The sequence below is a fragment of the Sphingomonas sp. Leaf198 genome (assembly GCF_001424005.1).
Taxonomy (GTDB): Bacteria; Pseudomonadota; Alphaproteobacteria; order Sphingomonadales; family Sphingomonadaceae; genus Sphingomonas.
On record NZ_LMPX01000006.1, the window covers coordinates 1 to 53,999 of the forward strand.

The 53,999-nt window shown below is 62.7% G+C and carries 67 protein-coding genes, 1 pseudogene and 1 riboswitch (1 of these 69 running past the window's edge); of the genes and pseudogenes, 40 read left to right on the forward strand and 28 right to left on the reverse strand.

The features are described 5' to 3' along the window. Positions 1-91 precede the first annotated feature (91 nt). The gene (locus ASG20_RS20175; protein ID WP_443025963.1) at positions 92-241 is read left to right on the forward strand and encodes a hypothetical protein; all 150 of its coding nucleotides are present in this window, start codon (positions 92-94) and stop codon (positions 239-241) included. Between the two features lie 172 nt (positions 242-413). On the opposite strand, the gene ASG20_RS19580 is transcribed toward ASG20_RS20175, so the two are convergent. After that, positions 414-590: a hypothetical protein gene (locus tag ASG20_RS19580; RefSeq protein ID WP_156364439.1), complete on the reverse strand. Its 177-nt coding sequence runs from the start codon at positions 588-590 to the stop codon at positions 414-416. A gap of 509 nt (positions 591-1,099) precedes the next feature. Between ASG20_RS19580 and ASG20_RS18410 the strand changes: the two genes are divergently transcribed. The 5 genes from ASG20_RS18410 to ASG20_RS19180 all read left to right on the forward strand — a co-directional run bounded on the left by ASG20_RS18410 (position 1,100) and on the right by ASG20_RS19180 (position 5,242). Continuing rightward, the gene (locus ASG20_RS18410) at positions 1,100-1,504 is read left to right on the forward strand and encodes a DUF305 domain-containing protein (RefSeq protein ID WP_056056293.1); all 405 of its coding nucleotides are present in this window, start codon (positions 1,100-1,102) and stop codon (positions 1,502-1,504) included. A 1-nt stretch (position 1,505) separates the two neighbouring features. Continuing rightward, positions 1,506-3,020, forward strand: coding sequence for a YncE family protein (locus tag ASG20_RS18415; protein WP_082471093.1), 1,515 nt, complete (start codon positions 1,506-1,508; stop codon positions 3,018-3,020). Then, a complete protein-coding gene (locus tag ASG20_RS18420) occupies positions 3,020-3,529 on the forward strand; it encodes an RNA polymerase sigma factor (protein WP_056056295.1) in 510 nt (169 codons plus the stop codon). The genes ASG20_RS18415 and ASG20_RS18420 overlap by 1 nt, the downstream gene beginning before the upstream one ends. Continuing rightward, on the forward strand, positions 3,526-4,290 hold the full coding sequence (locus ASG20_RS18425; protein ID WP_056056297.1) for an anti-sigma factor family protein: 765 nt from the start codon (positions 3,526-3,528) through the stop codon (positions 4,288-4,290). Before ASG20_RS18420 ends, ASG20_RS18425 begins: the two co-directional genes overlap by 4 nt. A 194-nt stretch (positions 4,291-4,484) precedes the next feature. Next, a protein-coding gene (locus ASG20_RS19180) for an IS5 family transposase (protein ID WP_156364441.1) occupies positions 4,485-5,242 on the forward strand; the annotation gives its coding sequence in 2 pieces (ribosomal slippage) (positions 4,485-4,809 and positions 4,809-5,242; 759 coding nt in all). Positions 5,243-5,521: 279 nt separating this feature from the next. Here the strand turns inward: ASG20_RS19180 and ASG20_RS18440 are convergent. The 3 genes from ASG20_RS18440 to ASG20_RS19745 all read right to left on the reverse strand — a co-directional run bounded on the left by ASG20_RS18440 (position 5,522) and on the right by ASG20_RS19745 (position 6,406). Beyond that, entirely contained in the window at positions 5,522-5,752 is a 231-nt protein-coding gene (locus ASG20_RS18440) for a hypothetical protein (RefSeq protein ID WP_056056301.1), read from the reverse strand. Beyond that, positions 5,749-5,946 carry a hypothetical protein gene (locus tag ASG20_RS18445; RefSeq protein WP_056056303.1) on the reverse strand — a complete coding sequence of 66 codons (198 nt, stop codon included), beginning with the start codon at positions 5,944-5,946 and terminating at the stop codon, positions 5,749-5,751. The genes ASG20_RS18440 and ASG20_RS18445 overlap by 4 nt, the downstream gene beginning before the upstream one ends. A gap of 94 nt (positions 5,947-6,040) precedes the next feature. Continuing rightward, positions 6,041-6,406, reverse strand: a complete 366-nt coding sequence (locus ASG20_RS19745; RefSeq protein ID WP_056056305.1) for an FKBP-type peptidyl-prolyl cis-trans isomerase — start codon at positions 6,404-6,406, stop codon at positions 6,041-6,043. Between the two features lie 391 nt (positions 6,407-6,797). Here ASG20_RS19745 and ASG20_RS19585 point away from each other — a divergent pair, with 391 nt between their 5' ends. Continuing rightward, complete coding sequence (locus ASG20_RS19585; protein WP_147454240.1) at positions 6,798-6,983, forward strand: hypothetical protein; 186 nt, start codon at positions 6,798-6,800, stop codon at positions 6,981-6,983. A gap of 106 nt (positions 6,984-7,089) precedes the next feature. Here ASG20_RS19585 and ASG20_RS18455 read toward each other — a convergent pair whose 3' ends face one another. Beyond that, complete coding sequence (locus tag ASG20_RS18455; RefSeq protein ID WP_056056307.1) at positions 7,090-7,863, reverse strand: hypothetical protein; 774 nt, start codon at positions 7,861-7,863, stop codon at positions 7,090-7,092. Between the two features lie 1,085 nt (positions 7,864-8,948). Between ASG20_RS18455 and ASG20_RS18465 the strand changes: the two genes are divergently transcribed. The 5 genes from ASG20_RS18465 to ASG20_RS18485 all read left to right on the forward strand — a co-directional run bounded on the left by ASG20_RS18465 (position 8,949) and on the right by ASG20_RS18485 (position 15,405). Further along, on the forward strand, positions 8,949-9,710 hold the full coding sequence (locus ASG20_RS18465) for an ImuA family protein (protein ID WP_236698801.1): 762 nt from the start codon (positions 8,949-8,951) through the stop codon (positions 9,708-9,710). Between the two features lie 163 nt (positions 9,711-9,873). After that, a complete protein-coding gene (locus tag ASG20_RS18470; protein ID WP_056056308.1) occupies positions 9,874-11,415 on the forward strand; it encodes a Y-family DNA polymerase in 1,542 nt (513 codons plus the stop codon). Continuing rightward, the gene (locus tag ASG20_RS18475) at positions 11,412-14,675 is read left to right on the forward strand and encodes an error-prone DNA polymerase (protein WP_056056310.1); all 3,264 of its coding nucleotides are present in this window, start codon (positions 11,412-11,414) and stop codon (positions 14,673-14,675) included. Before ASG20_RS18470 ends, ASG20_RS18475 begins: the two co-directional genes overlap by 4 nt. Beyond that, positions 14,675-14,962, forward strand: coding sequence for a hypothetical protein (locus ASG20_RS18480; protein WP_056056312.1), 288 nt, complete (start codon positions 14,675-14,677; stop codon positions 14,960-14,962). The genes ASG20_RS18475 and ASG20_RS18480 overlap by 1 nt, the downstream gene beginning before the upstream one ends. A 68-nt stretch (positions 14,963-15,030) precedes the next feature. Beyond that, positions 15,031-15,405 (forward strand): hypothetical protein, encoded by a 375-nt coding sequence (locus tag ASG20_RS18485; protein ID WP_056056315.1) that lies wholly within the window; start codon positions 15,031-15,033, stop codon positions 15,403-15,405. A 33-nt stretch (positions 15,406-15,438) separates the two neighbouring features. Here the strand turns inward: ASG20_RS18485 and ASG20_RS18490 are convergent, their stop codons facing one another. Beyond that, positions 15,439-16,248, reverse strand: a complete 810-nt coding sequence (locus ASG20_RS18490; protein WP_056056316.1) for a SirB1 family protein — start codon at positions 16,246-16,248, stop codon at positions 15,439-15,441. A gap of 355 nt (positions 16,249-16,603) precedes the next feature. On the opposite strand from ASG20_RS18490, the gene ASG20_RS18500 reads away from it, so the two are divergent. From ASG20_RS18500 to ASG20_RS19195, 9 genes are all read left to right on the forward strand, one after another. Then, the gene (locus ASG20_RS18500; RefSeq protein WP_404969230.1) at positions 16,604-17,095 is read left to right on the forward strand and encodes a nucleoside deaminase; all 492 of its coding nucleotides are present in this window, start codon (positions 16,604-16,606) and stop codon (positions 17,093-17,095) included. A gap of 107 nt (positions 17,096-17,202) precedes the next feature. Continuing rightward, positions 17,203-17,718, forward strand: a complete 516-nt coding sequence (locus ASG20_RS18505; RefSeq protein ID WP_056056322.1) for a YciE/YciF ferroxidase family protein — start codon at positions 17,203-17,205, stop codon at positions 17,716-17,718. A 65-nt stretch (positions 17,719-17,783) separates the two neighbouring features. Then, on the forward strand, positions 17,784-18,050 hold the full coding sequence (locus tag ASG20_RS18510) for a hypothetical protein (RefSeq protein WP_056056324.1): 267 nt from the start codon (positions 17,784-17,786) through the stop codon (positions 18,048-18,050). Between the two features lie 299 nt (positions 18,051-18,349). Then, positions 18,350-18,523 carry a hypothetical protein gene (locus ASG20_RS19590; RefSeq protein ID WP_156364443.1) on the forward strand — a complete coding sequence of 58 codons (174 nt, stop codon included), beginning with the start codon at positions 18,350-18,352 and terminating at the stop codon, positions 18,521-18,523. A gap of 291 nt (positions 18,524-18,814) precedes the next feature. Next, complete coding sequence (locus ASG20_RS18520; protein ID WP_056056328.1) at positions 18,815-19,297, forward strand: helix-turn-helix domain-containing protein; 483 nt, start codon at positions 18,815-18,817, stop codon at positions 19,295-19,297. Further along, the gene (locus ASG20_RS18525) at positions 19,297-19,869 is read left to right on the forward strand and encodes a PIN domain-containing protein (protein WP_056056331.1); all 573 of its coding nucleotides are present in this window, start codon (positions 19,297-19,299) and stop codon (positions 19,867-19,869) included. Before ASG20_RS18520 ends, ASG20_RS18525 begins: the two co-directional genes overlap by 1 nt. A gap of 203 nt (positions 19,870-20,072) precedes the next feature. Continuing rightward, complete coding sequence (locus ASG20_RS18530; RefSeq protein ID WP_056056333.1) at positions 20,073-20,882, forward strand: hypothetical protein; 810 nt, start codon at positions 20,073-20,075, stop codon at positions 20,880-20,882. 147 nt (positions 20,883-21,029) lie between these two features. Next, entirely contained in the window at positions 21,030-21,320 is a 291-nt protein-coding gene (locus tag ASG20_RS18535) for an I78 family peptidase inhibitor (RefSeq protein ID WP_056056335.1), read from the forward strand. 94 nt (positions 21,321-21,414) lie between these two features. Then, on the forward strand, positions 21,415-21,696 hold the full coding sequence (locus ASG20_RS19195) for a hypothetical protein (protein ID WP_201780754.1): 282 nt from the start codon (positions 21,415-21,417) through the stop codon (positions 21,694-21,696). A gap of 12 nt (positions 21,697-21,708) precedes the next feature. Here the strand turns inward: ASG20_RS19195 and ASG20_RS18545 are convergent, their stop codons facing one another. After that, positions 21,709-21,894: a hypothetical protein gene (locus ASG20_RS18545; RefSeq protein WP_056056337.1), complete on the reverse strand. Its 186-nt coding sequence runs from the start codon at positions 21,892-21,894 to the stop codon at positions 21,709-21,711. Continuing rightward, the gene (locus tag ASG20_RS18550; protein ID WP_056056339.1) at positions 21,891-22,208 is read right to left on the reverse strand and encodes a DUF6118 family protein; all 318 of its coding nucleotides are present in this window, start codon (positions 22,206-22,208) and stop codon (positions 21,891-21,893) included. The genes ASG20_RS18545 and ASG20_RS18550 overlap by 4 nt, the downstream gene beginning before the upstream one ends. A 130-nt stretch (positions 22,209-22,338) precedes the next feature. On the opposite strand from ASG20_RS18550, the gene ASG20_RS18555 reads away from it, so the two are divergent. Further along, positions 22,339-22,722 carry a hypothetical protein gene (locus ASG20_RS18555; protein ID WP_156364445.1) on the forward strand — a complete coding sequence of 128 codons (384 nt, stop codon included), beginning with the start codon at positions 22,339-22,341 and terminating at the stop codon, positions 22,720-22,722. Between the two features lie 69 nt (positions 22,723-22,791). Here ASG20_RS18555 and ASG20_RS18560 read toward each other — a convergent pair whose 3' ends face one another. After that, positions 22,792-23,187: a hypothetical protein gene (locus ASG20_RS18560; RefSeq protein WP_147454241.1), complete on the reverse strand. Its 396-nt coding sequence runs from the start codon at positions 23,185-23,187 to the stop codon at positions 22,792-22,794. Positions 23,188-23,671: 484 nt separating this feature from the next. Here ASG20_RS18560 and ASG20_RS18565 point away from each other — a divergent pair, with 484 nt between their 5' ends. Then, positions 23,672-24,142 carry a hypothetical protein gene (locus tag ASG20_RS18565; protein ID WP_056056345.1) on the forward strand — a complete coding sequence of 157 codons (471 nt, stop codon included), beginning with the start codon at positions 23,672-23,674 and terminating at the stop codon, positions 24,140-24,142. 7 nt (positions 24,143-24,149) lie between these two features. Here the strand turns inward: ASG20_RS18565 and ASG20_RS18570 are convergent, their stop codons facing one another. Continuing rightward, a complete protein-coding gene (locus ASG20_RS18570) occupies positions 24,150-24,548 on the reverse strand; it encodes a hypothetical protein (RefSeq protein WP_056056348.1) in 399 nt (132 codons plus the stop codon). Positions 24,549-24,842: 294 nt separating this feature from the next. On the opposite strand from ASG20_RS18570, the gene ASG20_RS18575 reads away from it, so the two are divergent. Next, on the forward strand, positions 24,843-25,265 hold the full coding sequence (locus ASG20_RS18575; protein WP_056056349.1) for a hypothetical protein: 423 nt from the start codon (positions 24,843-24,845) through the stop codon (positions 25,263-25,265). A 1,301-nt stretch (positions 25,266-26,566) separates the two neighbouring features. Here ASG20_RS18575 and ASG20_RS18580 read toward each other — a convergent pair. The 4 genes from ASG20_RS18580 to ASG20_RS18595 all read right to left on the reverse strand — a co-directional run bounded on the left by ASG20_RS18580 (position 26,567) and on the right by ASG20_RS18595 (position 31,696). Beyond that, positions 26,567-27,766 carry a replication initiator protein A gene (locus tag ASG20_RS18580; RefSeq protein WP_056056352.1) on the reverse strand — a complete coding sequence of 400 codons (1,200 nt, stop codon included), beginning with the start codon at positions 27,764-27,766 and terminating at the stop codon, positions 26,567-26,569. 103 nt (positions 27,767-27,869) lie between these two features. Beyond that, positions 27,870-28,910 (reverse strand): ParB/RepB/Spo0J family partition protein, encoded by a 1,041-nt coding sequence (locus ASG20_RS18585; RefSeq protein WP_056056354.1) that lies wholly within the window; start codon positions 28,908-28,910, stop codon positions 27,870-27,872. A gap of 62 nt (positions 28,911-28,972) precedes the next feature. Further along, a complete protein-coding gene (locus ASG20_RS18590; RefSeq protein WP_056056356.1) occupies positions 28,973-30,169 on the reverse strand; it encodes an AAA family ATPase in 1,197 nt (398 codons plus the stop codon). 543 nt (positions 30,170-30,712) lie between these two features. After that, the gene (locus ASG20_RS18595; protein WP_443025964.1) at positions 30,713-31,696 is read right to left on the reverse strand and encodes a LysR substrate-binding domain-containing protein; all 984 of its coding nucleotides are present in this window, start codon (positions 31,694-31,696) and stop codon (positions 30,713-30,715) included. A 4-nt stretch (positions 31,697-31,700) separates the two neighbouring features. On the opposite strand from ASG20_RS18595, the gene ASG20_RS18600 reads away from it, so the two are divergent. Genes ASG20_RS18600 through ASG20_RS20065 form a run of 4 tightly spaced genes read left to right on the forward strand, consistent with a single transcriptional unit; the run spans position 31,701 to position 34,609 of the window. Beyond that, a complete protein-coding gene (locus ASG20_RS18600; protein WP_181321202.1) occupies positions 31,701-32,792 on the forward strand; it encodes a YeiH family protein in 1,092 nt (363 codons plus the stop codon). A gap of 59 nt (positions 32,793-32,851) precedes the next feature. After that, a complete protein-coding gene (locus ASG20_RS18605; RefSeq protein WP_031440360.1) occupies positions 32,852-33,922 on the forward strand; it encodes a sulfite oxidase in 1,071 nt (356 codons plus the stop codon). Next, positions 33,919-34,431, forward strand: coding sequence for an MgtC/SapB family protein (locus ASG20_RS18610; protein ID WP_107963382.1), 513 nt, complete (start codon positions 33,919-33,921; stop codon positions 34,429-34,431). The genes ASG20_RS18605 and ASG20_RS18610 overlap by 4 nt, the downstream gene beginning before the upstream one ends. Positions 34,432-34,483: 52 nt before the next feature. Then, positions 34,484-34,609 (forward strand): hypothetical protein, encoded by a 126-nt coding sequence (locus ASG20_RS20065; RefSeq protein ID WP_258191424.1) that lies wholly within the window; start codon positions 34,484-34,486, stop codon positions 34,607-34,609. A gap of 125 nt (positions 34,610-34,734) precedes the next feature. On the opposite strand, the gene ASG20_RS18615 is transcribed toward ASG20_RS20065, so the two are convergent. From ASG20_RS18615 to ASG20_RS19200, 3 genes and pseudogenes are all read right to left on the reverse strand, one after another. After that, positions 34,735-35,007, reverse strand: a complete 273-nt coding sequence (locus ASG20_RS18615) for a CrcB family protein (protein ID WP_201780755.1) — start codon at positions 35,005-35,007, stop codon at positions 34,735-34,737. A gap of 3 nt (positions 35,008-35,010) precedes the next feature. Further along, positions 35,011-35,373 (reverse strand): DUF190 domain-containing protein, encoded by a 363-nt coding sequence (locus tag ASG20_RS18620; protein ID WP_082471096.1) that lies wholly within the window; start codon positions 35,371-35,373, stop codon positions 35,011-35,013. Positions 35,374-35,477: 104 nt separating this feature from the next. Beyond that, positions 35,478-35,810 (reverse strand): annotated as a pseudogene (locus tag ASG20_RS19200) (chloride channel protein); the annotation flags it as partial. Between the two features lie 161 nt (positions 35,811-35,971). Then, positions 35,972-36,049: riboswitch (Fluoride riboswitch) on the forward strand. 23 nt (positions 36,050-36,072) lie between these two features. On the opposite strand from ASG20_RS19200, the gene ASG20_RS18625 reads away from it, so the two are divergent. The 12 genes from ASG20_RS18625 to ASG20_RS19595 all read left to right on the forward strand — a co-directional run bounded on the left by ASG20_RS18625 (position 36,073) and on the right by ASG20_RS19595 (position 45,069). Then, on the forward strand, positions 36,073-37,473 hold the full coding sequence (locus tag ASG20_RS18625; protein WP_056056360.1) for a voltage-gated chloride channel family protein: 1,401 nt from the start codon (positions 36,073-36,075) through the stop codon (positions 37,471-37,473). A 38-nt stretch (positions 37,474-37,511) separates the two neighbouring features. After that, positions 37,512-37,895 (forward strand): DUF190 domain-containing protein, encoded by a 384-nt coding sequence (locus ASG20_RS18630; protein WP_236698802.1) that lies wholly within the window; start codon positions 37,512-37,514, stop codon positions 37,893-37,895. After that, on the forward strand, positions 37,892-38,341 hold the full coding sequence (locus ASG20_RS18635) for an EamA family transporter (protein WP_330218696.1): 450 nt from the start codon (positions 37,892-37,894) through the stop codon (positions 38,339-38,341). Before ASG20_RS18630 ends, ASG20_RS18635 begins: the two co-directional genes overlap by 4 nt. After that, positions 38,310-40,220 carry an alkaline phosphatase family protein gene (locus tag ASG20_RS18640; RefSeq protein ID WP_201780756.1) on the forward strand — a complete coding sequence of 637 codons (1,911 nt, stop codon included), beginning with the start codon at positions 38,310-38,312 and terminating at the stop codon, positions 40,218-40,220. Before ASG20_RS18635 ends, ASG20_RS18640 begins: the two co-directional genes overlap by 32 nt. After that, positions 40,217-40,795, forward strand: a complete 579-nt coding sequence (locus ASG20_RS18645; protein WP_056056368.1) for a histidine phosphatase family protein — start codon at positions 40,217-40,219, stop codon at positions 40,793-40,795. The genes ASG20_RS18640 and ASG20_RS18645 overlap by 4 nt, the downstream gene beginning before the upstream one ends. A gap of 160 nt (positions 40,796-40,955) precedes the next feature. Continuing rightward, positions 40,956-41,771, forward strand: a complete 816-nt coding sequence (locus ASG20_RS18650; protein ID WP_107963384.1) for a universal stress protein — start codon at positions 40,956-40,958, stop codon at positions 41,769-41,771. 9 nt (positions 41,772-41,780) lie between these two features. Further along, positions 41,781-42,404: a 2,3-bisphosphoglycerate-dependent phosphoglycerate mutase gene (locus ASG20_RS18655; protein ID WP_056056401.1), complete on the forward strand. Its 624-nt coding sequence runs from the start codon at positions 41,781-41,783 to the stop codon at positions 42,402-42,404. Between the two features lie 14 nt (positions 42,405-42,418). After that, on the forward strand, positions 42,419-43,720 hold the full coding sequence (gene eno / locus ASG20_RS18660) for a phosphopyruvate hydratase (RefSeq protein ID WP_056056370.1): 1,302 nt from the start codon (positions 42,419-42,421) through the stop codon (positions 43,718-43,720). Further along, a complete protein-coding gene (locus ASG20_RS18665) occupies positions 43,717-44,118 on the forward strand; it encodes an undecaprenyl-diphosphate phosphatase (RefSeq protein ID WP_056056372.1) in 402 nt (133 codons plus the stop codon). The genes eno and ASG20_RS18665 overlap by 4 nt, the downstream gene beginning before the upstream one ends. A gap of 3 nt (positions 44,119-44,121) precedes the next feature. Next, a complete protein-coding gene (crcB, locus tag ASG20_RS18670) occupies positions 44,122-44,508 on the forward strand; it encodes a fluoride efflux transporter CrcB (RefSeq protein ID WP_056056373.1) in 387 nt (128 codons plus the stop codon). Positions 44,509-44,580: 72 nt separating this feature from the next. Then, positions 44,581-44,847: a PepSY domain-containing protein gene (locus ASG20_RS18675; RefSeq protein WP_056056375.1), complete on the forward strand. Its 267-nt coding sequence runs from the start codon at positions 44,581-44,583 to the stop codon at positions 44,845-44,847. 69 nt (positions 44,848-44,916) lie between these two features. Then, a complete protein-coding gene (locus tag ASG20_RS19595) occupies positions 44,917-45,069 on the forward strand; it encodes a hypothetical protein (protein WP_156364448.1) in 153 nt (50 codons plus the stop codon). A 100-nt stretch (positions 45,070-45,169) separates the two neighbouring features. Here ASG20_RS19595 and arsH read toward each other — a convergent pair whose 3' ends face one another. The 11 genes from arsH to ASG20_RS18730 form a co-directional block, all read right to left on the reverse strand. Beyond that, positions 45,170-45,925: an arsenical resistance protein ArsH gene (gene arsH / locus ASG20_RS18680; RefSeq protein WP_056056376.1), complete on the reverse strand. Its 756-nt coding sequence runs from the start codon at positions 45,923-45,925 to the stop codon at positions 45,170-45,172. Beyond that, positions 45,925-46,248, reverse strand: a complete 324-nt coding sequence (locus tag ASG20_RS18685; protein WP_056056378.1) for a YnfA family protein — start codon at positions 46,246-46,248, stop codon at positions 45,925-45,927. The genes arsH and ASG20_RS18685 overlap by 1 nt, the downstream gene beginning before the upstream one ends. Then, entirely contained in the window at positions 46,245-47,531 is a 1,287-nt protein-coding gene (locus ASG20_RS18690) for an arsenic transporter (protein WP_056056380.1), read from the reverse strand. Before ASG20_RS18690 ends, ASG20_RS18685 begins: the two co-directional genes overlap by 4 nt. Beyond that, a complete protein-coding gene (gene arsC / locus ASG20_RS18695) occupies positions 47,531-47,959 on the reverse strand; it encodes an arsenate reductase (glutaredoxin) (RefSeq protein ID WP_056056381.1) in 429 nt (142 codons plus the stop codon). Before arsC ends, ASG20_RS18690 begins: the two co-directional genes overlap by 1 nt. Before the next feature lie 10 nt (positions 47,960-47,969). Then, complete coding sequence (locus ASG20_RS18700) at positions 47,970-48,302, reverse strand: ArsR/SmtB family transcription factor (protein ID WP_056056382.1); 333 nt, start codon at positions 48,300-48,302, stop codon at positions 47,970-47,972. A gap of 331 nt (positions 48,303-48,633) precedes the next feature. Next, entirely contained in the window at positions 48,634-49,110 is a 477-nt protein-coding gene (locus ASG20_RS18705) for a hypothetical protein (RefSeq protein ID WP_031439129.1), read from the reverse strand. A 13-nt stretch (positions 49,111-49,123) separates the two neighbouring features. Continuing rightward, complete coding sequence (locus ASG20_RS18710; protein ID WP_197983136.1) at positions 49,124-50,368, reverse strand: molybdopterin-dependent oxidoreductase; 1,245 nt, start codon at positions 50,366-50,368, stop codon at positions 49,124-49,126. Positions 50,369-50,474: 106 nt separating this feature from the next. Beyond that, positions 50,475-51,626: a TDT family transporter gene (locus tag ASG20_RS18715; protein WP_056056383.1), complete on the reverse strand. Its 1,152-nt coding sequence runs from the start codon at positions 51,624-51,626 to the stop codon at positions 50,475-50,477. Continuing rightward, positions 51,623-52,495 carry a LysR family transcriptional regulator gene (locus tag ASG20_RS18720; protein ID WP_056056384.1) on the reverse strand — a complete coding sequence of 291 codons (873 nt, stop codon included), beginning with the start codon at positions 52,493-52,495 and terminating at the stop codon, positions 51,623-51,625. Before ASG20_RS18720 ends, ASG20_RS18715 begins: the two co-directional genes overlap by 4 nt. 88 nt (positions 52,496-52,583) lie before the next feature. Then, positions 52,584-53,567 (reverse strand): malate dehydrogenase, encoded by a 984-nt coding sequence (locus ASG20_RS18725; RefSeq protein WP_056056386.1) that lies wholly within the window; start codon positions 53,565-53,567, stop codon positions 52,584-52,586. Positions 53,568-53,613: 46 nt separating this feature from the next. After that, positions 53,614-53,999: the 3' end of a YncE family protein gene (locus ASG20_RS18730; RefSeq protein WP_056056388.1), read on the reverse strand. Its footprint extends 784 nt past the window's final position; 386 of the gene's 1,170 nt are visible here — the last part of the coding sequence; its start codon lies off the right edge, out of view — the gene reads right to left on this strand; it ends in the stop codon at positions 53,614-53,616.

The following is a 53,999-nucleotide window of genomic DNA, read 5'->3' on the forward strand; positions in this document are numbered from 1 at the left end:
GCGGAACGACCAGACGCCTTTACCGCGGTCGACCCAGCCATCGGGACTAGCCGCTGCCAAACGTCGAGGACGCCAAGGGGGGCGGCCACCTATGATCGACGCCGAAACTCTTGAACGGATCACTGCTGCGCTGGATGGCGGAGCCAGTAAGGCGTCTGTCTGCCGGACCTTCAAGGTGCCGCGCTCTACCCTGCTTGGCACCCTAGCGCGGATCGGTTGGGCCGGTTCGGCGAAGGCCTGATTTTCGCGCCCCTGTTATTATGACCGGTAAGCCGAGGAGGAAGCTGTCGCCAATATCGTTCGCAAAGCGTGTCAGATTGCAGGCTCTTTGACGGCGCAGGGATCGCATGTGGGCAGTTGAGGCTATTATTCTGCCTCAATGCTAAGCATTTAACGGACGTTACCGGACAACATCAGGTGATGATCACCGTGGCGACACCAATGATGGACAGAACAACGCTGATTGCAACTAGCCACCGGACATGGGATCGATTCACTGGCAAGCTGGCGCGATGCACCGCTACCAGCAACAGAGCCGTACTGAGGAGTACGATCGCACTGCCTAATAAATCGCCCTGCGTCTCGGTCATGGCTGTTCCAGTCGGTTCGCTTCTTAATGAATGTACCAACCTGCGATTGTCGTCGTCATGACAGCGGGATGAAGAACGAGCGTAAGCTTCGCACTATGTGCAAATTACGAACCGCCTCGGCTCTAAATGCGCATCTCCGGCAGCCTTCAACGACTTTCTGTTAGGTCGCTCGTTACACCAAGCTCAGGCAGTAGCCAGATCTGAAAAACTATAACGCCGCCCTCACCGGGTCTCAGCGCTGCGCACCGATTATTTCCAACAAAGCGTCCGCAGCTATCGAACCGTATTTTTTCATCGTAGCATCTGGTGCCAATGCTTGGCGTTCGCATATGGCCATTCCCCTCGAAGGGGCGCATGACTGAAGTCGGCAAGCGTAGACAAAGATACACTGGCAAACGTCACTTTATCAGAACGCTGGCACCCGATCCGCGAAAATATCAAGTGACCGGGAATAAACTGCCGAGTGGCGACGTCTAAGCTGACATACCGACTCTGCGTAGGAGACCATCTTGCCTGCCATCCGATCATTGGCCCGATTTTCCATAGCCATTACTCTTGCTTTCGGGGGCGGTGCCGCCTTCGCGACAGTTGCGAATGACGAGAAGCCTTATCTGACCGAGGTCAACGCCGCGATGGAGCGGATGATGGCCGGCATGATGGTCGCCCCGTCGGGCAATGTGGATGCGGACTTCGTGACGATGATGCTGCCGCATCATCAGGGTGCCATCGACATGGCTGTGGCAGAGCTTCGATACGGCAAGAACGAGCAACTCAAACGCATCGCGCAAGAGATTATCGTCGACCAGCAGCAGGAGATCGCCGCCATGCGCCTTGCGCTTGGCCAGCCGCTCCCGCCCTCTGCTCCAGTTCCTACGCAGCAGTCTGCTCTCCCCCATCCGCACATGGAGCCTTGAAATGAAGCGACTTTTTCTATTGGCAGCGAGTTTTGCCAGCGTTGCTTCTGCGCAACCGGGCGTTTGGGCATCGCCAGCCGCACTCGACATCCCAATCGTCTTTGACGACTCTGCAGCCGATCAGACAGATGGGAAGCACGGGCAGGCGCCTTGGGATCGCGAAAATCAAAAGGTCAGCAGCGGCGACCGGGTCTATGCAGCGGAGCAATTCTCCAACACGGTGTCGGTGACCGACCCGTCGACGAACACCTTGCTCGGCGTCATCAAGTTGGGTGATCCGCAACCTGGTAATTTTAGCCCGCTCTACAAAGGGCAGGTGCTCGTTCATGGTCTCGGCTTCTCGCCGGACGGCAAGACCCTTGCGGTCGTCTCGATCGGTTCCAACTCTGTCACTTGGATCGATACCGCAACGAACACGGTCAAGCATACGACCTACATCGGCCGCAGCCCGCATGAAGCGTTCTTCACGCCCAACGGCAAGGAAGTGTGGGCGACGGTCCGAGGCGAGGACTACATTTCGGTGCTTGATCCGAAGACGTACGAAGAGACGAGCCGGATCAAGACGCCTGGCGGTCCCGGCATGACCATATTCTCTCCCAACGGAAAATACGGCTATGTATGCTCGTCGTTCAACCCGGAGTTGGTGGTGTTCGACGTCGCGACCCACAAGGAAGTGGGGAGGGTGCAGCAACCTAGTCCATTTTGCCCGAACATTTCGGCTAGCCCTGATGGCAAGCAGGTATGGTTCACGCTCAAGGATGTCGGCAAGACGGTCGCCTTCGACGCCAAGCCCCCCTTTGCGATCCAGAAGGTGCTCGACACCGGTCCGATTACAAATCACGTCAATTTTGCGGTCACATCTAAGGGGCAATTCGCCTATGTGACCGTCGGCGGTCTAAACCTTGTCAAAGTATTCCGGACCAAGGATTTCAGTCAGGTCGCGACCATCCCCGTCGGGAAGCTTCCGCACGGTATCTGGCCGTCCGGAGACGGCAAGCGCATCTACGTAGGGCTCGAGAACGACGACAGGCTGGCGGTCATCGATACGGCACGCAATGTGGTGACCGGTACGATCCCCATTGGGCAGGCACCGCAGGCGATCGCCTACGTTCCAAACGCCGTTCCCGATGGTCCAGGCACGGCCAATCTTCAGCCGCTCGGCACGGCAGGGAACGCCACCCACCTCATACTTGCAGCGCCCGGCAACGCGGTAGCGAGCCCGACGAGTATCACACTGTTCGATCAGGGCCTGATCCAGGTGGTACAGGGATCGGTGACCGGCTTGGCACCCAAGCGTTCGTATATTCTCGCACTGGCCGGCAAAGCCGACGGGTCGGGGGAACTCGAACCCTTGGCAAATTTCATGACGAACCCCGCAGGCTCAGCGATCGTCAACGTTTCCGGACCGATCCGACAGATCGTCACCGCTAAAACGGTTTCCGAGCGACGCTTTCTGGTGGTGGCGGAAAGCAATGACGGTGTTCCAGGCTCAGTCTTGCAAGTGCAGCAGGACTGATGGACGCACGCGCAGCCCTGATCGAGCCCCTGATCCCTGGTCTTCGACGATATGCTCGCGCTTGGCTTCGAGATGCCGCGACGGCGGACGATCTTGTGCAGGATTGTCTCGAGCGAGCCGTTGGATCTTGGCGTAAGCGTCATGGCGACGCGGTGCGCCCCTGGCTCTATGCGATTCTGCACAATCTGTTGGTCGACCATGGCAGGCGACAGGCGCGGCGTGGCACGCTGGTAGCAATCGACACGGTCGCTGACGCAGTGCTTGCGGTACCGGCCGAACAGTCGACAGGAATCGAACACAGCGACCTCATGCGCGCACTGGATATCTTGCCAGCAGACCAGCGTGCGGCGATCTTGCTCGTGTCGGTAGAGGACCTGTCTTATGCGGAGGCTGCGGCCATCCTCGGTGTACCGACCGGCACGCTCATGTCGCGCATTTCGCGGGGGCGGGATCGCCTGTCTGAGCTGCTCGGCGCTGGCGAACGTCCAAAATTGCGGAGAGTAAAATGACGACCCCGATCGGCGAAGACGATCTCATGGCTTGGGTCGATCGCCGCCTGCCCCCAGAGCGGCATGCGATCGTCGATGGATATCTCGCTGATAATCCAGATGTCGCGCGACGGCTCGCTCTGCAAGCGGAGCACCGAGCCGTCATTGCGGGCATGTTCGTCTCTGTGTCGACCGAACCGATCCCGTCGGCGATGCGGGTCGGCACGATTGTGTCGCACCATCAAACGAGGCCGCAGTGGTGGCAGGCGATTGCCGCGGCACTGCTACTTGCGGTCGGTTTCGGTGGCGGTTGGGGTATGCGCAACTCGACGCTACCACCGCGTGCCGGCATCGGTGCACTGGCCCAGGAAGCGACGGACAATTACCGGGTTTATGCCGTTGATGCGCAGCGTGGGGCCGAGTTTGGACCCCAGGCTAAGGCCGAGCTTGTCAGCTGGACGTCTAAACGGCTCGGTAGCCGTGTAGCCGTCCCCGACCTCGCCGCCGCAGGGTACCGCTTCGCCGGAGGCCGTCTGGTCGCAACGCCGCACGGTCCTGCCGCGATGTTTCTTTATGACGGTCCTTCGTCAACCCGGCTCGCTGTAGTGACCCGCCCAATGGAGATCGATAAGGCCGCTCGCATGACGGAGAGCGCGGACGGTGACCTCGGTCGGGTGAGTTGGGCTGATCGCGGTGTTGGCTTCAGCATCGTTGCCGCCCGACCAACAACAGAACTCCAGTCGGTTGCAGAGACGGTGCGGCGCCAGTCGCAACGTGTCTGAGATTCCAGGAGATCGAAGCTGAACTTCTCCCTGGTGGGGCCGTAAGGGCCGAGTAATCGCATTGCAGCAGAAATGTTTGTGACACGATTGCGCTGTCACTTGTCATTCGCCGGTCATCTGAGATCGCCCAGTAGGGTCAGGACCCATTGATCTGAGCGGCACGATCTGATTCAGGCTCCGTGAGGAGACCGAGGATGAGCGACCTGTACTGGCTGACCGACGAGCAGATGGCGCGGCTCGAACCGTATTTTCCCAAGAGCCACGGCAAGCCACGGGTTGATGACCGGCGAGTGTTGAGCGGCATCGTTTTCGTCAACCGCAACGGGCTACGATGGTGCGATGCCCCTCGGGAGTATGGCCCACACAAGACGCTCTACAACCGGTGGAAGCGATGGGGCGAAAGGGGTGTCTTCCTCCGCATAATGGAAGGACTGGCGGCCGCGAGCGCCACGCCGAAGACGATCATGATCGACGCGACCTATCTGAAGGCGCACCGCACGGCGTCCAGCCTGCGGGTTAAAAAGGGGGCCTTGGGCGCCTCATCGGTCGCACCAAAGGCGGTATGAATACGAAGCTGCACGCCGTCACCGATGCAGAAGGCAGACCGCTCAGCTTCTTCATGACCGCGGGCCAGGTCAGCGACTACACCGGCGCTGCCGCGCTGCTTGATGATCTACCCAAGGCGCAGTGGATGCTGGGCGACCGCGGCTATGACGCAGACTGGTACAGGGACGCCCTTCAGGCAAAGGGCATAACGCCTTGCATTCCGGGGCAAAAATTTCGGATCATCCCCGTCAAATATGACAAGCGCCGCTACCGAAGCCGGAGCCGTATCGAGATTATGTTCGGTCGTCTGAAGGACTGGCGCCGCGTCGCTACCCGCTACGATCGATGCCCGACCGTCTTCTTTTCCGCTATCGCGCTCGCCGCCACCGTCATCTTCTGGCTCTGAACAATGAGTCGTGACCCTAGCGCCTGCGCCCTTACGGCTTTCTGTGAAAGGTATATGGGTACGCTTACATGAAGAGGGCGGTTATGGAGCGAGTTGAGTCTGGCAACGGCCGACGGCGAGCGGCGCCTTTCTGAGCACGAACGTGCGCGCCGCGCAGCAGCGTAAGCGCTATTACAAACACACCCAAGTTTGCACAGACCGAAACCCACTCCGGGGGGCTCCCCAAATTCATCGCCACGCGCTCTTGTTATCGAGCCGCTTCATAGCGGTCCTCGGCAATTAGCATAGGGCCACGCCCCGGAAGGTCGTGTCGTCGACTATGATTTTGGCTAACCCCGGACCGACAATAGTGTTTACCTTGCCGAGTGCCGTTTCGATGGCATCGCCAGGGAAATTGATTTCGACGACATGTGAATTCGGCACCGGCTGGTTGTCTGCGTCGATAACCATCGGCAAGGGCGTAAGCTTTACCCGATAGATGGCCGACTCCGTCTGGTTGCGTGCGGTCACAAGCTGATGTTCCGTTTCGCCATTTCGGCAGACGCCATTTCCTTCAACGTCGTTACCGTCTCGCCCGAGAAGATATCCGCCAGATCGAGGAGGTCCTCGTCCTTAAGTGCAGCAACCGCGGCTTCGATCTCAGCGAGACGATCGACAGCGCGGCCACCTACGGCAGCACGCCGCTTGATCCGTAATTTGAGCATCCACGATCGATAGCAGAGTCAACGCAGGATTGGCAGTGAGATCAGCTAACGCGATTACGCAGCCTGGGATCGGACTCAGACGCAACCGAACTGACTATGACTGTGGGACAGCATCCTTCTGTGCAGGCGCTTCGGCCGCCTGCGGCCTATTCATGCTCTCGACCTCCGCGGTAGTTTTAAAGTCCAAAAGCTCGACCTGAAACACAAGATCGGAGTTGGCCGGGATCGGGCCTGACGCTTGCGACCCATAGGCCATCGCCGCAGGAATACAGAACCGTGCGACGCCATTCTTGGCTAGCATCTGCAATCCTTGAGAGAAGCCCGCGATCACGCCGTTGACCGGCAATGGGGACCGCATCCCTTGATCGAACACTGCCCCAGTCGTTGCCAGGTAGCCGATGTAGTTCACTAGCGAGACATCGCCTTGGGTGGGCTTCGCGCCAGATCCGGGACGCAGCATCGTATATCCCAACCCGGTAGGCGCGCGTGCCGAACACAAGCGCTGCCCCTTTGGCACTATGGGAGTCAAAGGTAGTGCGATGATAGCACTGCTTGCCTTCACCGGCGCAGGTACTGAACCGCGCGGCTTCCCTTTTTGAAGCGCCGCCCCGTTGACAGGTAACGGTGCTGCCAGCAGCGGCAGGACAACGGCGATAACGAGACGGCGCAAGGCACGTGGGGATAAGCTCATTTCCGGGGCTATATCCAGGCCACGGGCGACGCGCCACCGGTTCCATCCCGATATCATCGTGCGCATATTGGCGAGTGATCACCGGCAGGTACCGGTATCGTCGGCCGGTTCGCAACTCAGCGGTTTGTTGGATCGTTTGATGTAATCAAGGAGAGCAACAATGCCGATTACCCCGCACGACGAAGAACCTGGTTTTGAAACCGACGTCAACGAACTGCCAGATAGCGACAACGGTCCAGAAGATAGTCTAGAAGACAAACCGGCGCAAGACGTACAGCGCTCAGACGATCTCGAGGAAGCTCAGAAGGAAGGAGCCGAGGAGAGAGAAGAGGGCGGATTGTATTGAAATTGGGGCGGGACGTTCCGAACTTTTTCTGTGAATGTGTAATCGAAACGTCCCACCCCGTTTTGGCGACGCCAAGACGTTTCTAATGAACTGCAAACCGAGGTTATCAGCTGGGAGCGACTTCTTTCTTTAGCATCGCGTCCTTGAGCGTATTGCCTGCGATCCCCCCGGCAGCGACCGCAACAACGACATTGCCGACGAAAAACTCCACAATACCAACGACGCTGCCGAACGCGATCAGCGCCGAAGTCGTCACCGGTAGCGCGGCCGTTGCCTTACCGATCGCGACTTTCGCCTCTTGGCGGACAAGCCGAAGCCGTTCGAACACCGGCTCGAGCGATCGACCTTGATCGACTGCCGCGATCAGATCGCCCAGCGCACGATGCAGCGCCTTCAGTTGCTGCAGCGCTACCGCGCGATCGGCATCGACCGGTCCACCGTTGTCGCGGGCGAGTTCTTCATCGTCGATCAGCCGTTGCACGGCTTCCAGGGCAACAGGCGCTAACGCCTGAATGACAGCGGCATGCTCGCGCAGAGAAGGGCGCCCGGTCCATGTCGCCGAACTGACGGCATCCGGTCCGCGAACCTCGTCCCAGAGCGCCTTGAACTGCTCACGGACCATCTCACGCCGCAGGGTGCGATCCTTCGTTTCCCGAGCATGGCGTACAAACGCCTCAAGGCTCGGCTGCGCCGCGACAAAGGCCGGCGCCAACGGTCGCAGGTCGGTCCGGCCAAGCAGCGCCCGGCGCAGCGCCTTGTAGCGCGTGTCGTCCGCCAGATCCTGGATCCCATCGCAGGCACCCAGACATAGAGTTTGCAGACGCTGCAGCGCCTCTTCGTCGTTCAGCCCTTCCGGCCAGTGTGTTCCTGAATAGCCCATCGCATTCGATCCGTTTCGACTCAGCTGGCTGTCGAATGCACGATTACGTGGCTGTAGGACATACCAAGAACATCGAAGCGTCAGAACGTCATAGACATACCGCTAACGATGATGTTGGTAGACCGGACCGATGCCGATCCGCCCCGAACATGTCTTCTTGTATCCCATCGACTGGCCCCAGCTATCGCATTTGGTCCGCTTCGTACGGGCAGGCGGACGCTGCGAACATTGCGGGCGCCCACATGGGCAGCGGGTCTTCCACCTCGGAGACGGACGCTGGTGGGACAAAGGCAGGTCGTATTGGCGTGACGGCGACGGCCGGCGTGTTCGTCGACCGACTGAGAACATCCTTCAGATGGGAAAATGGACACCGGTGGTCTTGGCCTGCGCGCATCTCAATCATGATCCCAGCGACAGCGCGCTTCACCAGCTGGCAGCGCTCTGCCAGCGCTGCCACATGATTTACGACGGTCCTGAGCATCGCCGTCGACGTTGGATGAACGCGCATTACCGGCGTGCGCTCGGCGATCTGTTCTACGGCCCATATCCGATGCGAGGGGCGGACTGGATCACGCCGACACCCATCAGCATGCTCGACGACAGTAGATCACTATACGCGAGCGTCCGGTAGCGGAGCACCGGATACGCTGAGCGGCCTGGGTTCAGACAAAAAAAGGGGCCGCCAAAAGCGACCCGGGAGGTTTTAGGAGAGGATGCCTGAAAGGCGTCACCTTGGTATCCGCCAGGCAGGGCAATGGCGAATGCAAATCTGTCTAATCTGGATTGCATTTCATGCACTTGGCAGAAGGTTGTGGCCAAATTCATTCCCTGCCGAGCTCGACGACAGGGTTACTGACGAAGGTACGACTGCGCGGGAAACGGGCCGGATTCCCCACGCCGATCACCATGCCCAACGGCCGTCGTTTGCATATTCGCAAGGGCGTTAGCGCGGCTCCGCAGCCCATAGCAAAACGTGCTTCGCAGCGTCAGTAGCTGGAACCTTATCCACATGAGTATCGAGTCTGACGCTTGACCAAACGGTTCTGGTAACGGAACATAAAGGGAACAGGTAGAGTCTAGACATCATGATCACCGCCCTCGAGTCCCTGCCGACCACCATCGCCCACCTGCGGACAATCGCCACGCCTGTGGTGGATCACCGCATCATGCCATTCGGTATCCCTGCGCTCGACGATCGCCTCGCAAGCAGGGGCCTTCGCGCTGGAGCGCTGCACGAGGTCGCCGCACAAAGCTGTTCGATGGTCGACGATGCCGCAGCAACGCTGTTCCTGGCGGGCATTGCCGCGCGAGAGGCAGCCCATACCGGCGGACCGGTGCTGTGGGTGAGCTGTCGCAACGATCTCTATGCGCCGGGCTTGGAGCAGGCGGGGCTATCATCTGCCGACTTGATTCACGCACAACCCCGTGACGATGCAGCCTTGCTGGCCGTCGTCGAAGACGCGGTGCGCGACGGAACGCCGTCGGCGGTGATCGCCGAGGTTAGCCGGATGGCGATGGTCGCGACCCGGCGCCTGCAACTGGTCGCGGCCGACGCCGACATTCCCGTTCTCATCCTGCGACGCAGACGTAATCGCGACCAGGATCCGCTCGCCGAGCCGTCTGCGGCCTGGACCCGCTGGCGGATCGCCAGTGCGTCGTCCGAGCCCCTGGGTGTCGCCGGCGTCGGCCGATCCCGGTGGCAGGTCGCGGTCGCACGGCAGCGTGGCGGCGAAGCATTTTCGATGATTTTGGAGGGCTGCGATGAGACGGGTTGTCTCGCTGTTCCTGCCGCACTTGGCCATCGAGCGGCTGAGACGGCTGGACCGGCACGCCACGCGGCCGCCTGAGCGGCCTGCCCTTCAGCTTCCCGTCGACGACGATCCCGGTGCGTGTTCGGTACCGCGGGGCGGCGGGTGGCGGCCGGGTGCGCGGTGGGCTCGTGCCGACATGCCAACCAGGCAGGATGTGGAAGGTGAGATCGAAGCGCTACCCGCGCATGCGAAACCACCCATGCGTGAACTTGGCCGACGATCGGAGGCGGCGAACCATCCGTTTCATGGGTTTGCGCAAGCCGACAGTCACGACAGGGTCGCGGCGACCGTTGCCGCGTTCCACAGGGCGCCGCTCGCGCTGGTGGGCAAGGTCGGCCGGCGCGAAGAGGTGGTTGCCGCCTGCGATGGCGCTGCCGCGTTAGGGATCACGATCGGCATGGCCGCGACCCATGCGCGTGCGCTGGTGTCCGATCTCGACATCCGACCTTCCGAGACCGAGGCGGATGCCGCGATGCTGGATCAGCTCGTGCTACGCGCAGTGCGCCGCTGGTCGCCGATCGCAGCCGCCACACCGCCCGACGGGCTATGGCTCGACCTGACCGGCTGTGCGCATCTCCATGGCGGGGAAGAACGGTTCTGCCGGCGTCTGCGCGCGTTTTGCCAGCGTGCCGGGTTCACCGCGCGCGTGGCGGTTGCAGACACACCGGGCGCGGCCCACGCTATTGCCCGGTTCGGGCCTGCCGACATCGCGATCGTGCCCACAGGGCGGACGGTCGAAGCGCTCAGCGGCCTACCGGTCGCGGCCTTGCGCCTAGCAGGCACCGCGCTCGTTGCCGCCCGCAAGTTCGGCTTCGAACGCGTCGCCGATCTTCTACCGGTCGCGCGCGGGCCTTTGGCACGCCGGCTCGGGCTGGCTGCGATCACGCGGCTCGATCAGGCACTCGGCGCGGTCGCCGAACCTATCACGCCGCGCACCGACGAGGTCATGCCGATCGTCGAGCGCCGGCTGCTCGAACCGATCGTCACCGCAGACGCGATCGCGCAGGTCATGGAGGATCTGCTCGGCGACATGGCCGAACTGCTGCGCGCAAAGGGACTCGGCGTACGGTCGCTGCGCCTCGGTGGCTTACGCGTCGATGGCAGCGAGCAGGTCGTCGCCGTCGGCACCTCACGCCCGACGCGCGAGGTCTCGCACCTGCTGCGGCTCATGAAGCTCAGGATCGAACGGATCGATCCAGGACTGGGGCTCGAGCAATTTTATCTGGCGGCGCCGCACACCGAGCCGCTCGACGCGGTCGATCTCGGCGCGGTTCTCGCCGGTGAGGTTCTCGTGCGTGATCCGGCCCGTCTCGTCGACGTCGTTGCCGGCCGCATCGGCGCTGACGCCGTATTCCGGATCGCGCCGGTCGAAAGTCATGTGCCTGAGCGTGCCGTCATGCGGGCCGACCCGGTGGTGGCGCCCGCGGGCTGGCCGAAATGGCGCCGACCGACGCGCCTGCTGACGAGGCCCGAACCGCTGTGGGGCGTGATCGCGCTGATGCCCGATCAGCCGCCCCGGCGGTTCGAGTGGCGCGGCCGGCCGCACAAGGTCGTCGCTGGCGACGGCCCCGAGCGGATCCACGGTGAGTGGTGGCGCCGTGACGCGGAAGTGTGGGCTGTCCGCGACTATTACCGCGTCGAGGACGATACCGGCGGTCGCTACTGGGTGTTCCGGCGTGGCGACGGGTTCGTCGAGGATACCGGCGATCTCAGCTGGTGGATGCACGGCGTGTTCGCATGACCGACTATGTCGAACTTCAGGTCCTCACGCATTTCTCACTGCTGCGCGGCGCGTCGAGCCCCGAGGAGTTGTTCGCGGCTGCGGCGCTGCTTGGCTATCCCTCGATCGGGGTCAGCGACATCGGCACCGTCGCGGGCGTGGTGCGCGCCTGGGAAGCGCAGAAGGCGACGGGCATACGCTCGATCGCCGGCACACGCGTCAATCTATCCTGCGGCCGGCAGTTGCTGCTCTACCCGACCAACCGCCCCGCCTGGTCGCGCCTGACGCGTCTGCTGACAGTGGGCAAGAAGCGGGCGGGGAAGGGCGGGTGTCTTCTCCACTGGCATGACCTCGAACCCTGGTCGGAGGGCATGATCGCCATCCTGCTGCCGCACGAGGCAGACGAGGATAATCTGGCAGCGCTCGCGGACCTGAAGACTCTCTATGGCCGTCGCGGGTATATGGCACTGTTCCAGCGGCGCCGGCCGGACGATGCCGTGCGGATCGACGCGCTGGCGCGGCAGGCGGGCGGCGCTGGCGTTCGTGCGGTGGTGACGGGGGATGTCCTCTACCACGCGCCCGAAGCAAGGCTGCTCCAGGACGTGGTGACGGCCGTGCGCGAGAAATGCACTGTCGACGAACTCGGCTACCGGCGTGAGGTCAATGCCGACCGTGCGCTCAAATCCCCCGACGAAATGGTCCGGCGGTTCAAGGCGTATCCCGATGCGCTACGCGCGAGCGTCGACATCGCGCGTCTGTGTACCTTCGATCTAGGTGAACTGGCCTATCAGTATCCGCACGAGCGGCTGATCGACGGGCTGACCGCGCAAGAAGCCTTGCAGAAGCTGGCGGAAGACGCTGTCGCTGCCATGTTCAACGGCGCGGTGCCGGCTGCCTATACCGAGCAGATCGCCCACGAGATGCGGCTGATCGGCGAGCTCGGCTATGCGCCGTATTTCCTGACCGTTTACGCGATCGTCCGCGAGGCGCGCCGGCGCGGGATCCTGTGCCAGGGGCGCGGTTCGGCTGCCAATTCCTGCGTCTGCTTCGTGCTAGGCGTCACCTCGATCGACCCGATCAAGCATGAGTTGCTGTTCGAGCGGTTCGTCAGTGGCGAGCGCCGCGAGCCGCCCGATATCGACGTCGATTTCGAGCATGAGCGTCGCGAAGAGATCATCCAGTGGATCTACGAAACCTATGGCCGCAACCACTCGGCGTTGACCGCGGTCGTCACACGCTACCGGGCGCGCGGCGCGGTGCGCGACGTCGGCAAGGCGCTCGGCTTGCCCGAAGACCTGACCTCGTCATTGGCCGGCCAGGTCTGGGGCTGGTCGGCCGAAGGCGTCGGCGAAAAGCAGGTCAACGAATTGAACCTCGACATCGGCGATCGTCGCCTGCGCCTCACGCTCGAGCTCGCCCGCAAGCTGATTGGCGTGCCCCGCCACATGTCGCAGCACCCGGGCGGCTTCGTGCTCACCCATGACCGTCTCGACGATCTGGTCCCGATCGAACCCGCTGCGATGGAAGACCGGCAGATCATCGAATGGGACAAGGACGACATCGACGCGCTGAAGTTCATGAAGGTCGACGTGCTGGGTCTCGGCATGCTCGGCTGCATGAACCGCGCCTTCAACATGCTCGAGGCGGACAAGGGGCTGTGCGTTGGCCTGGCCGACCTGCAGGACGACGATCCCGACGTCTATGCGATGATCTCGAAGGCCGACACGCTCGGCACCTTCCAGATCGAGAGCCGCGCGCAGATGTCGATGCTGCCGCGCATGAAGCCGCGGCGCTTCTATGATCTCGTCATTCAGGTTGCGATCGTACGACCAGGACCGATCCAGGGCGACATGGTCCACCCGTATCTGCGCCGGCGCGAAGGGCTGGAGAAGCCGGAATACCCACGGCCCGAGCTGCGCGGGGTGCTGGAAAAGACGCTCGGCGTGCCGCTGTTCCAGGAACAGGCGATGAAGGTCGCGATTGTCGGTGCCGGGTTCACGCCGGCCGAAGCCGATCAGCTGCGTCGCGCCATGGCGACGTTCAAATTCACAGGCGGCGTGTCGCACTTCAGTGAAAAGCTGATCGGGGGCATGGTCGAGCGTGGCTACCCGCGTGAGTTTGCCGAGCGCACCTTCCGGCAGCTCGAGGGCTTTGGCTCTTACGGCTTTCCCGAAAGCCACGCGGCGTCGTTCGCCAAGATCTCCTACGCCTCGTCGTGGATGAAGCATCATCACCCGGACGTATTCTGCGCGAGCCTCATGAACGCGCAACCGATGGGCTTCTATGCGCCCGCACAGATCGTACGCGATGCGCGCGAGCACGGCGTTGTGGTTCGCCCCCCTTGCGTCAACGCAAGCCGCTGGGACTGCACGCTGGAGCCGTATGGCGGGCGGTACCTCGCCGTACGGCTGGGGCTCCGGCAGATCCGCGGGCTGTCCAACGCGGACGGCGCCAAGATCGTCGGTGCGCGCGAGCTGACCGCGTTCGAGAGCGTGGAGGACGTATGGCGCCGATCAGGCGTGCAGCGCGCCGCGATCGAGAAGCTTGCGGATGGCGATGCCTTCCACAGCTTCGGTGCCGATCGTCGGCAAGGCTTGTGGAAGGTGAGGGGGCTCGGCGAAGCGCCGTTGCCGCTGTTCGCCGCGGCCGACCGCGCGGATCAGGCGGTCAGCGCGGAAGGGATTGAACCGGATGTCGAACTGCGCCCACTGACCGACGGTCGTGAGGTGATCGAGGACTACCGCGCGCTGCAACTCTCGCTGCGCGCGCATCCGCTGACCTTCGTCCGTGATGAGCTGGCCAGACGCGGCGTGACCAAATGCGCGGACTTGGCGACGATCCGTGACGGACGGCATGTCGAGGTCGCCGGCATCATCCTCGTTCGCCAAAAGCCCGGGTCTGCCAAGGGTGTGCTGTTCATCACGATCGAAGACGAGACCGGAATCGCCAACGGCATTCTGTGGCCCGATCGGTTCGAGCGGCAGCGCCGCACCGTCATGTCCGCGTCGATGATCGGCATGAAGGGCAGGGTGCAGAAGGAAGGTGAGGTCATCCACGTCATCTGCGACCGGATCATCGACCACGGCGATCTGCTGCACCGGGTCGGCGAGATGTCGTTCCCGCACCGGACCGGCCGCGGTGACGGCGCGAAGCATGCCGGCTCCCCCGACCGCGGGGACAAGGGCTGGAGCCCGAACCCGCGCAATTCCTACTGGCCACCCCATGCGGACGGCATGGATCCGGAAGCTGTCGTGAAGTTCAAATCTCACGACTTCCACTGATGGCCAAGCTCGTCCGTCATCAACGCGTTGTCATCGCGCTATCGGTGCATATCTTGCGGGGCGGCGTTGCGCGTTGCTCGGACGCTCGCGTCGATGTCGTCGAGATCCGGTTGGCGCTGCGCTGCCTGCTGCCGCACTGCCCGGAACGCTGGCCGCTCGAACTCTACTGGGATGCCGCAGCCCAAGAGAACGAGATCGGCAGGGCACAGGGCGTGACCGCGGCGTTCAACGGGATCGTCCGCCAGCTGCGGCGCGCCGGCTGTTATGAAGAGGTAACCGAACCGTGAGTATGCGACTACCGCGAGCAGCCATTGCTCGCGTTCCCGAAGGCACGCGGATCGTCAGCGTTGAGCGCATGTCGCGGGCGTTCACCAAATATCATCTCGACGACGGCCGCGCGCTGCACCGGTTCAAGATGGAAGAGCCGCACGCCACGCCGCATGATCACCCTTGGAGTTTCGAGACGGAGATCCTCGATGGCGGCTATGTCGAAGAGGTGTTCCACCTGGATCCGAGCGGCGGTTGGCATAGCGAACTCGTCCACCGCATCCCGGGCAAAACCTACCATGTCGACGCCGCGCACATTCACCGCATCGTCGAACTGCCGACGGGTGAATGTTGGACCCTCGTTCGTGCAGGTCACCACACCCGGGAAACTCGGTTCTGGCGGTTCGGAGACAGGGTTCAGTCCCGGGCGTGGCATGAGCGCCGATGGACGCGCTTCGGATAAGCCATTACGGCGAGAGCCAGTCCGCCCCGACTTTCATGACGGCGTTGGCCGGGGAAGGGCATCGAGCGCTGCCGATACCTGCAGGCGCAGATCGTCGTCCCGGGTGATCTCCAACATCGCACTGAGGCTGCTGCGGGCGCCGGCCACATCACCTGCGACCAGCTGAAGTCTGGCGCGCTCCCACCAACCATGGGCATGCGTAGGTGCCACGATCGTCATGCGATCGTACAGGACCAGTGCGCGCGCAGGGTTGCCAGCCTGCTCGGCACGGGTTGCCTGGTTAAGCAACAGTCGAACGAGCGCCGATCGGTTCGACAGGGGAAGCATCCCGTCGGAAAACCGCGCCTGACCCGTCATCTGCTCCAACAACGCTTGCACCTGTTCCGGGGCGACGATGCGACCATCGTTGAAGGGATCGATGATCAGCGCATCCGACGCGTCGCCAAGGCGCACCAGGACGTGACCGGGGGTATTGAGCGGCATTGCCGACCATCCGAGACGTCGTGCCATCGCCACATAGAGGATCGACAGACTGATCGGCAGACCGAGCCTGCGATCGACGACAGCAATCAGGTCCGCATTCTGGGGATCGTCGTAGTGCGTACGGTCGCCGGAGAATCCGAACTCTCCAACCATCACGCTGCTCAGGGCTTGGGCCTGAGCAGCGCTGCCCACTGCATCGCCGTCAGCAGCGCGCAGGGCTATTTCTATGTCGGTCAGCTCGTCGATATATTCATCGAGATCGACACCGGGGTGATCGAGCGCTGCGAGTTCAATTGCAGCCAGATCAAGCTCGATCTCTGTGTCTTCCATCAGCCCGAGATGAAGAATGCTATTGGTCATGAGTCGTTAGATGGGAGGCTGCTTCGACGGTTTCTATGGCGACGCCAGGATACGGCGCGCCTGATCCATGACCAGTTTATGATACGTGAGCAGCGACTGTGCGGCACAGCCGGTTCCGCCCCTGATCACGATCCTGGACCCTACCGACATTGATACTGGCTGCGTGAAACCTACGACGATATCGTTGGCCTGCAGAAACCCTACGACCCTGCCAAAATGACCGTCCGGGGGCCTGTCTTCCCGACACGCAGCAAGGAACGGTAGCATTCGGCTATCCTTGGCATTCGAAATGACCGCGCCGAACGATCCATTGTGTCCGCTGCGTGTTGTAAGACGGTGACAGGGAGCCAAGATGATGACGCAGGATGACGAACGCTGGATGCGCGAAGCGATCACGATCGCCCGGTCGAAGGGATCCGACCCCTCGACCTCACCGCTGGGGTGCGTGATCGTACTCGATGGCAAGGTTATCGCGGGCGAGCGCAATCAGACCATGGAATTGCCGGACGCAACCGCGCATGCCGAGATGATGGCGATCAGACGGGCGTGTGAAAGCACCGGGGAATTGGAGCTGCGCGGTGCGACGCTCTACTCCACGCTGCAGCCCTGCGGCATGTGCACGATGGCGTCGATCTGGTCGAAGGTCGGGCGCGTTGTTTACGGGGCGGGCCGCGATGATGTCCACGAGATGTATTTCGAAGCACAGCACGTCGACACGCTGACGTTCATCGGCGACGCCTACCGCGACGATATCGTCATTGAGGGAGGCTGCCTTCGCGACGACTGCGCCAAGCTCTATTATGGTCCGGACGCAGAGCTGCCAGTCGACGAGCAGGCAAATCTATAGCGTGCTGCGGCTGCGCTAAACCGAACGAAACTTACCCTGGAGTCGGCGCGTTGCGGCGGTGCCGGAGCAGTTTACTTCGCGGCTATCCGCTCAGCGAGGACACTATCATGGGCTTGTTTTCCAAAGACATCGTGACGTTCGACGACCTGTTCCTGCATCAGCTGCAGGACGTTTATTACGCGGAAAACCAGATCACCAAGGCGTTGCCGAAGATGGTCGACAAGGCGACGGCGCCAGCCCTGAAGCAGGGCTTCGAAACCCATCTGCGTGAGACGGAAGGGCAGATCACGCGCCTCGAGAGCATCTTCGACCTGCTCGGCGAGAAGGCAAAGGCAGTGACCTGCCCGGCGATCGACGGCATCATCAAGGAAGCCAACGAAGTCGCCGGCGAGATCGAGGACAAGGCGGTGCTCGATGCCGCGCTGATCGCGTCGGCACAGGCCGTCGAGCATTACGAGATCACGCGGTACGGTACGCTGATCGCCTGGGCGAACCAGCTCGGCCGCGCCGATATCGCAGCGATCCTGAAAGAGACGCTCGACGAGGAATATGCGACCGACGGCAAGTTGACGGCGATGGCAACGTCGAGCGTGAACGCCAAGGCGGAAGCGGTCACCGCATAAACGTTACGGTGTCGGGGGGCCGATGCTCCCCGACCATTTTTCCGCTTTCATAAAAGGCACGTTCGATGGCTGATGATATCGCATTCACGCTTCCCGAAGCTTTGCGTGCGCAAAAGCATATGCGCGATGCGCTGGGCCTGGGCGAGGAGCGGTTCCCGGTGCCGGCCTTCATCAACATGGTGAGCGACGAGATCGAGCAGCTGCGCGACGCTGGCAGGACCGATGGCGAAATCGCTGCGCTTGTCGAAGAATCGAGCGGTCATGCGCTCACCGAAGCGGATATCGCGCGCTACTACACGCCAGCCGAAGACCGGCACTCCAACGAGCATTGAACCGCCCCTTCCAGGTCAGCGATCGCGTCCCTTGCCGGGGGCAGGGGACACGGAATTACTGTCCTGAGCGCGACTACCGACACCCGCGTCGAGCGTCCCACCGGTTCTGATATTATCCGCGATACGCTGGCGCGCGGCTTCCCCTTGTGCGGTAATGCTGCGCGCGCTGTCGCCGCGGTCCCGCGCTAACTGCATTGCCGCATCGACGATCGTTTGTGCGGGTGCGAGGCGCGGATCGGCTAGGTTTTCCCAGGCGCGTTGTTGAGGAACAAAGCGGCAAGCCATCCTTGTCCAGGGGAATGGCCCTGCGGCAGGATCGGTCGTTCGAGCGAGCGTACCGCGCGCTGCAGTTGGGGGGGCGGCTGAGCATTGATCTGGACGCCAAGCGCGGCGCCGATCTCGCGGACACGCTCGAGCGGCGTCTGCTTGGGACCGATGACCGCGTCGACCTGCCGTATCCCGAGATAGGTTAAAGGTGCGACTGATACACCGGGCCTTTGGGATGCCGGACATAGGCGAGCTCCGTGCGCGCATGTGCTATCGCTGCCGATGGCGCCTCTGCCCGGACAAGCGCATGCAGACGATCGGCTGCCTGCTGGCGCGCGGCGGGCAGGTACCCCAAGCTGGGAAGCAACTGGATCACGCCAACCCCGCTCAGCATGCTAATGATCACCGCAGTGGAACGTCTTCCCGTAGACACTCGTTTTACTTATTGCGTTTACAAGTTGCAATCACTAGATGGCCTCCGCCCTGGGAGACGAAACATGGCTGCCGTGGCCTTCAATATCGACGAGGCCTACGAGCCCACTGCACACGAAATCGAGGCGGCCGGTAACGCTGCGCGTGCGCTGTCGAGGGTAGATTCCAGCCGCCCGATTCACCTGACTGTAGAAGGGGCAGGCGAGGACGTTATCACCCTACCGTCTGGTGTGTTCAACAGCATCGTCAAGATGCTGGTTGAGATCGGCAACGGTCATGCCGTCACTGTTGTGCCAGTACAGGCAGAACTTACAACCAGCCAGGCAGCCGACCTGCTCAACATGTCGCGTCCGCACCTCATCAAACTAGTAGAACGCGGTGACCTGCCGTTCCGGATGGTCGGCACGCATCGTAAGCTGCTCGGGCGCGACGTGCTGACCTACCGCAGCCGCATGGATGCGGCCCGGCATGAGGCCTTGCAGGGGATGGCGGACCTGGATCAGGAAGCTGGCCTTTTCGACGATCACGCGCCCCTCGATCGTCCCTGATGCTGGTCGGCCGCTACACCGTCCTGCTCGATGCCAACGTCATGCATCCCTCCATCGTGCGGGGTGCGCTTTTGTGGTTCGCCGCCAGCCGGCTGTTCCGGCCGCTTTGGAGCGAGGCGATCTTAGCCGAGTGGGAGGAAAGCCTGAGGCGGCGGTTTCCCGATCTGGCAGCTGACCATTTTCAACGCCAGCGGGCTTACATGGGCAGCTTCGGGGAGGCGCTGGTGGAAGGCTATGAACCGCTGATGCCTGCCCTGACGCTGCCTGATCCCAAAGACGTCCATGTTCTTGCGGCAGCGATTCACGGCAGAGCGGATGCGATCGTCACTTACAACCTCAAGGATTTTCCGGTCGAAGTGGCTGCCCGCCACGGTATCGAGGTAAAGCATCCCGACGACTTCATCGTCAATGTCATCGATCTTGATACGGCCAAGGCTCTGACCGCGATCGGTAGCCAGCGCCGTCAGTTTCGCAATCCAGTTGTAACCGCCGAAGATTACCTCGACCGCTTTCGGAAAAGCGGCTTGGTCCAAGCGAGCCACCGACTGCAACCCCTCGCCGAGCTATTTTGATAGAGGGTTCTGACACTAGTAAGCAGTTGAAGGCGTTGACCCATCTGAAGCGTCACTACCGTCCGGTTGTGACACTTGATCGTTCTATCAAAGACGATCATTTTAGCGCAGCGTTGATTGAGGCGGACGCCCGCCCTTCCTAGCTCCGCATTGACCCCGTGAGACCGGTCGGCGACATTGGCGTCCCAATCGTCGAGGTACTGATGACAGGATCGAATTTCGGCATACCGCGTCCGATCGGCACCGGGCTGCCGACCGAGCAGCCAATCCTGCTGACCCACGCCGCCAGCACCTTTCTCGATGCCCATGCGCGCATCGTGGCGGCAGGCAAGGTGATCAAGGCCAGGATAGACAAACGAGAGACGCAGATGGTGGCCGTGCCGGGGCTGATTGCCCTGGCGACCCTGCTGTATTGCGTATTCCACGGCTACATCGTGTCAGGTGTCATTCTGGCGGCGATCGTCGGATTTGGGGCGCTCTGCCTGGCAGGCATGGTCTCGGCGGTCATCGGCAAGCCGACCGATCCAACGCCTGCGCAGTTGATCGCCATTGGCGTCGAGGAGGTGCAGCGCTTCGCCCCACTTATGAACCGCGGACGCTATCAATGGGTTCGTCGGGACTATGATTTCGTCGGCGTGTTCCCCGATACGGGGTTCGTCTATTATTTCGGTCCGACAACCCGCTGGCAGCATCTGCTGATGGCAGGCCGCCAGACCGTCCGCCAGGTCCGGGTCAACATAACGACAAAAATCAGCCAGACCTCCACCAGCACGACCGCGCACGGCCGGCGTTATGCCTTGGCACCCACCCGCAACGTCGCGGTGCTGTCCAAAGGTAAATCGACCACCACGCACCAGACTTCGACGACCACGCGCACCAGCCATGTGCTGGAGATCCAGTATCAGGCCGGGGCAGGAACGGCACCGGCCTGGTTGTCGTTGAACTTCGGCGAAGACGGACGACTTGCCGAGGATTGGCGACTGATGATCGCTCAGACGGCGGGGCTGGCCTAGCTTCAGACTACCATACTGGTCCGGCAACCGCCCTAATTACTGATCCTGGACGAACGATCGACGGCAAGGTCATCTCCTGCCACCTCTGTCTACCATTCAGCTTCGCCCCGTTACACAGACAGGGATACTGTCGCTGACGGAGATACGATGATGACGAAGAACGTGTTTTGCATGCTGGTGCCGGTATTGGGCCTCGCCATCCTTGGCGCATGTGCAACGACCGGAACCACCGAACCCGGACGTACGGTCTGCCGCCCCGCCGCTGCAGCAACGCTGGTCGGCAAGGCCGCTCCCGACGATGCTGCCATCCTCCGGACGACCGGAAGCTCGATCGTACGCCGCATCGCCCCTGGTGATGCGACCACGAAGGACTTCCGCGAGGAACGCGTCACGGTCACGATCGCCAACGGTCAGGTGGTTGCCGCGTCCTGTGGCTGAGCGTCACCGGTTGGTAAGAATGGTCCCGACCATGCTGTTTCTCATCGGCTGCGCTTCTACCCGCCCGGTGGAAGGGCCGGTACGCTTAGGACAGATGGCAGCCGTCAACGGCCCGCGGGTCCGGGCGGATCGCGTGATCGAGGACAGCCGCTGCCCGACTGACGTGCAATGCGTCCAGGCGGGTCGCCTGATCGTGCGGGTGACCGTATTCGGGGGTGGGTGGTCCCGACAGTTCGATCTACAGCCCGGCGTCCCCGTCCATGTCGCTGACGGCAGCCTGACGCTGGTCGAGGCTACTCCGCTCCCGCGCACGACGCGGCCTCGAACTAGGATGCACGCGTACCGCTTCACCTTCAATTTTCAGGGAGGGTTGTGACTAGGTGGCAAACTACCCGATCTCCTCGACCTTTACGATCGTGGGAATGGAAGATCCGCCATGCTCGACCGCTTCCTTTCCCAGCGCCGCGTCGCGCGCGTCCTCTTCGGTGGCTTGATGGACCTCGAATACCTTCTCGAGCGGTTTTCCCATCGGAAAGAGGCAGCTCACCGTCACCTTCCAAAGCCTGTCCGTCATTGTGACTTCTCCCTTGCCAGCTGATCCCGCCTGTCGATTGCAGCCGGCGTATCCGGCCGCGACAGGGTAATAGTGCATTTCGTGGATTTGGCGTTCTTGCCCATAGCCCTGCGGCATCCGTCCACCGCATCGCGATTGTCCTGCACGATGATCGCACCCTCCACCATTGTGTCCCAATTGACCGGCAATGCTGCCGCACCGAGCCGCCCGGCCCCGTTCCACATGCCATCCGTACCGAGCGTGCTCGTCGTCATCCGCTCGGGCCAGTGCCTGCTCGTTGGAGCGACGTTGCGCGCCACGAACCCCGGCAGCACTGACCATATCCAAACCGATCGAGCGTGTCGGTGTGGCAGGCGTAACTTATGCTTCCGCGTCCCGCGTCGATATTGCCGATATGCCTTCCGTCGGGCAGTGGTGAAGGTAGAGATCCGTCAAGGGTGGGTTATGGATCGCATATATGTCCGCGAAGGTGATGGCCTGTTTCTGGGCGCCATCAAGCTTGTTTTCTTTGCCCCGCTGCTCGCGGTGCCGGTTTATGCCGCAGTGTGGGGATGGAACGCGCTTACAGCGTTGCATTGGCATCCGGCCCTGATCGTACTGGCGGCATTTGTCTCGATTGGCGTCATAACTGCAATTCTGACTGCACTAGCGAGCCCCCTGCCCCGCACGACAACTGGGATTGGCGTTCTCTATTGCACGGCCATGTATGGCCTTGCCGCTTATGCCCTCACCAGCGACCCGATCTGGACAACGGTGATCGCGCTTTTAGCGGCCGTCTTATCGTGGGAGCCTGTTGGCGCATTCATCGCACGCCGAGCAGCCGGCTAATCTCTTTAGACCTGTGACTTTCCGGCCCGGTCGTATGCCAAGCCCGCGTTGTGCTGCCACCTTTCCAGCTCAACGGTTCCGTGTCGGCGGTCCCGGAATGCGGAAGGGTTTCAGTCCCTGTCGTTCAACTTCTGACGTAACCATGTTCTTCGTTTGCGAGTCTGTGGTGGTGCGCAGCAGCAACAGGATTTCGACCAGCATGGCGTTAAATCCGCCAGTGGTTTGCTGATCTTCAGCAGAGGCAACGGACCGCTCGGCCAGCTGATCGCGAAGCTCGTCCATCGTTTCACCCATGTCGATCATGGCCGCGCGGATACTCGCCAGCTCATCATCGATTCTGTCGGTCTGGTCGAGGCGGTCGCGTATGTAGGCGGCGATGCCGACCCCGCGCTGTTCGGCTTGGGCGGCATAGACAAGCGCCTGTCCCTCCCTCAACCGAATCTTGATGGAATCCGACAGCGCCATAATGCCTCCGACTACAGCTTGGACCTCATACATACCATGTTTCTTACAGTTTTACAGTGTCTTATCAATTATTGGGGTCCTCCTAGGGTCCAGCTTGGTAAGCTAATGATGTTAATTACTGTTTCTAATCAATTACTTATCGGCACCGGAAGGTGCGTATGGTGTACGACCCGAAATCATCGATTTAAGGGTCGGAATTGAAGCTCTGACAGCTCCGAAACGGACTGACTGACCTTTAAGGGGGTCCAAACTACCCTGATGAACGAAGTTCAGCAGGCGGAACCAGCGAAACAGCCGGATCGGCTGCAAACGGGTTGCAAAAGGACTGCAAACTGTACGCAACCGGACTGCAAATCTTGCGCTGAGACGGAACCGACCTGCATTCTGACTACATATAACATGCATATCGCATGCAAATTCCGTGGACAGTCGGTAGTGGCCGTTCCATACCGTTCGCCAAGCTTAACAAACGTTGGAGAGCGCTATGACTGACCCTCTAGCCGACCACCTCAAATTCGTGCCCAAGGTGAAAAAGGCAGCGAGATTGCGAGCCTTGATGCCCGAGATCGAACGCCAGCTTAGCGCCGGGGCACGTTATGAGGATATCGTCGCACACCTTAACGCTGGCGGGCTGGAAATCACTTTCTCGACGTTCAAAAGCTACATCTACCGCAACAGAATCGACCAGCGGTCGACACAGGGTCAACCGGTTGAAGCCAAATTGCCGCCTGTTGAACGGGTGGAGCCCGAACGGAATACGGAGCGCAATACCAGCGCCAATTCGGAATCGATCGTGGACGGCAATCCCCCCTCGGAATTACCGGAACCTGATACCGTGGCGGTTGATAAGCCGTCTCTCGCTGACCTTCTCGACGCGAAAAAAAGTGCCGCCTATATCGATCAGTTCATGACGCGCCGGCCTCTTTTGATAGGTCGCAATCGCGATAAACCGTGATCCCAGTTTACGGCTTCTGTTTAGCGGCTTTTCGCTTCGCGGCGCGGGCAGCTAACTCGGCCGTGTAGCGGTCGGACTCTTCCTCCTGGTCCTTCCACATTTGCTCGATCGCAGGATGGATTTTGGGCCCGTCGCCCAGCTGTTCACCGTCTAGAACATAGTCAACCGCCTCGTTCTCGGTTGGGGTCTGGATTACGTTGTCCGGATAGCCGGGGCCATAGCGGCATCCCGACCAAGTGCCGTCGTCGTGGGGTGTTACCGTACCCTGAGCCCGACCGGATTCTGCAAAGACGACCTTCGACCGGATTGGATTATCGCGGATGTCGCGAATGACTGCTTCGTCGTCTGCATTGCGTTGCTCACGTCGCTCGCGTGCCGATGGGGTATTCTTGGGTGTGTAAGCCATCAGGCGCCTCCATCATCGTGATGAGAGGCGCTAACCGGCTGAAGAGCCGGGTGTTAGGAACCCTGCACAAGCACAAGGCGCTGCCACCTTTGGGCAAGCCTTGGACATGCGTGACAGCCACCCGGCGGAGAAGCTCTCGACCGGACTTGTGATCATCGGGGTTCCTACGCCCCACGGCCGGGATTGACCGAACCGCAGGTCTATGGTCGCAGAAGGAAGCGCTTTGGACAAGCTGGCGTGACAGCGACGGGCGTTTCGACGATCATTACCCCATCGAGCCAGGACGATCCTGCCATGAACGATGCCCTTCCGAGTTTCCGCACGCTGGCCGAGCAAGTCGCCTACGCTGCCGTCCTGGCTGACCTCGCCGGCCGCGATCGGGGAGACGAGGCGGTCATGATCTTTCGGGAACCGACCGACCCGGACGCGGCGGTGACCGCCGATGCCATGATCCGCGCCAGCAGCATCAGCGACGCGCTGTACGCCCGGCTGCTCGCCGCTGCTGATCGGTTCTATGCTTCGCCGCCGGATACCCGCACGGTCGCATTCGATGCGTTCTGCACGCTGGTCCATATCGGCCGCAGGCGGCATCCGTTCGAGCGGCTGATCCGGGAAGCGCGTGACCGGGCGGAGGCCCTGCCCTCGCCGATGGTCCAGCCAATCGGCCTCGCGGACTATGCCGCTGCACTGGGTTACCGCACCCGGGCGCCGAACTAGCGATGCTGGATGAGAAACTGGCGACGATCGCGCTCTACCCCGACACGCTGGATGCGTTACATCGGGTTTGGGAGCGGGGTTGAAAATCGCCGTCGCTTCCAACCTTGCTCTGCCCTACGCCAGCCCGCTGAAGGCCCTCCTGGGCGGTCTGGTGGAATTTGGCACTTCTCCTTCAATGCAGGTGCGATCAAGCCTGACATGGCGTTCTACGCCGGCCTGACGGCACACCTGGGAAGCGAGGCCAGTGAACTGCTGATGGTAGGCGACACCTGGCGCGATGACATCGTCGACGCCGTGGAGGCCCGATCACGTGCGCGGTAGGTCGATCGCGAAGGTCGTGCTCCCGTGCCGCTTCACCGCTGTTCGCGATCTTGGTGACGCTTATCCCGATCGCCAAAGAGCTGCGCAAATGATGGAGCTTGAACTTGTCCGTAGCGGCATCGATGCGGACCTTGGCCACCTTCATGTCCAGTGGTGGGCGGTTCGGGCCGATCTGTTGTGGCAGATCCTTATGGATGCCCCGGGTGCAGAAAAGGTAGCTGCGACACGCGCTGGAAGATTATTTTGATACTCGTGGCCAGCCTGAAACCAGCCGCGCTCGACTGATGCGAAACGCGATTGCGACTATCGCCGCACGAAAGCATGCCTGACGGCCATGGAAGGCGCAGGAGGCGCGTATCTGGTTTAATGATTAGCCGGCCCTGGGGGGTCGGTTTGATCCGCTACCGATGGCGTTTACGCTGCGATTAAATTATTTTCACTTTCGACCACGGGCCACCCCATTTTTAGCGATCCACAAGCAGTCCGGTAATCTACCTACCCGTCACGGTAAATGCTTGGATATAGGCACGACCCAATCCATTTTTCAAAGATATAGAAGCTCGCTGGTTAGAGGGTTTATATCTAATGTTAACTAGTTAGGTCACTTTTTGACGGGCTTAACTGTCCTTTTTTCAGCGAGTTAGCTCGATAACGCTGTTCCGGATGTGTCGTCATCTCGTTCCTAAAGTGTCGACACCTGGGTTCCCGAAGGATCGACCTTGCGTTCCTGAAGGACCGAGCCTTGTTCCTGGAGTGTCGAAGGCTCGTTCGATTGCGTAATTTTTTCGGCGCAATTGAATCAGTTCGGTGAGGTTTGTCCGAAGGGACGTTCAATTGCGACAGATACTCGAGCGTCAAGCGGGAGGAACATTCTCAAGCACGACACTTCGGGAACGGTTGGCCCAGTCTATAGCGATTTTGACGTACGCGCGGCTCCCCTGCCCTCCCGGGGCAGAGGCGGTTCGTAAGACGAAGCAGTGTTAACGCCCAAGTTCGTGGCGGTGCTTTTCATGGTAGCGCCGGACAAATCCGATGAACGCCGCCTGATAACTCACCGGCGTTCGAGCGCTGTCCCCCTCAACCCACGTGCGAAACTCATCGTGCAACGTCTGGTAATCCCATCCAGGGCATTCCGCGCGCAGCGTTGCCATTGTTGCGTCGGTGATTTCGCCAGCGGTCGCTCGTGTCGCCAGACTGGTCCGCGACCGTCGCAGCAGCGCTGTTACGTCAATCGTCTCATTCGCATCGTTGGCCGTCGCAGCGGGGTTAATTGACGTTGGCCTTGCTGCAGCCTTAGCGCCCTCTGCCCCGTGCGCCGTCACGGTCTTCAGCGGGCGCTCCACATCGCTGCGGCGTTGCATCCGCAGAGATGGCTCGCGCTTGCCAGCTGGCGTCTCCAAAGCGAGCGCATAGCCCGGCAGCTCGTTGCGCTCGACGATCTTAGCGATCTCGAACTTAAAGCGGCGATATTGCCCTTCGGCGCCCGACTTCTCGAATAGCGTCGGCATGGCAATCGCGAAGCCGACCTCCCCTGCCCCGCCAGCATGCTTGCGCGCGACGCGGTACAGCCAGCGCTCACGCCCGCCGGTCAGGTCGAAATAGGCACGGTCGATCGACAGCACCCCGCCCTGCATCATCACGCCTTCCCAGAACCAGTTCGACACCTCGATCGTCATCCCACGCGACCGCTCGGTTTTTTCGTCGACCAGCTGCGTCCAGCCGTCGAGCCAACTGAACGTCGCCTCTCGGCGGTTCTCGGCGCGAATGTTGGTCTTGATCGTGGTCGACACCAGCCGGTCGAGCGCCTGGCCGAGCAGCTCATACGCGCGTCCGGTCGTGGGCCGCCCGATCGCGCGGAGCAGGTCGTAGGGCATAAGGTGGAGCTTGCGCGGAACGTCGTTGACTCCGCGCCGGGCCATGTCCGCAAGCACGCTCGCGCAATAGATTAATATGTCCGCATCCCAGATCGTCGCCATCCCGTAATCGGGGTTGCCCGAGACGTGCACCCACAGCTTGCCGTCGGGGCTATGATAATCGATCGGTTTGACGCGCTTCGATTTGGCGAGGCTGAAGAACGGACGCTCCATCATCTCGCGCTGGTCGCGCAGCGGTAGGTCGGCGAGATATGGGAGGAGCAGGTCGAACCGTTCGGACACCCTCTGACGATCGGCGCGGGTCATGCCGCCACGCCCTGATTGTTTCCCCGGGGAAACATCGTCGGGGCGGTGGCGACAACCGTCCGCATTGATAGGGGACGTAGCATGTTTCCCGGGGGAAACACGTTCACCGCTGAAGTCCGCGGCCTGCGGCCTCCAGATGTACTAGCGCCTGCCGCAGCGCGTCGACCAGCTCGTCGTTCCCGGCGCCCGACCCGGCATGGAGCCGGATCGTCACGCCCTGTCGGTTGCTCGACTGGATGCTAAGCCCAGGGCGCCCATGAGGCGTGGTCCATGTGAACGGGGGCGCCGCGTCGGCGAGATCGTTCGACACCTCGAGCAACCGCCGCAGCACGTCGGCAGGAGGGTAGGGGGGCGCACCCCGATCGCGCCGTGCGGCCTGTTCACGCGCGAGATCTCGAGCAGCACTTTGAATAGCCTTAGCGGCAACCTTGTCGTCGAGCGCCTGCGCCAACGCATAGGCAGGTTTGAGTTGGACGTCGGCGGGGGAGGCGAACGCGGTGATCACCACGTCGGGGATCTGTGCGACCTTGACCATCTTTGACAGCCAGCCCTTTGACACCTTGAGCCGCTCCGCCATCCGCGTCAGGTGGTTGCCGTAATGCGCCTTGAGCGCCTCGGCATAATTGCGAGCACGCTCGAGATCTGACACATCTTTACGCGCGCGGTTCTCGAGATCAGCAAGCCGGAATGCGGCTTCGTCGTCGAGGTTGGCAACCTGCGCCACGAACTGCATCTCAGGATAGGAATGCGCGCGTAGCCAGCTGATCGACCAGTGGCGTCGCGTGCCCGCGATTACCTCGAAGTCATGCGCAGGATCGCCGTTGACACGACGTACCACTGCAGGAACCTTTTGCCCGCCCTCGGCGATGATGGAATCGATCAACTCCCGGCAGCCTTTTTCTGTAAGATGCTGGTAGCTACGCGCATTACCCGGCCAAATCCGTACACGTGCCGGGTCAAGCAGCAGCTGCGTCACTTGTCGCACTTCCCCGCTGGTCACGCGCGCTAGCGCAGTCTCGCGGTTGAGCAGTGTCGTCCCACGCGTCCGTTCAGGCGCGGGCGGGGCAGGGGGCGCGCCGGTGTCGATTTCGGCTGGTTCGTCGGCCAGCAAGGCCGCGAGATAGTCGGATTGCTTACGCGCCATGCGGCACCTCCGGCATTAGATTTATTAGGAACGTTGCCGCGCAGGACAGCACCGATTCTGGCTCACGCGACATGGAGTAGATCCTCCTCGCGTGAGGGCTCGACCCGGCCCCAGCCTTGCCGGACGAGCTGCTCGATCTGCCCCATGGCCTCGTCAAGATTGGCACGGCAGCGCTTGTGCGTCTTGGGCGTACCGATCGGCCGTTCAAGTTCGTAGATCGTCATCATCCGCATCGCTGCATGGCTTATCTCGGCGGATTCTAAGATCGGCACCGGAAGTAAGGCTGGACCGAAGCTCTGTTCCATAATCGTGCGGACCATCGCGTGGCTGGGATCGTTGCTGTCAAACTTCGAACATATAAGTCGGAGGAAGCTGTATTCGACCTCTATTCCGGCATGCGCGAGCTGCTGTAGCACCTGGTTCATCATCGATAGAAATTGTACGGTTGAGCAAAAATCGGGTGTCGTCGCGGCGAGTGGGACGAGCAGCGCATTTGCCGCCTGCATTACCGCGAGGCTGATCGTCCCAAGAGCAGGTGGGGGATCGAGCAGTACCACGTCGTAATTGCGCGCGAGATCGGCCAGCCCCTGTTTAAGCTTGCGGAAGCGGGCGGCGAGCACCGACTGCCCGTCCGATCCCGCCGCGGCGAGTTCATATTCCACGTCGAACAATTCGAGGTTCGACGGGATAAGGTCGACGTTGGGCCACGGCGTCGATTTGACTGCATACAGCAGGTCGGCCTGGGTCGGATCGATCGACAGATAGGGGTAGAGCGTCTCTTCTCGCGTGATATTAAAATGGGGGTTAAACCCGAACAGCGTCGTTGTCGTCGCCTGGCTATCGCAATCGACCACCAGCACACGGTACCCCTGCACCGCGAAATAATGCGCGAGGTGGCAGGTAACCGTCGACTTGCCCACCCCGCCCTTGAAATTCTGCACTGCGATGATCGCGGGGATATCAAGCGGCGCGCGGGCAGGAGAGGCGCCAAGCACCTCCCGCATCTGCAGCAGTTCCTCGACCGAATAGCCAAGTCTCCGCCCATTTTCACCCGCCGGCGCAGGGGGGAGGCGACCATCATCCTCGGCCATGCGGATCCGGTTAGTCGAACAGCCGAGCAATTGCGCCGCCTCGGCGATTCCGAAGCGGACATTGAGGCCCTTCCTGCTTTCGGGCAGGAATGCCTTGCGCCGTAAGCGTTCGATCATCCGCTCCCCCGCGTCCGCAAGTTCACCGATATGGTTGACGATGGCATTCATGAACCGGTCCCATCGCTCATTTGAAGCTTTCGACCGTGTTTATACGCGAATGGAATTCAAAACGTAAGAGTGCGTCACAAAAAGGTTTAGAATGGATCTGTATCGAGCATTAACGTGCTACGCTGCGATCTTGTAGGCGCTATCTGCACAAGCGTTACTGCTCGTCAGCAAGCAGAGGCGCTACCGAGGATCGCGGTTGGCGATACGTAGCGCGCCGTCGCAGTCTTGTCGCGAACGTGCCGATTTTCGCGACACGGAAACTGCTGCCGGTTATTGGAATGATATGTGCCGAAAACACCCGTTTGTCGTGCATCCAGGATGGCGACAGGGTTTTCCGCCGTAATCGATGCCTTCAGGGACAAAGGCGTCGTCCCGGCACGGTCTGCTGAACAACAGCTACTGCCAGATCCGGCCGCTCGTGGGCGATGTCCCGTCCTACTATGGCGCAAATCTGGTGGAGTGCGGTCAGACAGGTTTCAGCAAGGAGATGGCGATCGCGGGCGGTCCCACAAAGGATGGCGTTTTGAGAATGCCGATGCGTACCTACCGCCGCTGCAACCCGATCACGTCCAACAGCGCATCCGCGGCTTTCGTGCGATAGCGTTCCTTATGCCGCAGCCCGAAGAAGGGGCGAGGAGCGAATGTGATCGGTGCGACGTGCAACAGACCTGCCTTGATGGCCGGGTCGACCACCAGCGCCGACAGGACAGCAACGTCCACCCCAGCCTCCACGGCCGTTCGGACGCTTTCATTAGACGGCATCGTCAGCGCCACGTCGAGGGCAGCCGGATCGACCCCCAAGCCGCGCAACTCGCTATTCAACGTCGATCGCGTGCCTGATCCAGGCTCCCGTTGCACCCAGCGCGCTCGTCGCAGCCATGTCGCGTCGATGTCGATGTCGGCGAAAGGTTGTGCTCCGACGAGCAACAGCTGGTCTTCGCCGATCGGCCAATGCGCCAACGCTGGATCTTCGATCTCGCCCTCGACAATACCCAGATCGGCCTTGCCGTCATTGACGTGTACCGCGGCCTGCCCGGTGTTGCCGATCGACAGTTCGATACTGATCGCCGGATAGCGCTCATGGAAAGTTGAAAGGATGGGCGGCAACCAGCAGACGGCGATGGTCTGGCTGGCGACGAGGCGCAGCGTGCCCCGCTTCAGTCCGCCAAGCTCCTCCAGCACCGTCTCGGCCGCGTTGGCCCGCGCAAGAACTCCGCGAGCCTCGGTCAGGAACAGCCGTCCGGCCTCTGTCAGAGCGATGCCGCGCCCGACGCGGTGGAAGAGCTTGGTTGCGTGTCGCTCCTCAAGCGAGGCGATGGCTGCGGAAGCCTCTGACTGCGTGACGTTTAAGGCCGCGCCGCGACGGTCATATGCTTGCGCTCGGCCACGCCGACGAAGATGCGCAGTTGCTCCAGTGTCACACCGCACCTGATATAGAAACCGATCACGATTGACGATCGGAATGACAACAAGGCTAAGTTGGAGCGATCGGTAGGCAGGGTTTAGATCGTGCGACGGAAGGAACACCGCCGTGGCCAGTTTTGCCTATCCCGATCGTATATTCCCGACCGTCCAGACTAGCAGATTGCCCGCGCTGCTGCCCGGCGTCGGCCTCTGCCTCGCCGTCACCGGCTCGGCCTACGCGCTGGAGGTGGGCGAGCGCGCACTGGCCGGCAAGGCGTGGCTGGAGGCGCTGGTGCTCGCCATCCTGATCGGCACCGCCGTGCGCAGCCTGTGGACCCCGGATGAAAGGTGGCACGAAGGCATCGCATTCAGCGCCAAATACTTACTGGAGGTGGCGGTCGTCCTGCTCGGTGCTTCGGTCAGTGCCGCGACCATCTTGGCGGCCGGGCTGCCGCTCCTCGCCGGTATCGCCGGCGTGGTCGTGAGCGCAATCCTGCTCAGCTTTGGGATCGGCCGATTGCTCGGCTTGCCAACGCGGATGGCGCTGCTGGTGGCTTGCGGCAATTCAATCTGCGGCAACTCCGCCATCGCGGCCGTGGCACCGGTAATCGGCGCCGACAGCGACGACGTAGCTGCCTCGATCGCGTTCACGGCGGTACTGGGTGTGGTGGTAGTGCTTGGCCTGCCACTGCTCGCCATTGCGCTCGGCATGGGCGGGCTCGCCTTCGGGGCGCTCGCCGGGCTCACTGTCTATGCCGTGCCGCAGGTGATCGCAGCCGCCTCGCCGTTGGGCGCCACCGCCGTGCAGATGGGTACGCTCGTCAAGCTGGTGCGCGTGCTGATGCTCGGGCCGGTGTGCCTTGTTCTGTCGCTGGTGGCGCCTCGTCTCGCGCCGCAGTCGGTTCCCGAAGGCGAGTTCGTCGCCGGTGCGCCTACGGCCAAGCGGATGGACCTCGCCCACCTCGTGCCCTGGTTCATCATCGGCTTCCTCGCACTGGTCGCCTGCCGCTCGCTAGGTCTGGTGCCGACCGTCGCCATCGCGCCGATCGGCCGGAGCGCCACGCTGCTGACCGTCGTTTCCATGGCGGCGCTCGGGCTCGGCGTGGACGTCCGCACCGTCGCCAAGGCCGGGGGCCGCGTGACCATGGCCGTCGTGTTGTCGTTGCTCGGCTTGGCCGCGATCAGCCTGACGCTGCTGGCCGCGCTGCACATCGCATGATCGGGCAAGATAGTGAGGATGAGGCCGAGGCCAAACCGATTGTCAGGCGTTACAATAGCATGAGCGAGCTGATGATAGAGCGGAACCCCGAGCCCTACAACGCCGAGCCGGTGCCCGGCGCCTTGATCGAGCGGTTTTTGACGCCACAGAACCTGTTCTATGTGCGCAGCCATGGGCCCGTGCCGGACCTGCCGGCCGATCACCGGATTGAGGTGGGCGGGATCAGTGTGGGCGAGTGCTCCATCTCGATTGCGGAGTTGAAGGCGCGCTTTCCGGTCCGGACTGTCACGGCTGTGCTTCAATGCGCCGGCAACCGCCGGACCGATCTCCAACAGGTGGGCAAGACTTCAGGCGATCCATGGGACATAGGCGCGATCGGCAATGCCGAGTGGACGGGCGTGCGGCTCGCAGACCTGTTGGATGCAGTTGGAGCATCGGACGCGTCCAACCTGTTCGTCTGCTTCACCGGCGCTGACGAGGTGGATGTGGAAGGCGAGGTGGCACCGTTCGGCGTCTCGATCGCTATGACCAAGGCGCGGGCGCCCGACGTGCTGCTCGCCTGGGCGATGAACGGCGAACCGCTGGCACCCGAGCACGGTGCGCCGTTGCGTCTGGTCGTGCCAGGCTATGCTGGCGTGCGTAGCGCCAAGTGGCTGACCCGGATCGAGGTCAAGGACACGCCCTCCGAGGCGCCGATCCAGGCGCACGATTACAAGCTTTTTCCGGCCGACGTGACCAGCGAGACGGCGGACTGGACGCAAGGGCTGACGATCAACGCCATGCCGCTCAACGCCGCGATCTGCTCGCCTGGTTCGGGCGAGAGCCTGCCCGCGGGCAAGGTCCGGATCGAGGGCTATGCCGTCGCCTATGAGCGCGGCGTGTCGCGGGTAGAGGTGTCGCTGAACGGCGGTCGAGACTGGCGGCAGGTCGATTTCTCCGACGATCCGGACGGGCAGTGGAGCTGGCAGCGCTGGTCGCTAGATGCGGAACTGCCCAAGGGGCGCCAGCACCTTGTGGTGCGCGCGTTCGACGATGCGGGCCAGGGTCAGCCCGAACTACCCGATACGATGTGGAACTTCGCCGGATACCTCTGCACGGCCTGGCACCACGTCCACGTGCTGGTCGAGTGAATCCGCCGCCTTTGTCGGTCGATCTCGCCTTCTGGGTCGACGCGATCGGCAGGATGATCGTGGCGACGGCGGCCGGCATGACGCTCGGCTGGGAACGGTCACGCGAGAACCGACAGATCATGGGTCTGCGGACGCTAGGGCTGGTCGGGCTCGCGAGTTGCATCGCCGTCCAGGCGATCGTCCACAGCGGCTTGCCGAACGTGAACGCCGATGCAGCAGGTCGGGTGATGCAGGGCATCCTATCCGGCGTCGGCTTCATCGGCGCGGGCGCGGTCCTGCGCGTCGGCAGCGGGCAGGAGGTGCATGGGCTGGCAACGGCGGCGTGCATCTGGGTGTCAGCGACGCTCGGAGCGGCAGCGGGATTGGCGGTGTGGCCACTGCTTGTGGGCGGTCTGCTGCTGGCGATGCTCGTGCTGTTCGTCGGCGCACCGCTCGAACGCCGTATCCGCGAACGCGCCCGGCAGACCCCGGCCGAAGCGGACCGGCGGGACGCCGAGCAGAAACCCTGAATAATCCTTGGCGCGAAACGGTGTACCAGTAGTTTTGCAGACGGAGGACTTCATGAGCGATATCGACAAGAAGAAGCCCACCACGCAAGAATCGGCCGAGATTCTGGAGCTGGAGGAGTCGGTCCGCGCCAAACACAAGGCGAAGGTTGACAACGTCAAGGAAGATGATCGCTTCTGAGCCGGTTGGCGCCGCTAAGCCGGGCTGAAGGAGCGAACGAGAGCGAGGCCGCCGAACAGCGCGAGCACGCCCAGCCCAACCGATCCGACAACATAAAGGGCAGCTTGCCCGACTTCGGCTCTCTCCTAATGCAAGGCCGCTTCCAGCGAGAAGGTCGAGAAGGTCGTGACGCCGTCCAGCCCGCCGGTGGTGAGGAACAATCGCCATCCCGGGCTCGATCCGCTTCGCAACAAGAACCAGCCCCCCAGCAGACTCATAAGGAATGAGCCGAGCACGTTGATGATGGGCGTTCCGATCGACAGGTCGGGGCCGAACAGGCGCAGGCTGAGGCCGTTCAGCCCATACCGCAGCATGCCGTCGGAACCAGCCCCGGCGAACACAATCAGGTATGGCCCCATGCCTCAGCCAACCAGCTCGGCCGTATCCGCATCTTCCTGGCGCAAGCCCGCCGGGCTGACCGTCCAATGCTCCAGGTGCTTGTAGACGATGACCTTGTTCGCAAGCAGGTCGCCATGCGCCCGGCAGAAGCCTTCGAGCTGCTCGCGCTGGCCGATCAGTTCGACACACATGGTGAGGTGTGGATCGGCGATCTCGGCGCCGTTCTCATGCACCGGGCCGTGGTTGCTGTAGCCGTAGTGGGTATAGTGGGCGACAGCGTTCATGATTCCGTCCGCCTTGGCCTGCGCGACGAGCGTTCGGTCGAGCGGCTTGGCAGCCCAGCGTGAGCGCGTGCCCGGCTTTACCGCCTTATCGGCTAGCTTCATGTAGATGCGGACCAGCCGATCTCGGTCTGCGACACGTGGTGGGCGTCGGACATGGATAAGCCTTCCGTGAGGTAAGGAGCGAACAGGTCTGAAAGGTCGGACACGGGACGGAGCGCGCGCGCATCGCGCAGCGTCAGGTCCGGCGGCAGGGTGCTGCCCGCCCGCTTCGGCACCGCCACCCGTTGCGACAGGTAGATGCCGTTATGCCCGGAGCAGGCGTAAGCGACGAAACAGGCGACCGCGACCGGCACTGCGGTCTCGGCGCCGAACAGCTCGACGCCCATGATCGTGCAGGCGAGCGGCGTATTGGCCGCGCCCGCGAACACCGCCACGAAACCGAGCGCGGCAAGGAGGTCGACGGGGACACCGATCGGGCCGGCGAGCGCATGACCCAGCACCGCGCCGATGAAGAACAGCGGCGTGACCTCGCCGCCCTTGGGCGGCGGCTCTTCGCCTGCTCCGCCGGCCACAGCAATCGGATGGCTGCGAGCAACAGTATCGGTCCGTCAGTTATCCTGCCGTTTCGGGCCTGTCATCCGGCAACCATACAGTTTCATTTCTACATCGGATTGACGTTGCCGCACCGCGGCGACATATAGCGGCCGAAGGCGATGGATTTCCGCCTGGCTATGTTGGCCGAACCGCCCTCGCAAGGGCCGATGATTCCTACCGGGCGCCGCAAGGCAGCAAGGAGGAATTGTGCGCGCGACGTTTCGCAATCTCTATAACGAATTAAATTTGGCCGCTTTTTTTCGCGATCGCCATGACCATGCCCTGTCGGTGTTGCGCTGGACGCTGATCCTCGTGCCGATGGCGGCGCTGGTGGGAACACTCTGCGCGGCTTTCCTCTGGAGCCTCGACGCCGCGACACAGGCGCGGTTCGACTATCCCTGGCTGCTTTACCTCCTGCCCTTAGGCGGAGCGGCGGTCGCGTTGCTCTATCACCTGACCGGCCGTTCGGTCGAAGCGGGCAATAATCTCATCGTCGAGCAGATACACGAGCCCGGAGGCGGCGTTCCGCTGCGCATGGCACCGTTGGTCTTCATCGGCACGATCGCCACTCATCTCTTTGGCGGTTCCGCAGGGCGTGAGGGCACTGCGGTCCAGCTCGGCGGCAGTCTCGCCAGCGCCGTTGCCGGCCTCTTCCGGCTCGATCCTGCCAGCGTCCGCATTCTGCTTATGGCAGGTGTCGCAGCCGGCTTCGGTGCGGTCTTCGGGACCCCGCTCGCCGGGGCGGTGTTCGCACTCGAGGTGCTGGCCGTCGGACGTATCGAATACGGCGGCATCATCCCCTGTCTGCTAGCCGCGCTGGTCGGCGACTGGGCATGTCACGCCTGGGGCATCCATCATACGCCTTACCACATCACCTATGTGGCCTCCGCGAGCGGTGCCTTGTTCGTCGAGCCGGTGTTGCTCTTCAAGGCGGCAATAGCCGGCGTAGCGTTTGGTCTCGCCGGACTTGTGTTTGCAGAAGCCAACCACGCCTTCGGCGGAGTTTTGAAGCGCCATATCCCTTACGGCCCTGCGCGTGCGGCGCTGGGCGGGGTGCTGGTCATCGCGCTGGTCTGGATCGTTGGTACACGCGCTTATCTCGGCCTAGGCGTATGGTCGGCCATTCCCGGTGATCCCACGATCGCCGGCTTTTTCACCGGCCCTGCCGATCGGTGGAGCTGGGCGCTCAAGATGCTGTTCACGGTCGTGACGCTTAGCGCCGGCTTCAAGGGCGGCGAGGTGACCCCACTATTTTTCATCGGCGCAGCGCTCGGTAATGCGCTCGGTTGGCTGCTTGGCGCACCGCTCGATCTGTTCGCGGGACTAGGCTTCATTGCGGTGTTCGCTGGCGCGGCCAATACGCCGCTCGCCTGCACGATCATGGGGATCGAGCTGTTCGGAGCGGCCCACGCCGTCCCAATCGCAGTCGCTTGTTTCATCGCCTACATCTGCTCGGGCCATAACGGCATCTACCTGTCGCAGCGGATCGCGGTGCCAAAGCGCGCGTCTCGCGCGCATACCGGGGCTGCGACCCTGCGCGATGCTCGTGCGTCACGGCGCGGCCCCCGTCCATCCCCGACCCCCGTCATCACCAAGGAGCATGACTGATGTCTCAACAGCATAAGGTGACGCCGAGCGAGATCGGTATGATCCGCATCTATCTAAAGCCATCCGACAAGATCGCGACCGGATCGCGCAGCTTCTGGTCGCGCAAGCCGCTCTACCGTGAGCTTGTCGCGCAAGCGAAGCGCGACGGCATCATGAACGCGGTCGCTCACAACACGCACTACGGCTACAGCAATCACGGCCCGGTGCGCGAAAATGGTTCCGAAATCGCCGATCCGCACCTGACCATGTGTGTCGAGTTGATCGGGCAGCGCCACGAACTGGAACGCTTCTGCGAAGCACATGGCGAGATCCTTGGTGGCAAGGTTATCGTCTACAAGCATCTCGAACACTGGAGCATTGGCTCTGCCGGTATCCGTCACGAAGATGCCGCGCCCGCGATCCTCGCGGCAGAGCCGGAGTGAGCGCGAGGATGAGAAGCACCGCTTCAGCGTCCTGGCTCGTCTGGGCATTGGGCTCCGCCGGCTTCGCCGCGATGACCGCGATTTTCGCGAAGATCGGCGTCGAAGGGATCGACTCCGATTTGGCCACGCTCTTTCGGACGCTGGTGATAGTTGCCGTGCTGACCATCCTTCTTGCGGTCACGGGCAAATTTCAGCCACTCGATGCGATCAGTCCGCGAAGCTGGCTGTTCCTTGCCCTTTCGGGCCTTGCGACGGGTGCCTCCTGGATTTGCTACTTCCGCGCCTTGAAGATCGGCGATGCCGCCCGCGTCGCACCGATCGATAAGCTGAGCGTCGTCCTCGTCGCGGTGCTCGGCGTGGCGTTTCTCGGTGAGCATCTTTCCACCCGCGGCTGGCTTGGGATCGTCCTGATCGGTGCGGGAGCCGTGCTCGTCGCCCTTGCCTGAACCTCGAAACCGGAACCCAACGATGCGCCTCCTTGCGACACTCTCTGCGACCCTGGTCCTCACGGTCTCGCCCACGGTTCAGGCGCGCACGCCAAAGCGCCACCCGGCGCCCCACAATGTCATTCTTGTCGTGATCGACGGCCTGCGAGGCAAGATCGTCACATCCCAGAGCGCGCCGACGCTCGCGCAATTGCGGGACACCGGCACCTATTTTTCCAACAGCCACTCGGTCTTCCCGACGTTCACCACCGCCAATGCGTCGGCGCTCGCAACCGGTCACCAGCTCGGCGACACCGGAGACTTCAGCAACACGATATGGACTCGTGCGCCGATTGCTGCAGCTGCCGGCAGCGTGACGCCCTTCCTCGAGAACGATGCTGTTCTGGGCGAGGTCGACGAGCATTTCGGGGGCAATTACCTCAACGAGACCACCGTTCTCGAAGCGGCGCGGCAAGCAGGGTACGGCACGGCCGCGATCGGCAAGCTCGGTCCCGCATTGATCCAGGACCATCGTGCACGCGACGGAGCCACCACACTCATCATCGACGATTCAACCGGGCGTCCCGGCGGGATTCCGCTGTCTGCCGACGTTGCCGCTCGCCTCACGCAGGCAGGGCTTGCGCTGCAAGCACCGGACCGCGGCAGTAACGGACGGTCCGGGGATGCCCGAATCCCCGGAACGACGAGTGCCAACCGCGTGCAGCAGGACTATCTCATCGACGTCGCGACCCGGGTCGCTTTGCCGGTCTTCCGAAAGCAGCACCGGCCGTTCGCCATGGTGTTCTGGTCGCGCGATCCCGATGGCACGCAGCACAATCAGGGCGACAGCCTCAATCAGCTGACGCCGGGCATCAACGGTCCCACGACCTTCGCCGCGATCCGCAATGCCGACTATGATCTAGCGAAGCTGCGCGCAGCACTCGATCGCTTGGGTCTTGCGAAGACGACCGACATCATCGTCACGTCGGATCACGGCTTCTCTACGATCTCCAAAGAAAGCCGGACCAGCTCCGCAGCACGCGGGCGCTATGTCGATGTTCCCGAAGGTTTCCTACCGCCCGGCTTCCTTGCGCTTGATCTGGCGTCCGCCTTGAACATGCCCGTATTCGATCCAGAAGCGGGCAACACGCGGGTCGCGGACGGCAAGCATCCGAGCCGCGGCAACGCGGTGCTCGGTGCCGATGCGACGAGACCTGACGTAGTGGTGGCGGCAAATGGCGGGTCCGACCTCCTCTATCTACCGACCCGCGATCCTGCCCTACCGGCACGGGTCGTTTCCGCACTGCTGGATCAGGACTATGTCAGCGGTATCTTCGTCGATGACCGCCTGGGAGCAATCGCCGGAACACTGCCGCTTTCCGCGATCAATTTGAAGGGCGAGGCACTCCCGCCGGTGCCGTCGATCGTCGTCAACTTCCGATCCGCCAACACCGGGTGTGCGATTGCGACAAACTGCCAGATCGAAGTCTCCGATACGACCCTCCAGCAGGGGCAGGGCATGCACGGCAGCTTCGGCCGCGGTGACACATTGAACTTTACCGCAGCGACCGGCCCGGACTTCAAGCGCGGCTTTGTCGATCCAGCACCGGTCAGCAATGTCGACGTGGGCCGCACCATGATGGCATTGCTGAATCTCCTCCCCACCCCGCGCGGCCATCTGACCGGCCGGGTACTGCGCGAGGCGATGCCGGGTGGAACGGTGCCGCGCTACGAGGGTCGCGAAGAGCGCTCGCAGCCTGCTGCCAACGGCCTCGCGACCGTCCTGCAATATCAGCAGCTGGGCGGCATCCGCTATCTCGATGCCGGCGGCTTCCCCGATCGGACGCTCGGTATAGGAACAGCATCCGTCCCATCGGGTGAAAAGGCGATGCGGCGATGAACCGGCTCCCACAGATTTGGCTCGTCCGTCACGGTGAAACCGCTTGGAGCGTTTCGCGGCAGCATACGGGACGGACTGACATCTCGCTGACCGAGGCAGGAGAAGCCGCGGCGAAACGAATAGCCGAACGTCTGCCAAGCTTGGACTTTACCGCCGTCTGGTCGAGCCCTTCGATACGGGCGCGCCGGACCGGGGAATTGACCGGTTTCGCGACCCGCCTGGTGCCTGCCGACGATCTCGCGGAATGGGATTACGCCGCCTACGAGGGACGAACCAGGAAGGAGATCCTCGCCGACCGCCCGGACTGGAACCTGTTCCGCGACGGCTGCCCGCAAGGAGAGACTCCGGAGGCGGTCGCAGCCCGAGCCGATCGCGTCATCGCATCGCTGCGTGGGCGCAACGCCGATGTCCTGATCTTCTCGAGCGCTCATATTCTCCGCGTGCTGACAGCGCGCTGGCTCGGCTTACCCGTCGGGGCCGCTGCCTATTTCCTGCTCGATACGGCCAGCATCAGCGTCCTCGGGTACGAACATGATGGCGACGAGCCGGTCATTCGGTCGTGGAACCAGTCATGATGCGCCTTGTGACGCGGTACTTCGCGTATCCAAATGAGGGTGCCTGGATGGGATGGGCGGGGAAGAGCCATCCTGCGCCGTCGCAAGGGTTCAAACGATCCGGTGCCCAGCATTCCGGAAACTTCACACACGCCTTCACCCCCGCCCGGGAGACGATGCCATGAGACTGCTTGCCGTGATTGTCGGTGCCGACAGCGCTGCCGCCTGCCTCGATGCGGCGGTTCTCGCCGCCAGATCTCTTGGCGAGTCATCGATCGAGGCCCTCAATGTTGTCGTCGATCCCGAGCAGATCGCGGTTGCGAGCGAGGAGATCGACTTTCAACGCCTACGCGCGCGCGACGAGGGGACAGCCCAAGAGCGCGCGGATGCGGCGCGGGCCGCCTTCGTTGCCTGGACCGCAGCTACCAGCGATGACACACCCGAGGTCGCCTGGCGCTCGATCGTCGGCACCGAAGAAGCGACGGTCAAACAGGAGGCGGCAAATGTCGATGCGCTGATCGTCATCGCGCGCGAGCAGACGATGGACGGCGGCGACGCCCTGCACGCCGCAATTTTTTCGACCGACAAGCCCGTCCTCATCGTCCCGGCTGGGTGGAGAGCCGGCGCGCGAACCGGCTTCGAGCACATGGCCGTCGGGCTCAGCGACAGTGACACGGCGTGCCACGCCATTGAGGAGGCAGCCCCGTGGCTTCGTGTCGCCAAGCGTGTCACGGCAATCCGCATCGGTGAAGAAACCGATCCGGCGCTGGGCTTGGAAGCCTTGCTCGACGAAATCTGTGTTCGTCACGAATTGCATGTGGTGCCGCGCTCCAGCGAGAATCTGGGTGCCCAGCTCGTCGCCGAAGCGAAAGCGATCGGCGCCGAGCTTCTCGTGACCGGCGCCTATCGGCACAACCAGATCATCGAGTGGTTCATGGGCGGCACGACGCGCCACATCCTCGCCGCTGCCGATATACCCCTGCTGATGGCGCACTGAGGGGTGACGATGCTCCCGCACGCGCGTCTGGTCCTCGTTCGACACGGCGAAAGCGAAGCCAACGCAGCCAACCGATTTACTGGTTCTGCGGATCCGGCGCTAACGCCTCTGGGGCACCGTCAGGCCGAGGCGATCGCACACCGCCTGATCGCGCAAGGCATTCGGCCTGCACGGATTTTCCGCTCTACCCTTCGGCGTTGCGCGGACACGACGGCTATCGTCACTGCCGTGATGGGGGCACCAGATGTCCCTATCACGGTAGACCGGTCGCTCAACGAGCGCGATTACGGTGCGCTCACTGGTCTCAACAAGACCGAGGCGTCGGATCGCTACGGTAAAGATCAGGTCCGCCAATGGCGACGCTCCTATGCGGCTGCCCCGCCACACGGCGAGAGCCTGCGCGACACCGTCGCGCGCGTGCTCGCCTATTACGTTCGGACGATGCTGCCTGCCGTGATGAGTGGCGGCACGACACTCGTCGTCTCCCACGGCAACGCGTTGCGGGCGCTGGTTATGGCGCTCGACGGCCTTGATGCCGCCCGGGTCGAGACCCTCGATATCCCGACCGGAGGCGCGATCCTCTACGATTTCAGTTACACGACCGCGATCATCGGTCGCGCTATCCTTCAGTGACAAGGACTCCGACCATGCCGGCCAGCAGCCACATCACCAGCCTCCGTGCCCTCGAGATCCTCGACTCCCGAGGCTATCCGACTTTGTCCGTCACCGTGACCTTGGACAACGGCATCACAGCATCGGCATCGGTGCCGTCGGGTGCGTCGACAGGCGCACATGAGGCCGTCGAGCTCCGCGACAACAACCCCGATCGTTTCGCCGGAAAGGGTGTTCGGCAAGCCCTGCAGAACGTCGAAGGCGAGATCGGCAGCGCGATCATCGGAATGGATGTCTGCGCGCAGCCGGACATCGACCGGGTGATGATCGAACGCGATGCCACGCCGAACAAGGCGCGGCTTGGCGGCAATGCGATTCTGGGTGTTTCGATGGCGGTCGCGCGCGCCGCATCATCGGTGCTCGCGCAGCCGCTTTACGAGACGCTCGCCGGTACGACCGACTACCTCCTTCCGATGCCGTGCATGAACGTCCTGAATGGTGGCAAGCATGCCGATAGCAGCCTCGACTTTCAGGAATTCATGATCGTTCCGGTGGGAGCCTCCAGCTTCGCCGAAGCGATGCGCTATGGTGCGGAAACCTATGCCGCATTGCGCGACCTCCTCCATGGTCGCGGCCTCAAGACGGCAGTCGGCGACGAAGGCGGATTTGCCCCGAACCTCAAAAGCAACGAGGCCGCCTGCGAGTTGATCGTCGATGCGATCGAAGCCGCGGGTTATCGACCGGGTACAGACATCGCCATCGCGCTCGATCCAGCCGCATCGTCCTTATCGGATGGGGAGCAATACGATCTTGCGCGGTCGGGAACGGGCCTGCTCGACCGCGCAGGCTTGCTCGCGCTCTACGGGCGCTGGATCGATGCGTATCCGATCGTTTCGATCGAGGACGGGTTCGGTGAGGAGGACTGGCAAGGGTTCATCGACCAGACCGTAAGCCAGGGTAGCCGGATCCAGATCGTCGGCGACGATCTCCTGGTCACCAATCCCCGGATCATCCGGGAAGGCATCGCTCGAAAAGCTGCCAACGCAGCCCTCATCAAACCCAATCAGATCGGCACCGTCACGGAGACGATCGAGGCGGTTCGCATCTGCCACGCTGCGGGATGGGGAACGATGGTGTCGCACCGGTCGGGCGAGACCACGGACGCCTTTATCGCCGATCTCGCGGTTGCGGTCGGCGCCGGGCAAATCAAATCCGGCGCACCCTGCCGGGGTGAGCGTTTGGCCAAATACAACCGACTGATCGAGATCGAAGCCGAGCTCGGCGCCAAAGCACGTTTCACCAATCCCTTCGTGTCGCGACCGAAGCCCCGGACGTGACGGATCTACCCTCGCTGATCGCTCCGATCGTCCTCGGCATCGTCGAGGGATCGACCGAGTTCATCCCGGTTTCCTCTACCGGCCATCTCATTTTGACCGAACGACTGATCGGCTACGAAGGGCGGCAAGCCGGGATCAGCGATGTCGTCATTCAGGTCGGGGCGATCCTCGCGATCTGCTGGTTGTACCGCGCGCGGCTCTGGTCGGTCGTCTCCGGCTTGTCGTCCGATGCCGACGCCCGCCGCTTCTCGAGAAACGTGCTGGTCGCCTTCCTTCCCTCGGTCGTGGTCGGCGCGTTGGCGCATGATTTCATCAAGCGCCTTTCGGTGCACCGTTTCCAATTGTTGGTCGCCGCTCTCCTCTCGGTGACGGCAGTTCAGATGATAGTGACGGGGTGAACGATGCCGATCTGGCTTGGCTTTCTGGTCGTGTTCCTGGGCTCGGGCGTGGGCGGCATGCTGCGTCACGGCGTCGGCATCGTGGCACTACGTCTTATGGGGCCAACCTTCCCTTGGGGAACCTTGGCCATCAACGTGGTCGGCTCGGCGCTGATGGGCATGATGATCGGCCTGTTTGCCGCCAAGAGCATCGAAAATGCGGAGTTGCGCCTGTTCGTGACGACGGGACTTATCGGCGGATTTACGACCTGGTCGACCTTCTCGCTCGATGCCGTGACATTATGGGAGCGCGGCGAGACCGGCGCCGCGATCGGCTATGTGCTGGCAAGTCTTGTTCTCTCGGTCGTCGTTCTGGCGATTGCTCTCGTTATCACCCGACGGTGGGGATGATTTCGGAACGATCGGCGCGCGGGCCGCATTGGATTCAGAGTTTCCATGGACCTTTAATCGGACGTCTTTTCCATGCTCAAATATCTCGCTGCCGGCGCGCTGGCACTCGTCATCGCTTCCCCCGCCCTCGCTGACGACGATCGGGTGACCCCGCGCCAGCGGGCCTCGACGCTTACCGCCTTGAAGCGGATCGGCTGCACTGCGCCACGCTCGATCGAGCGCGACGATGGTGGCTTCGAGGTCGACGACGCACGCTGCCGTGGCGGCCGCTATGACATCAAGCTAAACCGCAACTTCAAGGTCGTTTCCCGCGAAAAGCAGGACCGCGACGACGACTGATCCGACGCCTGCGCGTCTCCTCGCATCTAATAGCGAGCCTTTGGCGTTGATGCTTTAAAGGAGACGCATATGGCCGAGACGGACAAGGATGAGCCGACCACGCAGGAAACCGCGGAGATGGTCGAAGTTGGCGAAATGGTCGCCTCGGAGAAGCGTAAAGACGACCGATCGTCTCCAGAAGCGCCGGGGCTAGGGGACAACATCGAACGTCGCGAAGACTGATCACGTAGTCGGTTTCGACGGTCGACGACTAACAGCCCAGCAGGCCATTGGCTGGTATTGCACAGTAGCCGCTCTGATCTTCCATCGCGTCGGGGCGAGGTCAAACACCTCGAGGGGGTGCCGTGGTCGCGATAGTCGACAAGTCTGTCGTCAGGTCGATCCCTACGCGAACTTCCTTGCGCTCGGAATAGCGGTCGACGAGTTGTGCCGCGTGCGGGCGCAGCAGCACCGTGAACCGCACCAGTTCCTCCATTACGTCTACGATGCGGTCATAATAGCTCGACGGCTTCATGCGATCGTCCTCGCCGAATTCGGCGAACGCCTTGGCGACGCTCGACTGGTTCGGTATCGTCACCATTCGCATCCAGCGGCCGAGCACGCGCAGCGTGTTGACGCTGTTGAACGACTGCGAACCCGCCGATACCTGCATGACTGCCAGCGTGCGTCCCTGCGTCGGTCGCATCCCGCCCATCGAGAGCGGCAGATGATCGATTTGGAGCTTCATGATGCCGGTGATCTGGCCGTGCCGTTCAGGGCTGCACCACACCTGACCTTCCGACCACAACGACAGTTCACGCAGCTCGTGGACGGCCGGATGGTCGTCGCCGACGACCTGATCGGGCAACGGCAGCGCCGAGGGATCGTAAATGCGCGTTTCGCATCCGAAGAATTGCAGTAGTCGCGCCGCTTCCTCGACACACAGCCGCGAGAATGACCGCTCGCGCAAGGAACCGTAGAGCAGAAGGATTCGTGGCGGCGGAGCACCCGCGCCGAGGCCATGAGCAGGTCGTTCGATCGCATAGCTTCGATCGAGCGCGGGCAGATGGTCGGGGTCGGAGAGCGTTCGAACAGGCATCAGGCGGTTCGTGGTCCCAAGAGGATGATACAGGTGCCGATCAGACAGAGCGCCGCGCCGCTCACATCCCAGCGATCGGGCCGCACGCCTTCGACGGTCCAGAGCCAAGCAAGCGATGCACAGATGTAAATGCCGCCGTAAGCGGCATACGCTCGTCCCGCGGCATCGCTGTCCACGCGGGTGAGGAGCCATGCGAACAGGATCAATGAGACGACGCCCGGAGCAAGCCACAAGGGTGACTTCGCCATGCGAAGCCAGGCCCAGAAGGCAAAGCATCCGCCAATTTCAGCAAGCGCCGCGCCGATGTAGATCAGGGCTGTCATCCGATCGTGATCCTCAATGCCAAGGCGGCAAGCGTGACCAGCAATACCGGCACAGTCAGCGTGATACCGACACGGAAATAATAGCCCCATCCGATCCGAACACCTTTCTGGCCGAGGACGTGGAGCCATAACAGCGTTGCGAGCGAGCCGATCGGCGTCAGCTTGGGGCCAAGATCGCAGCCGATGACATTGGCGTAGATCATTGCTTCTTGCACGGCGCCAGTGGCATGGGTCGCGTCGATCGACAGCGCGCCCACCAGTACGGTCGGCATGTTGTTCATCACGGACGACAGGATGGCCGCGATCACGCCTGTCCCGAACGCCGCCCCCCACACGCCGCCCTGAGCGGTGCGATCGAGCAGCGCGGCGAGATGGTCGGTCAGGCCCGCGTTTCGCAGCCCGTAGACGACCAGGTACATGCCGAGAGAGAAGATCACGACCTGCCACGGTGCGCCGCGCAGCACCTTGCCGGTCTGGATCACATGGCCCCGTCCCGCAATTACCAGCAGCAGGATCGCGCCGGCAGCGGCAACGGCGCTGACCGGCACGCCGATCGGTTCGAGCAGGAAGAAGCCAGCGAGCAGCAGCGCGAGGACGATCCAGCCGGCACGGAAGGTCGCGGGGTCTCGGATGACATCGCGCGGCGCGCGGAGCGCCCCCACGTCATAGTCTTCTGGGAGGTCGCGCCGGAAGAACAGCAGCAGCACGCCCAGCGTGGCGGCGATCGACACCAGATCGACCGGGACCATCACGGACGCATATGTGCCGAACCCGATCTTGAAGAAGTCGGCTGACACGATGTTGACGAGGTTCGAGACCACCAGCGGCAGGCTGGCCGTGTCGGCGATGAACCCGGCCGCCATGACGAACGCCAGCGTCGCCTTGTCCTTGAACCCCAGCGCGCGCAGCATGGCGATGACGATCGGCGTGAGGATCAGCGCCGCACCATCATTGGCGAACAACGCCGACACCGCCGCGCCGAGCAGCACGATCAGGACGAAGAGTCGGCGCCCATGTCCCCTGCCCCAGCGCGCAACGTGGAGCGCCGCCCATTCGAAGGATCCAGCTTCATCGAGCAACAGGCTTATGACAATGATCGCGACGAATGCAGCCGTCGCGTTCCAGACGATGCCCCAAACGACCGGGACGTCGGACAGCGTGACGACGCCCGCGAGCAGCGCCAAGACGGCCCCGGCGATCGCGCTCCACCCGATTCCGAGCCCCTTGGGTTGCCAGATGACGAGCACGATCGTGACGACGAAGATCAGGACGGCAAGAAGCATCAGGCGATGCGCTGGCCCGAGGCGTTTACCACCTGTTGTCCGTCTTCCTTCGCGAACGCGCCGCGCTGATCGCCCGGCAGCAGATCAAGCACGGCTTCGGACGGCCGGCAGAGCTTCACGCCGAGCGGTGAGACGACTATCGGCCGGTTGATGAGGATCGGGTGCGTCATCATCGTATCCACCAGCGCGTCGTCGGACAGCGATGTGTCGCCCAGGCCGAGCTCCGCATAGGGCGTACCCTTTTCGCGTAGCAGCTCGCGGGGCGTTATGCCGGCGCGGTCGATCAGCTCGACCAGCAGCGCGCGCGAGGGCGGGGTTTTCAGATATTCGACCACGTGCGGTTCGATGCCGGCATTGCGGATCAGGCCTAGCGTGTTGCGCGACGTGCCGCACACGGGGTTGTGATAGATCACGATATCGACGGCCACGGGCGTCCTTTCAGCAGCATGGGGTGAGTTCGGCGATCAGCGGGGCGCACAGCTCCGCGTTGCCGGCGCAGCAATCCTTGACGAGAAAGAGCGTTAGCGCGCGCAGGCCGTCGAGATCGGCACGATAGATGATCGAGCGGCTATGACGTTCGGATCGCACCAGCCCGCCACGGGCGAGGATGCCGAGGTGTGCGGACATCGTGTTTTGCGGTACGTCGAGCTGACGGGCGATTTCGCCGGCAGCCAAGCCATGCGGTTCGTGCCGCACCAACAGGCGGAACACGTCGAGGCGTGTTCCTTGTGCGAGCGCGCCGAGCGCTGAAATTGCCGTGTTGTTTTCCATATATCCAGGATAGCAGCTATATGGTTTCGGTCCAGACGTTGATAGCACCAAGTAGGCAGGCAGTCGGCACCCTACGCTCTTTTCCGAAGTCCCCAACGAGTGGGGCGGGACCCCGCGGGCACGGCTCTATCGGCCCGCTGGGCGTGCCGACCGAGCCATCGTGCCGGCGTCTCGGCCCTGCCGGTGACGATTCTCGCGTAAGGTGTGCCACATGGCACACCTGCGAACGCGCAGGGCGCGAGCAGTGTTTCGATTGGCGTCGACGCCCTCCCCCGGAGGCCACGCCGCACAGCACTTCGCGCGCAGAACCGCGTGTCGTGAGTTGATGGGCTTAGCCTGATCCCCCCGATACGTCGGGCGCAGCCTTCGGATCGGGGTCTTGCGCCTTGCCCTTCGCGGCACCCGGCTGCTTTGCGCTCATGGCGGTCAGATAAGCGACGATCGCCGGCACGTCAGCCTGTGCAACGGGAGCCTTGTAGACCTCGCGCATCTTGGTGACCTCCGCGGTCCACTGGTCGGAAGAGAGTGGCGGCTGGTTCAGCGCCATGCTCGCCGAATGACACGAGGTGCAGTTGGCGTTGATGACGTCCGCATGCGGACCAGCCGGATATTGCCCTTCGTCGGTCGGGAGATCGACCGAGGTGGACGCCAGCGAGAAGCCGCGCGCCGAAACGCTTGGCGGCGGTGGTGCGGCCGGGGCGGCAGGCGGCGGGGCTATGCGGCTGTTCGGGGCACCGATCGCAAGTAGCAGAACGACGGTCGCGCCGACGAACCCAAACGACAGCGTGCCGATGGAAGGCGTTTTCATGGGGGAGCGCTCCTCAGCCGACGACGATGTTGGTGGTTTCAATGTTGCCGCGCATGAACCCGCCCGGGTTCCAGATCGGCGTCATCGGCTGCGCGATGCCGGCGGTGTTCCAGCAGCGCGACATCAGCCTGGTCGGGCCCGCATGCGTGAGCGGCACCTGCGCGTCCCAGCGGCGGAAACTGTATTTGCCGTGATCGGGGCCGAGCGTCGTCTTGTACCAGGTCTTGCCGTTGTCGGTCGACACATCGACCTTGGCGACGCCGCAATCGCCCCCCATCGCAATGCCGCCCAGCGGGATCGACCGGTCGAACGCGATCGCCTGCCCTTCGTCGAGGCTCGTGACCCAACTGCGCGGGATCATCTTGTTGATCGGAACGGCCGGGAAATCCTTCTGGCCCGGCCGCACGTTCGCGCCTGGAGTGTCAGGGATTTTGTACGCCTTGGCCATCCAGTAACCGTCGTCGGGCGCGGCGAGCACCTCGATGTCGTTCAGCATCTTGACCCAATAGGTCGAATACCAGCCGGGTACGATCAGCCGGACCGGGAAGCCGTTGAGGAGCGGCATCTGTTCGCCGTTCATCCCGAAGGCGAGCATCACTTCGCCGTCGCGTGCGTGGTCGATCGACAGCGACTTGGCGAAATCCGGTCCACCCGCGACCACCGGCTGGTCGAGCGCACCGAACCGCACTGCAACCGCGCCCGGCTTCACGCCGGCGATGTCGAGCACGTCGCGCAGGCGCACGCCGAGCCATTTGGCGTTGCCCATGGCCCCGTGACGCCACTGCGCACCGGCAACGGGCGGCTGGAACAGCGCACGCGAATTGCCCGAGCATTGGTTGATCGCCGCCAGCTCGACGCGTGGCAACTTCAGCAGTTGCGCGAGCGAGATTGACAGCGGCCGCGTGACCGCGCCGTGCACCTTGATCCGGAACGCCTCGACATCGATCGCGGTGGGGATGTCAGCCCAGTGCCAGCGGACGAAGAACTGGTCGTTTGGCGTGAAGACGTCACCATTGAACACGCTCATCGGCGTTTCCAGCAGAGGCGGGTGGATACGCTGGAGGATCATGTTGCCCTTGCCAGGGAACGCACTGGTCATCGGTCGTTCCGACGGACCGCCAGGCAGGTGCAGATCGACAATGCTCTGCGCCAGCGCGGGTGCGGCGATCAACGCGCCGCTGCCGATCGCAGCCTCTGCGAGAAAGCGACGGCGGTTCGTCGCCTGCGCCAGTTTCATATCCAGGCTGTCCACCAGCATTCTCCCTTCGATGTCATGCTCTTATGCGCGATCCGTCCGACGGTCTGCCCGGTACGGGTCGATCGGATGCGCCGGTTCGATCCGGCAGGACGATCAGTTCGGCCCATCAATTGGCTTGGGCGATGCAGGGCGACACGAACAGGTTTCCGCGCCAGCCGCCTGTGACCGTCTTGGCGCCGACCAGCAGCCACATCGCTGCGAGCGCGATGGTAAGGACGGTGCCGACGATCCCGAAAAAGCCGAGCTGGAGCGTCGTGCCGAGCTTGAAGGTGGCGACCGTGTAGACGCCGAGCGGGAAGGTGTAGCCCCACCACCCGAGGTTGAACGGAATGCCCGCGCGCCAGTAGCGGATCGTGATCAGCGTCGCGAGCGCCAGCCACCACAGGCCGAAGCCCCAGAGCAGCAGCCCGGCGATCGTGCCGATCCCCTGCGCTACCGCGCCGATCTGGCCGAGGCCGTTGGCGGCGAGGATCGCGGGCGCGTCGCTGCCGAGCACCAGCATCCCGAGCGCACCGGTGCCGATCGGGCCTAGTGCGAGCCAACTCGATGCGGCCATGCTCTCGTGCGGCAGCTTGTGCAGCGCCATCCGCAGGATGAGGATCGCGAGGATGCCGAACGCGACCGGCACCGAATACGCCCAGAGGACAAAGGAGGTCGCCAGCACCACGAACTGGTGGTGCGCGTCCGCCAGATGCGGTGCGAGCAGGCCTCCGCTCGCGCCTGCGACCTCGGCCGCGACCACTGGCAGGAGCCACACCGCGGTCATGCCGTCGAGCGAATGTTCGTGCCGGGTAAACATGAGGTAGGGGATCGCTACACCGCAGGCGAGCGACATCGCGACGTCGATCCACCACAATGTCTCGGCGATCGGGATAACGCCGGCGCCGAACCGCGGCAGGCCGAACGCCAGGAACCCGTTGATGATCGTCGCGAGGCCCATCGGGATCGTGCCGATGAACATCGACACGGTATTGTGCCCGAAGATCCGACGCGCCTCGTGCCCGAACATCGTCCAGCGCGCGGTGTAGAGCCCGGCGAACAGCGTGAAGAGCGCGATGTTGAAATACCACAACGCCTCGCCGACCGGGTGCAGCGATGCGCCGACGCCCGGCACCTGCGGCAAGGCCAGCGCGAGGATGCCCGTGCCCATCGTAGCGGCGAACCAGTTGGGGGTGAACTGGCGGATCATCTCGCGCGGAGAATCAAGCCGGCTGAGCGGCTTCAGACCATCGAGAACGGGTTTCAGATCGGCAGTCACTTCCCAGTCTCCTTGATGAGATCGGTCAGCGCGTCGGCCGCCCGGGTACGATAGCGCTCCTTGTGCCGCAGCGCGTAGAATGGACGCCGCGGCAGACCGAGCGGCAGATCGTGCAACGTGCCGGCCGCGATTGCAGGTGCGACGACATGCTGCGACAGCACCGCGACGCCCGCGCCGGCCTCGACCGCGCTGCGGACCGCCTCGTTCGATGGCAGGGTCAGCGCTATGGTAAGGTCCGACGGATCGACGCCGCGCTGGCGCAACACCTCCTCGAACGACGAGCGCGTGCCCGATCCCTGCTCGCGGACGATCCAGCGCGCGGTCCGGATCCAGTCCTCGTCGATCGTGTCGGCAGCGCGGTCACTCACCAGCACCATGCGGTCGTTCGCGACGGTCCAATGCGCGAGCGCGGGCTCGTCGATCACACCCTCGACGAAGCCAAGCTCGACTGCACCGTCGAGCACGCGCGCCGCGGCCCCTTCCGTGTTGTCGATCGCCAGTTCTATCGTGATGGACGGGTAGCGCGCATGAAACGCCGCCAGCTGGCGGGGTAGCCAATAGCCCGCGATCGTCTGGCTCGCGACCAGCCGCAGTGTGCCGCGCTCCAGTCCGGCATATTCGGCCAATGCAAGTTCTGCACTGGCAGCACGGCCAAGCACTGCGCGTGCGTCGACCAGAAACATACGGCCCGCTTCGGACAGTTCGATCCCACGGCCGACCCGGTGGAACAGCGGCACGCCGTGCCGCGCTTCTAGCGCGGCGATGGCAGCGCTTGCGGCCGACTGCGTCACATTGAGCGCTTCGGCAGCGCGCGTCATGTGCTCGCGCTCTGCGACACCGACGAAAATCCTGAGTTGTTCCAGGGTCATGCCCGATCTCCTTGCCCCAATGATAGGGAAAGGAGATCAATCGCACCAACCAAATATTATGGTCGTTTCAATCATAATTACAGATTGGTCATTTCAGAATGTCGATAACCGCCTCACGTTCATCGACCAGTTCGGCAATCGTGCGATCGAGCATCGTTCGCTGGAATGGATCGAGGATCAGTCCTTCGATACGCACATAGCCACCGCTTTTGCAGAGCACCGGCACGCCGCACACCAGCCCTTGCGGGATACCGTAGGAGCCGTCTGACACCACGCCCATCGACACCCAATTGTCGCCTGCGCCGTGCACCCAATCGCGCAGATGGTCGATCGCCGCATTTGCGGCCGATGCGGCCGAGGACGCACCCCGTGCTTCGATGATCGCGGTGCCGCGCTGCGCAACGGTGGGGATCAGGGTCTCGCGGTACCAGGCCTCGTTTCCGATACGGTCGGCAAGCTTTTGGCCATCGAGTTCGGCATTCCCCCAGTCGGCAAACATCGTCGGCGAATGGTTTCCCCAGACGACGAGCTTTGTAATCGCATCGACACCGACACCCGCTTTGGCCGCAAGCTGTCCCTGCGCGCGATTGTGATCGAGGCGGATCATCGACGTGATGTTTTCGGCAGGGAAACCCGGCGCGCTTTGCGCAAGGATCCAGGCATTTGTGTTGGCGGGATTGCCGACGACCAGGATCTTGGCGTCGCGTTTGGCCACTGCGTCCAGCGCTGCGCCCTGCGTCTTGAAGATCGCTGCGTTGGCAGCGAGCAAATCACGGCGCTCCATGCCCTTCGAGCGGGGACGAGACCCGACCAGCATGGCCGCATCGATGTCCTTGAAAGCCACCATCGGATCATCAGTAATGATCACATCTGCCAGCAGCGGAAACGCGCAATCCTCCAGTTCCATGACCACGCCGCGTACTGCGTCCAGCGCCTGCGGCACGTCGAGCAGTTGAAGGATAACGGGCTGGTCCGGTCCGAACACGTCACCCTGCGCGACCCGGAAGAGCAGCGAATAGCAAATTTGTCCTGCGGCACCGCTGATCGCGATCCTGACGGGGGGCTTGGTCATTTTGGAAAGGGCTTTCGTTGGAAGATTACAGACGGTGTGAGACCGATTAACGCGCCGCCAGGGCAAGCGCCGCATCGCGCCCGGATGGCACCAGATTGGCGAGACCTTTTCCTGATCTTACGGCACCAGGAACGTAGATCAGGCTTTGCGCATCCGTACTGATCGGGATCGTCGACACGGTGGTGTACGTCAGCGTGTCGATCCCAGCGACCTTGTTGGTTCCGGCCAGGCTGGCATAGATCCTCGTACCATCGCCCGACGGCCAAACCGCACTCGGAGCCGCTTGTAGCGGGACGGTTGCCACAGCCTCCAGGCTGTCGGTTCTATAGACCTTGATTGCAGGTTGATCGCCGCCAACGCTGACATAGGCAAAGGAATCGTCTGCGCGCTGGGCGAAGTTGACCGCGCCCGTCGCTGGACCAGTGTTTATCA

Excerpts from the sequence above, each read along its gene's own strand:
- ASG20_RS20175 (WP_443025963.1), top strand. The coding sequence starts at position 92 with ATGATCGACGCCGAAACTCTTGAACGGATCACTGCTGCGCTGGATGGC.
- ASG20_RS19580 (WP_156364439.1), bottom strand. The coding sequence starts at position 590 with ATGACCGAGACGCAGGGCGATTTATTAGGCAGTGCGATCGTACTCCTC.
- ASG20_RS18415 (WP_082471093.1), top strand. The coding sequence starts at position 1,506 with ATGAAGCGACTTTTTCTATTGGCAGCGAGTTTTGCCAGCGTTGCTTCT.
- ASG20_RS18420 (WP_056056295.1), top strand. The coding sequence starts at position 3,020 with ATGGACGCACGCGCAGCCCTGATCGAGCCCCTGATCCCTGGTCTTCGA.
- ASG20_RS18425 (WP_056056297.1), top strand. The coding sequence starts at position 3,526 with ATGACGACCCCGATCGGCGAAGACGATCTCATGGCTTGGGTCGATCGC.
- ASG20_RS18445 (WP_056056303.1), bottom strand. The coding sequence starts at position 5,946 with ATGCTCAAATTACGGATCAAGCGGCGTGCTGCCGTAGGTGGCCGCGCT.
- ASG20_RS19745 (WP_056056305.1), bottom strand. The coding sequence starts at position 6,406 with ATGCTGCGTCCCGGATCTGGCGCGAAGCCCACCCAAGGCGATGTCTCG.
- ASG20_RS19585 (WP_147454240.1), top strand. The coding sequence starts at position 6,798 with ATGCCGATTACCCCGCACGACGAAGAACCTGGTTTTGAAACCGACGTC.
- ASG20_RS18455 (WP_056056307.1), bottom strand. The coding sequence starts at position 7,863 with ATGGGCTATTCAGGAACACACTGGCCGGAAGGGCTGAACGACGAAGAG.
- ASG20_RS18465 (WP_236698801.1), top strand. The coding sequence starts at position 8,949 with ATGATCACCGCCCTCGAGTCCCTGCCGACCACCATCGCCCACCTGCGG.
- ASG20_RS18470 (WP_056056308.1), top strand. The coding sequence starts at position 9,874 with ATGCGTGAACTTGGCCGACGATCGGAGGCGGCGAACCATCCGTTTCAT.
- ASG20_RS18475 (WP_056056310.1), top strand. The coding sequence starts at position 11,412 with ATGACCGACTATGTCGAACTTCAGGTCCTCACGCATTTCTCACTGCTG.
- ASG20_RS18480 (WP_056056312.1), top strand. The coding sequence starts at position 14,675 with ATGGCCAAGCTCGTCCGTCATCAACGCGTTGTCATCGCGCTATCGGTG.
- ASG20_RS18485 (WP_056056315.1), top strand. The coding sequence starts at position 15,031 with ATGTCGCGGGCGTTCACCAAATATCATCTCGACGACGGCCGCGCGCTG.
- ASG20_RS18490 (WP_056056316.1), bottom strand. The coding sequence starts at position 16,248 with ATGACCAATAGCATTCTTCATCTCGGGCTGATGGAAGACACAGAGATC.
- ASG20_RS18500 (WP_404969230.1), top strand. The coding sequence starts at position 16,604 with ATGACGCAGGATGACGAACGCTGGATGCGCGAAGCGATCACGATCGCC.
- ASG20_RS18505 (WP_056056322.1), top strand. The coding sequence starts at position 17,203 with ATGGGCTTGTTTTCCAAAGACATCGTGACGTTCGACGACCTGTTCCTG.
- ASG20_RS18510 (WP_056056324.1), top strand. The coding sequence starts at position 17,784 with ATGGCTGATGATATCGCATTCACGCTTCCCGAAGCTTTGCGTGCGCAA.
- ASG20_RS19590 (WP_156364443.1), top strand. The coding sequence starts at position 18,350 with ATGGCCCTGCGGCAGGATCGGTCGTTCGAGCGAGCGTACCGCGCGCTG.
- ASG20_RS18520 (WP_056056328.1), top strand. The coding sequence starts at position 18,815 with ATGGCTGCCGTGGCCTTCAATATCGACGAGGCCTACGAGCCCACTGCA.
- ASG20_RS18525 (WP_056056331.1), top strand. The coding sequence starts at position 19,297 with ATGCTGGTCGGCCGCTACACCGTCCTGCTCGATGCCAACGTCATGCAT.
- ASG20_RS18530 (WP_056056333.1), top strand. The coding sequence starts at position 20,073 with ATGACAGGATCGAATTTCGGCATACCGCGTCCGATCGGCACCGGGCTG.
- ASG20_RS18535 (WP_056056335.1), top strand. The coding sequence starts at position 21,030 with ATGATGACGAAGAACGTGTTTTGCATGCTGGTGCCGGTATTGGGCCTC.
- ASG20_RS19195 (WP_201780754.1), top strand. The coding sequence starts at position 21,415 with ATGGCAGCCGTCAACGGCCCGCGGGTCCGGGCGGATCGCGTGATCGAG.
- ASG20_RS18545 (WP_056056337.1), bottom strand. The coding sequence starts at position 21,894 with ATGACGGACAGGCTTTGGAAGGTGACGGTGAGCTGCCTCTTTCCGATG.
- ASG20_RS18555 (WP_156364445.1), top strand. The coding sequence starts at position 22,339 with ATGGATCGCATATATGTCCGCGAAGGTGATGGCCTGTTTCTGGGCGCC.
- ASG20_RS18560 (WP_147454241.1), bottom strand. The coding sequence starts at position 23,187 with ATGGCGCTGTCGGATTCCATCAAGATTCGGTTGAGGGAGGGACAGGCG.
- ASG20_RS18565 (WP_056056345.1), top strand. The coding sequence starts at position 23,672 with ATGACTGACCCTCTAGCCGACCACCTCAAATTCGTGCCCAAGGTGAAA.
- ASG20_RS18570 (WP_056056348.1), bottom strand. The coding sequence starts at position 24,548 with ATGGCTTACACACCCAAGAATACCCCATCGGCACGCGAGCGACGTGAG.
- ASG20_RS18575 (WP_056056349.1), top strand. The coding sequence starts at position 24,843 with ATGAACGATGCCCTTCCGAGTTTCCGCACGCTGGCCGAGCAAGTCGCC.
- ASG20_RS18580 (WP_056056352.1), bottom strand. The coding sequence starts at position 27,766 with ATGACCCGCGCCGATCGTCAGAGGGTGTCCGAACGGTTCGACCTGCTC.
- ASG20_RS18585 (WP_056056354.1), bottom strand. The coding sequence starts at position 28,910 with ATGGCGCGTAAGCAATCCGACTATCTCGCGGCCTTGCTGGCCGACGAA.
- ASG20_RS18590 (WP_056056356.1), bottom strand. The coding sequence starts at position 30,169 with ATGAATGCCATCGTCAACCATATCGGTGAACTTGCGGACGCGGGGGAG.
- ASG20_RS18605 (WP_031440360.1), top strand. The coding sequence starts at position 32,852 with ATGAGCGAGCTGATGATAGAGCGGAACCCCGAGCCCTACAACGCCGAG.
- ASG20_RS20065 (WP_258191424.1), top strand. The coding sequence starts at position 34,484 with ATGAGCGATATCGACAAGAAGAAGCCCACCACGCAAGAATCGGCCGAG.
- ASG20_RS18615 (WP_201780755.1), bottom strand. The coding sequence starts at position 35,007 with ATGGGGCCATACCTGATTGTGTTCGCCGGGGCTGGTTCCGACGGCATG.
- ASG20_RS18620 (WP_082471096.1), bottom strand. The coding sequence starts at position 35,373 with ATGAAGCTAGCCGATAAGGCGGTAAAGCCGGGCACGCGCTCACGCTGG.
- ASG20_RS18630 (WP_236698802.1), top strand. The coding sequence starts at position 37,512 with ATGATCCGCATCTATCTAAAGCCATCCGACAAGATCGCGACCGGATCG.
- ASG20_RS18645 (WP_056056368.1), top strand. The coding sequence starts at position 40,217 with ATGAACCGGCTCCCACAGATTTGGCTCGTCCGTCACGGTGAAACCGCT.
- ASG20_RS18650 (WP_107963384.1), top strand. The coding sequence starts at position 40,956 with ATGAGACTGCTTGCCGTGATTGTCGGTGCCGACAGCGCTGCCGCCTGC.
- ASG20_RS18655 (WP_056056401.1), top strand. The coding sequence starts at position 41,781 with ATGCTCCCGCACGCGCGTCTGGTCCTCGTTCGACACGGCGAAAGCGAA.
- eno (WP_056056370.1), top strand. The coding sequence starts at position 42,419 with ATGCCGGCCAGCAGCCACATCACCAGCCTCCGTGCCCTCGAGATCCTC.
- crcB (WP_056056373.1), top strand. The coding sequence starts at position 44,122 with ATGCCGATCTGGCTTGGCTTTCTGGTCGTGTTCCTGGGCTCGGGCGTG.
- ASG20_RS18675 (WP_056056375.1), top strand. The coding sequence starts at position 44,581 with ATGCTCAAATATCTCGCTGCCGGCGCGCTGGCACTCGTCATCGCTTCC.
- ASG20_RS19595 (WP_156364448.1), top strand. The coding sequence starts at position 44,917 with ATGGCCGAGACGGACAAGGATGAGCCGACCACGCAGGAAACCGCGGAG.
- arsH (WP_056056376.1), bottom strand. The coding sequence starts at position 45,925 with ATGCCTGTTCGAACGCTCTCCGACCCCGACCATCTGCCCGCGCTCGAT.
- ASG20_RS18685 (WP_056056378.1), bottom strand. The coding sequence starts at position 46,248 with ATGACAGCCCTGATCTACATCGGCGCGGCGCTTGCTGAAATTGGCGGA.
- ASG20_RS18690 (WP_056056380.1), bottom strand. The coding sequence starts at position 47,531 with ATGCTTCTTGCCGTCCTGATCTTCGTCGTCACGATCGTGCTCGTCATC.
- ASG20_RS18700 (WP_056056382.1), bottom strand. The coding sequence starts at position 48,302 with ATGGAAAACAACACGGCAATTTCAGCGCTCGGCGCGCTCGCACAAGGA.
- ASG20_RS18705 (WP_031439129.1), bottom strand. The coding sequence starts at position 49,110 with ATGAAAACGCCTTCCATCGGCACGCTGTCGTTTGGGTTCGTCGGCGCG.
- ASG20_RS18710 (WP_197983136.1), bottom strand. The coding sequence starts at position 50,368 with ATGCTGGTGGACAGCCTGGATATGAAACTGGCGCAGGCGACGAACCGC.
- ASG20_RS18720 (WP_056056384.1), bottom strand. The coding sequence starts at position 52,495 with ATGACCCTGGAACAACTCAGGATTTTCGTCGGTGTCGCAGAGCGCGAG.
- ASG20_RS18725 (WP_056056386.1), bottom strand. The coding sequence starts at position 53,567 with ATGACCAAGCCCCCCGTCAGGATCGCGATCAGCGGTGCCGCAGGACAA.